Annotated in this window: 55 protein-coding genes and 1 tRNA gene (2 of these 56 only partly in view); 45 read left to right on the top strand and 11 right to left on the bottom strand. The window is 74.0% G+C overall.

Going from position 1 to position 56877, the window contains the following annotated elements; all coding sequences use genetic code 11:
- A protein-coding gene (locus tag D6B71_RS13490) for a DUF4349 domain-containing protein (protein WP_164519659.1) crosses the window boundary here: on the bottom strand, positions 1–70 show its start. It extends 845 nt beyond the left edge of the window; 70 of the gene's 915 nt are visible here — the first part of the coding sequence; the start codon lies at positions 68–70; its stop codon lies beyond the left edge, outside the window.
- A 95-nt stretch (positions 71–165) separates the two neighbouring features.
- Between D6B71_RS13490 and hemG the strand changes: the two genes are divergently transcribed.
- The 6 genes from hemG (at position 166) to D6B71_RS13460 (ending at position 6784) form a co-directional block, all read left to right on the top strand.
- A complete protein-coding gene (gene hemG, locus D6B71_RS13485) occupies positions 166–1599 on the top strand; it encodes a protoporphyrinogen oxidase (RefSeq protein WP_206051747.1) in 1434 nt (477 codons plus the stop codon).
- A gap of 120 nt (positions 1600–1719) precedes the next feature.
- The gene (locus tag D6B71_RS13480) at positions 1720–2427 is read left to right on the top strand and encodes a hypothetical protein (RefSeq protein WP_206051746.1); all 708 of its coding nucleotides are present in this window, start codon (positions 1720–1722) and stop codon (positions 2425–2427) included.
- A gap of 7 nt (positions 2428–2434) precedes the next feature.
- Positions 2435–4531 (top strand): sensor histidine kinase, encoded by a 2097-nt coding sequence (locus tag D6B71_RS13475; protein WP_121255836.1) that lies wholly within the window; start codon positions 2435–2437, stop codon positions 4529–4531.
- A 13-nt stretch (positions 4532–4544) separates the two neighbouring features.
- Positions 4545–5210 (top strand): response regulator transcription factor, encoded by a 666-nt coding sequence (locus D6B71_RS13470; protein ID WP_206051745.1) that lies wholly within the window; start codon positions 4545–4547, stop codon positions 5208–5210.
- A gap of 106 nt (positions 5211–5316) precedes the next feature.
- Positions 5317–6027: a hydrogen peroxide-dependent heme synthase gene (gene hemQ / locus D6B71_RS13465; RefSeq protein WP_206051744.1), complete on the top strand. Its 711-nt coding sequence runs from the start codon at positions 5317–5319 to the stop codon at positions 6025–6027.
- 58 nt (positions 6028–6085) lie between these two features.
- The gene (locus D6B71_RS13460) at positions 6086–6784 is read left to right on the top strand and encodes a hypothetical protein (RefSeq protein ID WP_126688269.1); all 699 of its coding nucleotides are present in this window, start codon (positions 6086–6088) and stop codon (positions 6782–6784) included.
- Positions 6785–6856: 72 nt separating this feature from the next.
- Here D6B71_RS13460 and D6B71_RS13455 read toward each other — a convergent pair whose 3' ends face one another.
- Positions 6857–8272 carry an FAD-binding oxidoreductase gene (locus tag D6B71_RS13455; RefSeq protein ID WP_121255830.1) on the bottom strand — a complete coding sequence of 472 codons (1416 nt, stop codon included), beginning with the start codon at positions 8270–8272 and terminating at the stop codon, positions 6857–6859.
- Positions 8273–8494: 222 nt separating this feature from the next.
- Here D6B71_RS13455 and D6B71_RS13450 point away from each other — a divergent pair, with 222 nt between their 5' ends.
- Positions 8495–10252 (top strand): right-handed parallel beta-helix repeat-containing protein, encoded by a 1758-nt coding sequence (locus D6B71_RS13450; protein WP_121255828.1) that lies wholly within the window; start codon positions 8495–8497, stop codon positions 10250–10252.
- A complete protein-coding gene (locus D6B71_RS13445; protein WP_121255826.1) occupies positions 10249–10896 on the top strand; it encodes a hypothetical protein in 648 nt (215 codons plus the stop codon). The genes D6B71_RS13450 and D6B71_RS13445 overlap by 4 nt, the downstream gene beginning before the upstream one ends.
- 5 nt (positions 10897–10901) lie before the next feature.
- On the opposite strand, the gene msrB is transcribed toward D6B71_RS13445, so the two are convergent.
- Positions 10902–11309, bottom strand: a complete 408-nt coding sequence (gene msrB, locus D6B71_RS13440) for a peptide-methionine (R)-S-oxide reductase MsrB (RefSeq protein ID WP_121255824.1) — start codon at positions 11307–11309, stop codon at positions 10902–10904.
- Positions 11310–11453: 144 nt separating this feature from the next.
- Here msrB and D6B71_RS13435 point away from each other — a divergent pair, with 144 nt between their 5' ends.
- The 5 genes from D6B71_RS13435 to D6B71_RS13415 all read left to right on the top strand — a co-directional run bounded on the left by D6B71_RS13435 (position 11454) and on the right by D6B71_RS13415 (position 16070).
- A complete protein-coding gene (locus tag D6B71_RS13435; protein ID WP_121255822.1) occupies positions 11454–12554 on the top strand; it encodes a ferredoxin reductase in 1101 nt (366 codons plus the stop codon).
- A 161-nt stretch (positions 12555–12715) separates the two neighbouring features.
- Complete coding sequence (locus D6B71_RS13430) at positions 12716–13948, top strand: fatty acid desaturase family protein (RefSeq protein WP_121255820.1); 1233 nt, start codon at positions 12716–12718, stop codon at positions 13946–13948.
- Positions 13949–13958: 10 nt separating this feature from the next.
- On the top strand, positions 13959–14417 hold the full coding sequence (locus tag D6B71_RS22800) for a hypothetical protein (protein ID WP_164519658.1): 459 nt from the start codon (positions 13959–13961) through the stop codon (positions 14415–14417).
- Positions 14418–14488: 71 nt separating this feature from the next.
- Positions 14489–15571 (top strand): DNA polymerase domain-containing protein, encoded by a 1083-nt coding sequence (locus D6B71_RS13420; protein ID WP_121255818.1) that lies wholly within the window; start codon positions 14489–14491, stop codon positions 15569–15571.
- Positions 15561–16070, top strand: coding sequence for a mycothiol transferase (locus D6B71_RS13415; RefSeq protein WP_121255816.1), 510 nt, complete (start codon positions 15561–15563; stop codon positions 16068–16070). Before D6B71_RS13420 ends, D6B71_RS13415 begins: the two co-directional genes overlap by 11 nt.
- A 67-nt stretch (positions 16071–16137) precedes the next feature.
- Here the strand turns inward: D6B71_RS13415 and D6B71_RS13410 are convergent, their stop codons facing one another.
- Both D6B71_RS13410 and D6B71_RS13405 read right to left on the bottom strand, forming a co-directional pair.
- The gene (locus tag D6B71_RS13410) at positions 16138–16683 is read right to left on the bottom strand and encodes a hypothetical protein (RefSeq protein ID WP_121255814.1); all 546 of its coding nucleotides are present in this window, start codon (positions 16681–16683) and stop codon (positions 16138–16140) included.
- A 23-nt stretch (positions 16684–16706) separates the two neighbouring features.
- Positions 16707–17810 (bottom strand): ATP-dependent DNA ligase, encoded by a 1104-nt coding sequence (locus D6B71_RS13405; RefSeq protein WP_121255812.1) that lies wholly within the window; start codon positions 17808–17810, stop codon positions 16707–16709.
- A gap of 78 nt (positions 17811–17888) precedes the next feature.
- On the opposite strand from D6B71_RS13405, the gene D6B71_RS13400 reads away from it, so the two are divergent.
- A tRNA-Gln gene (locus D6B71_RS13400) sits at positions 17889–17967 on the top strand.
- A gap of 198 nt (positions 17968–18165) precedes the next feature.
- On the opposite strand, the gene D6B71_RS13395 is transcribed toward D6B71_RS13400, so the two are convergent.
- From D6B71_RS13395 to D6B71_RS13385, 3 genes are read right to left on the bottom strand one after another with little or no spacing between them, the layout of a single operon-like run.
- Positions 18166–18804 carry a LuxR C-terminal-related transcriptional regulator gene (locus D6B71_RS13395; protein WP_121255810.1) on the bottom strand — a complete coding sequence of 213 codons (639 nt, stop codon included), beginning with the start codon at positions 18802–18804 and terminating at the stop codon, positions 18166–18168.
- Positions 18795–20369, bottom strand: coding sequence for a sensor histidine kinase (locus tag D6B71_RS13390; RefSeq protein WP_121255809.1), 1575 nt, complete (start codon positions 20367–20369; stop codon positions 18795–18797). The genes D6B71_RS13395 and D6B71_RS13390 overlap by 10 nt, the downstream gene beginning before the upstream one ends.
- A complete protein-coding gene (locus tag D6B71_RS13385; RefSeq protein ID WP_121255807.1) occupies positions 20354–21112 on the bottom strand; it encodes a hypothetical protein in 759 nt (252 codons plus the stop codon). Before D6B71_RS13385 ends, D6B71_RS13390 begins: the two co-directional genes overlap by 16 nt.
- A gap of 245 nt (positions 21113–21357) precedes the next feature.
- Here D6B71_RS13385 and glmU point away from each other — a divergent pair, with 245 nt between their 5' ends.
- Together glmU and D6B71_RS13375 are read left to right on the top strand one after the other, a co-directional pair.
- Positions 21358–22863, top strand: coding sequence for a bifunctional UDP-N-acetylglucosamine diphosphorylase/glucosamine-1-phosphate N-acetyltransferase GlmU (glmU, locus tag D6B71_RS13380; RefSeq protein WP_121255805.1), 1506 nt, complete (start codon positions 21358–21360; stop codon positions 22861–22863).
- A gap of 33 nt (positions 22864–22896) precedes the next feature.
- On the top strand, positions 22897–23877 hold the full coding sequence (locus D6B71_RS13375) for a ribose-phosphate diphosphokinase (protein ID WP_276311004.1): 981 nt from the start codon (positions 22897–22899) through the stop codon (positions 23875–23877).
- A 41-nt stretch (positions 23878–23918) separates the two neighbouring features.
- Here D6B71_RS13375 and pepN read toward each other — a convergent pair whose 3' ends face one another.
- Positions 23919–26345 (bottom strand): aminopeptidase N, encoded by a 2427-nt coding sequence (gene pepN, locus D6B71_RS13370; protein WP_121255803.1) that lies wholly within the window; start codon positions 26343–26345, stop codon positions 23919–23921.
- Positions 26346–26624: 279 nt separating this feature from the next.
- On the opposite strand from pepN, the gene D6B71_RS13365 reads away from it, so the two are divergent.
- The 3 genes from D6B71_RS13365 to D6B71_RS13355 all read left to right on the top strand — a co-directional run bounded on the left by D6B71_RS13365 (position 26625) and on the right by D6B71_RS13355 (position 28655).
- Positions 26625–27275, top strand: a complete 651-nt coding sequence (locus tag D6B71_RS13365) for a 50S ribosomal protein L25/general stress protein Ctc (protein ID WP_121255801.1) — start codon at positions 26625–26627, stop codon at positions 27273–27275.
- Positions 27276–27363: 88 nt separating this feature from the next.
- Entirely contained in the window at positions 27364–27963 is a 600-nt protein-coding gene (gene pth, locus D6B71_RS13360; RefSeq protein WP_121255799.1) for an aminoacyl-tRNA hydrolase, read from the top strand.
- 104 nt (positions 27964–28067) lie between these two features.
- Entirely contained in the window at positions 28068–28655 is a 588-nt protein-coding gene (locus tag D6B71_RS13355; protein ID WP_126688268.1) for a hypothetical protein, read from the top strand.
- A 29-nt stretch (positions 28656–28684) separates the two neighbouring features.
- On the opposite strand, the gene D6B71_RS13350 is transcribed toward D6B71_RS13355, so the two are convergent.
- The gene (locus D6B71_RS13350; protein WP_164519657.1) at positions 28685–29413 is read right to left on the bottom strand and encodes a TetR/AcrR family transcriptional regulator; all 729 of its coding nucleotides are present in this window, start codon (positions 29411–29413) and stop codon (positions 28685–28687) included.
- A 225-nt stretch (positions 29414–29638) separates the two neighbouring features.
- Between D6B71_RS13350 and D6B71_RS23815 the strand changes: the two genes are divergently transcribed.
- From D6B71_RS23815 to D6B71_RS13305, 10 genes are all read left to right on the top strand, one after another.
- Entirely contained in the window at positions 29639–31027 is a 1389-nt protein-coding gene (locus D6B71_RS23815; protein WP_206051743.1) for a sugar transferase, read from the top strand.
- Positions 31027–31551: a glycosyltransferase family protein gene (locus D6B71_RS13340; protein ID WP_240641402.1), complete on the top strand. Its 525-nt coding sequence runs from the start codon at positions 31027–31029 to the stop codon at positions 31549–31551. The genes D6B71_RS23815 and D6B71_RS13340 overlap by 1 nt, the downstream gene beginning before the upstream one ends.
- Positions 31548–32126: a glycosyltransferase gene (locus D6B71_RS13335; protein ID WP_206051742.1), complete on the top strand. Its 579-nt coding sequence runs from the start codon at positions 31548–31550 to the stop codon at positions 32124–32126. Before D6B71_RS13340 ends, D6B71_RS13335 begins: the two co-directional genes overlap by 4 nt.
- Positions 32123–32719 carry an acyltransferase gene (locus D6B71_RS23510; RefSeq protein ID WP_121255793.1) on the top strand — a complete coding sequence of 199 codons (597 nt, stop codon included), beginning with the start codon at positions 32123–32125 and terminating at the stop codon, positions 32717–32719. Before D6B71_RS13335 ends, D6B71_RS23510 begins: the two co-directional genes overlap by 4 nt.
- Positions 32716–34059 carry an O-antigen ligase family protein gene (locus D6B71_RS13325; RefSeq protein WP_121255791.1) on the top strand — a complete coding sequence of 448 codons (1344 nt, stop codon included), beginning with the start codon at positions 32716–32718 and terminating at the stop codon, positions 34057–34059. The genes D6B71_RS23510 and D6B71_RS13325 overlap by 4 nt, the downstream gene beginning before the upstream one ends.
- Positions 34059–35234, top strand: a complete 1176-nt coding sequence (locus tag D6B71_RS22795) for a serine/threonine-protein kinase (RefSeq protein WP_164519656.1) — start codon at positions 34059–34061, stop codon at positions 35232–35234. Before D6B71_RS13325 ends, D6B71_RS22795 begins: the two co-directional genes overlap by 1 nt.
- Complete coding sequence (locus D6B71_RS13320; protein ID WP_164519655.1) at positions 35231–36226, top strand: glycosyltransferase family 2 protein; 996 nt, start codon at positions 35231–35233, stop codon at positions 36224–36226. Before D6B71_RS22795 ends, D6B71_RS13320 begins: the two co-directional genes overlap by 4 nt.
- On the top strand, positions 36216–37811 hold the full coding sequence (locus tag D6B71_RS13315; protein WP_121255787.1) for an MATE family efflux transporter: 1596 nt from the start codon (positions 36216–36218) through the stop codon (positions 37809–37811). Before D6B71_RS13320 ends, D6B71_RS13315 begins: the two co-directional genes overlap by 11 nt.
- Positions 37808–38770, top strand: a complete 963-nt coding sequence (locus tag D6B71_RS13310; RefSeq protein ID WP_121255785.1) for a sulfotransferase family protein — start codon at positions 37808–37810, stop codon at positions 38768–38770. The genes D6B71_RS13315 and D6B71_RS13310 overlap by 4 nt, the downstream gene beginning before the upstream one ends.
- A 77-nt stretch (positions 38771–38847) precedes the next feature.
- Positions 38848–40641 (top strand): WD40 repeat domain-containing protein, encoded by a 1794-nt coding sequence (locus D6B71_RS13305; protein ID WP_126688267.1) that lies wholly within the window; start codon positions 38848–38850, stop codon positions 40639–40641.
- Here D6B71_RS13305 and D6B71_RS13300 read toward each other — a convergent pair.
- Entirely contained in the window at positions 40628–41839 is a 1212-nt protein-coding gene (locus tag D6B71_RS13300) for a hypothetical protein (RefSeq protein WP_126688266.1), read from the bottom strand. The two genes, D6B71_RS13305 and D6B71_RS13300, sit on opposite strands and share 14 nt — an antisense overlap.
- A gap of 177 nt (positions 41840–42016) precedes the next feature.
- Between D6B71_RS13300 and D6B71_RS13295 the strand changes: the two genes are divergently transcribed.
- From D6B71_RS13295 to D6B71_RS13220, 16 genes are all read left to right on the top strand, one after another.
- The gene (locus D6B71_RS13295) at positions 42017–42832 is read left to right on the top strand and encodes a glycoside hydrolase family 16 protein (protein WP_164519654.1); all 816 of its coding nucleotides are present in this window, start codon (positions 42017–42019) and stop codon (positions 42830–42832) included.
- A 157-nt stretch (positions 42833–42989) separates the two neighbouring features.
- Entirely contained in the window at positions 42990–43403 is a 414-nt protein-coding gene (locus D6B71_RS13290) for a hypothetical protein (RefSeq protein ID WP_126688265.1), read from the top strand.
- Between the two features lie 68 nt (positions 43404–43471).
- The gene (locus D6B71_RS13285; RefSeq protein WP_121255912.1) at positions 43472–44263 is read left to right on the top strand and encodes a 3'(2'),5'-bisphosphate nucleotidase CysQ; all 792 of its coding nucleotides are present in this window, start codon (positions 43472–43474) and stop codon (positions 44261–44263) included.
- Positions 44260–45006 (top strand): lytic murein transglycosylase, encoded by a 747-nt coding sequence (locus D6B71_RS13280; protein ID WP_121255776.1) that lies wholly within the window; start codon positions 44260–44262, stop codon positions 45004–45006. The genes D6B71_RS13285 and D6B71_RS13280 overlap by 4 nt, the downstream gene beginning before the upstream one ends.
- Before the next feature lie 41 nt (positions 45007–45047).
- The gene (locus D6B71_RS13275) at positions 45048–46370 is read left to right on the top strand and encodes a serpin family protein (protein WP_121255774.1); all 1323 of its coding nucleotides are present in this window, start codon (positions 45048–45050) and stop codon (positions 46368–46370) included.
- Positions 46371–46416: 46 nt separating this feature from the next.
- A complete protein-coding gene (locus tag D6B71_RS13270; RefSeq protein ID WP_121255772.1) occupies positions 46417–46974 on the top strand; it encodes a hypothetical protein in 558 nt (185 codons plus the stop codon).
- Positions 46975–47127: 153 nt separating this feature from the next.
- Positions 47128–50715: a transcription-repair coupling factor gene (mfd, locus tag D6B71_RS13265; RefSeq protein WP_206051741.1), complete on the top strand. Its 3588-nt coding sequence runs from the start codon at positions 47128–47130 to the stop codon at positions 50713–50715.
- A gap of 39 nt (positions 50716–50754) precedes the next feature.
- The gene (locus D6B71_RS13260; protein ID WP_121255770.1) at positions 50755–51456 is read left to right on the top strand and encodes a hypothetical protein; all 702 of its coding nucleotides are present in this window, start codon (positions 50755–50757) and stop codon (positions 51454–51456) included.
- 10 nt (positions 51457–51466) lie between these two features.
- Positions 51467–52129 carry a nucleoside triphosphate pyrophosphohydrolase gene (locus D6B71_RS13255; RefSeq protein ID WP_240641401.1) on the top strand — a complete coding sequence of 221 codons (663 nt, stop codon included), beginning with the start codon at positions 51467–51469 and terminating at the stop codon, positions 52127–52129.
- A gap of 227 nt (positions 52130–52356) precedes the next feature.
- Positions 52357–53634, top strand: a complete 1278-nt coding sequence (gene eno, locus D6B71_RS13250) for a phosphopyruvate hydratase (RefSeq protein ID WP_121255768.1) — start codon at positions 52357–52359, stop codon at positions 53632–53634.
- A 178-nt stretch (positions 53635–53812) separates the two neighbouring features.
- Positions 53813–54256 carry an FtsB family cell division protein gene (locus D6B71_RS13245; protein WP_240641400.1) on the top strand — a complete coding sequence of 148 codons (444 nt, stop codon included), beginning with the start codon at positions 53813–53815 and terminating at the stop codon, positions 54254–54256.
- Positions 54253–54765 (top strand): DUF501 domain-containing protein, encoded by a 513-nt coding sequence (locus tag D6B71_RS13240; RefSeq protein WP_121255764.1) that lies wholly within the window; start codon positions 54253–54255, stop codon positions 54763–54765. Before D6B71_RS13245 ends, D6B71_RS13240 begins: the two co-directional genes overlap by 4 nt.
- Positions 54762–55685, top strand: a complete 924-nt coding sequence (locus D6B71_RS13235; RefSeq protein WP_121255906.1) for a Ppx/GppA phosphatase family protein — start codon at positions 54762–54764, stop codon at positions 55683–55685. The genes D6B71_RS13240 and D6B71_RS13235 overlap by 4 nt, the downstream gene beginning before the upstream one ends.
- A 46-nt stretch (positions 55686–55731) precedes the next feature.
- Complete coding sequence (locus D6B71_RS13230; RefSeq protein ID WP_121255762.1) at positions 55732–55977, top strand: DUF3618 domain-containing protein; 246 nt, start codon at positions 55732–55734, stop codon at positions 55975–55977.
- Positions 55978–56043: 66 nt separating this feature from the next.
- Complete coding sequence (locus D6B71_RS13225) at positions 56044–56346, top strand: hypothetical protein (protein WP_206051740.1); 303 nt, start codon at positions 56044–56046, stop codon at positions 56344–56346.
- A protein-coding gene (locus tag D6B71_RS13220) for a uracil-DNA glycosylase (RefSeq protein ID WP_121255904.1) crosses the window boundary here: on the top strand, positions 56343–56877 show its 5' portion. It continues 362 nt past the right edge of the window; 535 of the gene's 897 nt are visible here — the first part of the coding sequence; it begins with the start codon at positions 56343–56345; the stop codon falls past the right edge of the window. The genes D6B71_RS13225 and D6B71_RS13220 overlap by 4 nt, the downstream gene beginning before the upstream one ends.

Genomic DNA, 56877 nt, shown 5'->3' with positions numbered 1-56877 from the left:
AGGAGCACGCGCCGGCCGTGAGGGTCACGGCCAGCAGCGCGGCGGCGAGAGCGGGGAGACGGCGAGGCAAGCGAGAGCTGCTCATGCCGTCTGGGACGGTCCCTCCCGGGTGACGGTTCCCGCGGCGCCGGGCGGCCGCGCGCGAGCGTCTGAGAGATTGGGGGCGTGCGCGAACACGGGCAGGGCGGACGCTGGCAGGTCGTCGTGGTGGGTGGCGGCATCGCGGGCCTGGCGGCCGCCCGCGAGCTGGGCTCCCGGGGGCTGCGGGTGCTGCTGCTCGAGGGCTCACCGGAGGTCGGCGGCAAGCTGCGTCGCCGCCCGGTCGCCGGCGTGACCGTGGACGTCGGGGCGGAGGCCATGCTCAACCGGCGGCCCGAGGGTGTCGACCTGGCCCGGGCGCTCGGCCTGCCGGTCGAGCACCCGACCACCGCCGCCTCGAAGATCTGGACGCGCGGCTCGCTGCGGCCGCTGCCGCGGTCGCTGATGGGGGTGCCGCTCGACCTCGACCAGCTCTCCGCCTCCGGGGTGCTCTCCGCCGAGGGCCTGGCGCGGGTGCGGCAGGAGCCGTCGCTGCCGGCCGAGGTGGTCGACGGCGACGTCTCCGTGGGCGACCTGGTCGACCGGCGGTTCGGGCCCGAGGTCACCGACCGGCTGGTCGAGCCGCTCCTCGGCGGGGTCTACGCCGGCCACGCCCGGCTGCTCTCGGCACGGGCGTCGGTGCCGCAGCTGGTCGCGTTCGCGACCAAGGGGTCGATGCTCGAACAGGCCGCGGCCATCCCGACCACCTACGCCGGGCCGGTGTTCGCCGGGATCCCCGGCGGCATGGGCCGGCTGCCCGAGGCGATCGCGGCCGGGGCGAGCGGCGAGGGCGGCTTCGAGCTGCGCACGGGTGCCACCGTGCGGGAGCTGCGCCGCACCCCTGACGGCTTCGCACTCACCGTCGGACCCACCACCGCCGAGCAGCTGGTGGAGGCCGACGCCGTGCTGCTCGCCGTGCCGGCTCCGCCGGCCGCCCGGCTCCTGGCCGAGGTCGCCCCGGTCGCCGCCCACGAGCTCGCCGGGGTCGAGGTGGCGTCGATGGCGGTGGTGACGCTGGCGTTCCGCGCCGCCGACGTGGCCTCGCTGGCCGAGACCTCCTCGTCGGGGTTCCTGGTGCCTCCGGTGGATGGCCGCCGGATCAAGGCGTCCACGTTCTCGTTCGCGAAGTGGGGCTGGGTCCGCGAGGCCGGCCGCGCCGCCGGAACGGACGGCGGCGACCTCCTCCTGCTGCGCACCTCGCTGGGCCGGCACCGCGAGGAGGCCGCCCTGCAGGCAGCCGACGAGGAGCTGGTCGCCGCGTCCCTGGCCGACCTCGCCGAGGCCGTCGGGCTCGCCGCCACCCCCGTCGACACGCACGTGCAGCGGTGGGGTGGCGGGCTGCCGCAGTACGCCGTCGGCCACCTCGACCGCGTCGCCCGGGTGCGTGCCGCCGTCGGTGAGGTGCCCGGCCTCGCGGTCTGCGGCGCGGCGTACGACGGGGTGGGCATTCCCGCGGTGATCGGCTCCGCGCTCTCCGCCGCCCGGTCCCTCGCCGAGTCGGCGGGGGTGGCTCTGCAGTAGCGCCGGGTCGGCGGGGCTGGGTGTCCCGCCGGGTGTACCGCGGCGTCCCTGGGAGACGGGACAGCGGGCCCGCGAGCCTGCGGTCATCGCGACAACCGACCCAGAGAAAGCGACCCACCGATGACCACCCACGTCACCTCCACCAACCCGGTCCGATCCGACCTGTCCCCGACGCCCTCCGCCCCGCGAGCGTCGCGGGCCTGGGCCGGGGCCGGGGTCGTCGCCGGCCTCGCCGGCCTGGCGACCTTCAACCTCAGCGGCATGATCGGCGGGGTCTACGACCCCGAGCTGGGCGGCGACGCCGCCCTCATCACCGACGAGCTCGCCGACCAGACCGGCCTGCTGATCGCCTTCCACACCGTGACGATGATCGGCGCGGTGCTCTCGGTGGTCTTCGCCGCCGGCCTGTTCCGCCGGCTGCGGGCCACGATGGGCGAGACGGCGCTGGCCCCGCTGATCGCGTTCTCCGGGGTCTTCGGCACCGCCGTGGTCAGCGTCCTCGGGGCCGGTCTCGACACCGAGTTCATCTTCGCGCTCAGCGACGACGAGGGCCTGGTCAACCCGGCCAACGTCACCTTCTACAACCACTGGATCGGCACGATCCCCTGGCTGTGGGTGCTCGCCGGCCTGAGCGGCCTCGCCCTGTTCGTCGCCGGCCGGGCGAAGGCGGTGCCCCGCTGGATCGGCATCGTCGGCCTCGTCCTCGGCGGCATCACCCTGCTGTGGGGCGTCTCGCCGCTGCAGTACATGGCCGGCATGACCGGCCCGGTCTGGATGCTCGTGACCGCCCTCGGATTCTCCTTCGGCGACCGCACCAGCGGTGTTTGATGTCCGCGTGACGCCACCCGCGGAGCGCGCGCAGCGACCGGCCAGCTGGCCGGTCGCTGCGGCGTTCCCGTTCGCCAGCGCGCTGTGTGTCGCCGTGATCGCCGCCCTCGAGCTGCGGATCCACGGCGAGCCGATCCTCTGGTCGTTCGGCGAGGAGTCGACGACGACCTACGGCCTGGGCACCGGACTGGTCGGCCTGGTCCTGGGCCTGCTGTCCGCCGTCATCCTGCGCTCGGCCGGCCACCGGGTGATCGGGGTGGCCATGGGCGGCACGGGCCTGTTCTGGGCGCTGGACGGCGTCTCGGAGTCGTGGGTGCGGCTGGCCCTGGTCACCGAGGACGCTCTGCCCGGCACGACGTTCGCGGTCTGGTTCCTGTTCCGCTTCACCGCGCTGCTCACCTCCACCGTGGTGCTGCTCGCGCTGATCTTCCCCACCGGCCGGTTCCTGCCCGGCCTGTGGGGCGTGGCCAGCTGGGTCTGCATGGCGGCGATGGTGCTCAGCTCCCTGTCGTTCGTGCTGGTCCCCTACGAGGCGCAGGAGCCCGGGAGGGTCGACCCCCCGCCCGGCGTCGACCTGGACCCCACGACCGTCGATGCGCTGGCCCCGCTGCTGGAGACCCTCTCCGGCGCGCTCCAGGCCATCACGGTGCTGGGCCTGGTCGTGCCGGTCGGCGTCGTGGTGCATCGCTACCGCCACGCCACCGGCACTGCGCGCGACCAGATGCGCTGGCTGCTGTGGGGCGTGCTGGTGGTGGTCACGGTCGCGGTCGTGACCGCGTCGATCGACCTGGGGCCGCTCAACGCGCCAGTCTTCTTCCTCTCGATCACGGTGGCCCCGGCCGCGATGACCGTGGCCGTGGTCGCCCCCCGCTTGGTGCCGATCGACGATCTGCTCGGCCGAACCCTGGTGCTGGCGCTGCTCGCGCTGGTGCTCGTGGCCGTCGACTTCGTGGCGGTCGCGGGGCTCAGCGCGCTGCTCGACGACTCGATGGAGCAGTCGCAGGTGGTGCTCGTGGTCCTGCTGACCACCGTGCTGCTCTACGGCCCGCTGCGCCAGCGGCTCTCCCGGTGGGTCCGGCGTCGTGTGCTCGGCGAGAGCGCGGACCCCTACGACGCCGTGGCCGGCCTCGCCTCGACGTTGGAGTCCACCGACGAGGGACCCGAGCAGCTGGCCGCGGTCGCTCGCGCGGTCGCGGACGCGTTCGGCGTGGGCTTCGTCAGCGTCGAGGTCGAGCGCAGCGGCGGTGAGCGGCTCACCGCCACCCACGGGACGGCGCCCGACCGCACCCGCACCCTGCCGATCACCTACCGCGGCGACCACGTCGGCCGGCTGGTGCTGCCAGCGCGTGGGCTGCGCAGCCGGCTCTCGCGCCGCGACGAGGAGGTGCTCGGTGACCTGGTGCGACAGGCCGCGACCGCGGCCCGGACCAGCCGGCTCGCCGAGGAGCTCCAGGCCAGCCGGGAGCGTCTCGTCGTGGCCCGCGAGGAGGAGCGTCGCCGGATCCGGCGCGACCTCCACGACGGGCTGGGGCCCTCGCTGGGCGGCGTGGTCTTCCAGCTGGAGTCCGCTCGGCTCCTGATCGATTCGGAGCCCGAGCGCGCCCGGCGGCAGCTCGCGGCCACGACCGCGCTGGTCCAAGACGTCGTCGCCGACGTGCGGCGCCTGGTCCACGACCTGCGCCCGCCCGCACTCGACGACCGCGGCCTGGTGGGTGCGCTGCGCCAGCAGGCCGAGCGGGTCGAGGGTGTGCGCGTGACCGTGGCCGCCGGCGACCTCGGTGCGTTGCCCGCCGCGGTCGAGGTGGCGGCGTACCGCATCGCCGGCGAGGCGATCACCAACGTGACCCGGCACGCCCGGGCTCGCGCCTGCACCGTGCGGCTGAGCCGTGACGCCGACCAGCTCCTGGTCGAGGTGGCCGACGACGGGGTCGGGATCCCCGAAGACGTGCAGGCCGGCGTCGGTCTGGTGTCGCTGCGCGAGCGGGCCGCCGAGCTGGGCGGCCGCGCCGAGGTGGCCTGCCCGGACGACGGCGGCACGGTGGTGCGGGCCTGGCTGCCGGTGCGGCGCGGCCACGACGGCGCGACGCCGGAGGACGAGGGATGAGGAGGACGAGGCGATGAGCGAGCACGCGGAGCCGGTGCGGGTGGTGGTCGTCGACGACCACGAGATCGTGCGGGACGGACTGGTCGCCCTGCTCGGAGCGCTGCCGGAGTTCGACGTCGTCGGCGTGGCCGCCGACGGGCGGGCAGCGGTGCACATCGTCGACGAGACCCGACCCGACGTGGTCGTGATGGACATCCAGATGCCGGTGCTCGACGGGGTCGAGGCGACCCGCTTCGTGACCGCCCGCCACCGTGAGGTGCGCGTGGTGATGCTGACGATGAACGAGGACGACGACACGGTGCTCGCCGCGATCCAGGCCGGCGCCTCGGGCTACCTGCTGAAGGGCTCGGGCGCGGAGGAGGTACGCCGGGCGCTGCTGGCCGCGGCCGCCGGCGGCATGGTGTTCGGGGCCTCGCTCGCGGGGCGGGTCGCGGCGCTGTTCGCGGGCGGGCGCCGAGCCCCGGAGAAGGAGCCGCCGTTCCCGGACCTCACCGACCGTGAGCGGGAGCTGCTGCACCTCCTCGCGGCCGGCCGCTCCAACGACGCGATCGCCGCGCAGCTGTTCGTCTCGAACAAGACCGTGCGCAACACCGTCTCCTCGATCTACGCCAAGCTGCACGCCACCGGCCGGGCGGACGCGATCATCAAGGCCCGGGAGGCGGGCTTCGGCCGGGAGTGAGTCGCCGAGGGGTCACTGATTCCCGCGATATCGCGGCGTGTCGGGGAACCGTTGACTCCTCGGCATGCGGAGCCCCCCGCCAAGGTGGTCCCGCCCGCGCGGCAGAATGGGAGGCATGACGAGCAACGCAGCCCGCATCCGCGAGATCAACGACTCGATCCGCTACACGATGTGGTCGGTGTTCAAGCTGGAGCACCTCCTCGGCGGCGACGCCGACCGAGGCGCCGAGTCCACCGAGCTCGAGAAGCTGATCGCCGACCTCGGTGAGGAGGACGTGGTCGTCCGCGGACTCTACGACGTCAGCGGGCTGCGCGCCGACGCCGACCTGATGGTCTGGTGGCACGCCGTCGACTCCGAGCAGCTGCAGTCGGCCTACCACCGGTTCCGCCGCACCGCGTTCGGCCGCCGGTTCGCGCCGGTGTGGTCGCAGATGGCGCTGCACCGCCCGGCGGAGTTCAACCGCAGCCACGTGCCGGCCTTCCTCGCCGACGAGGAGCCCAAGCGGCACGTGTGCGTCTATCCGTTCGTGCGCTCCTACGAGTGGTACCTCCTGCCCGACGAGGAGCGCCGTGCCCTGCTCGCCGAGCACGGCCAGATGGCCCGCGACTACAAGGACGTGCGCGCCAACACCGTGGCCAGCTTCGCGCTCGGCGACTACGAGTGGCTGCTCGCGTTCGAGGCAGACGACCTGGCCCGCATCGTCGACCTGATGCGCCACCTGCGTGCCTCCGGGGCGCGGCGCCACGTCCGCGAGGAGATCCCGTTCTACACCGGCGCCCGGGTCGAGGCCGCCGATCTGGTCCAGCGCCTGCCCTGACCGGCCCGAGCCGAGCCGGAAGATGCAACCGGCCGGCGTGCCCAGGCGTCGGAACGGCATGCGCATCCCTGCTGTGGCCGCCGTGGTCGGCCTGCTGCTCCTCGCCCCGTTGACCGGCTGCGGCTCCGAGGACCCCGCCGACGTTGCGGCTGACCCGGCGCTCGCCGGCTCCGCGGACAGCCCGGTCTCCGACGACGACCCGGCCTCCGACGGCGCGGAGCCTGATGCCCCCGCCGGCATGCCCGCCGCGATCCCGGCCGCCGACGGCCCGGTCCGCAGCCTGCACCTGGCCACCGTGCTCGACGCCGGCGACGCACCGCCGCAGCTGTGTCTGGGACCGGTCGCCGAGTCGTGGCCGCCGCAGTGCCAGGGCATCCCGATCGACGGCTGGAGGTGGGCCGACGCCCGGGGTGTCTTCGACCGCGAGGGTGACGTGCGCTGGGGGTCGTTCGCGGTGACCGGCACGTTCGACGGCGAGACCTTCACGGTCACCGACCTGGTGCCCGCGGCTCTCTACGACCCGATGGTGCCGGAGCCGAGCACGCCGCCCACCCCCGCGGTGGAGCTCGACGCCGGGGAGCTCGAGGTGGTCGTCGGGGAGGTGATGGCGCTGCCGGGCGCCACCAGCGCCTCCGCCGACGAGGTCCGAGTCACCGTCGAGGTCGTCCACGACGATGGGTCACTCCAGCGGTGGGCCGACGAGACCTACGGCGCCGACGTGGTGAACGTGGTCTCGCTGCTGGTGCCCGCCGTCTGAGCGTGCCGAAAGGTCAACCGTTCCCCCGGACACGCGTGTCGCGCGGGAATGGGTGACCCCTCGGCGGCCATCTCAGGAGACCCGGTGGTTGCCGACGAAGACCCCGGTCGGGTCGACCGCCGTCTTGGCCGCGCGCAGCCGGGCCAGCCCGTCGGTGGAGTACGCCGTCGCCGGGTCGACCGGGCGCTCGGTGAACGTCAGCACGTGGCGACCGGTCGCCCACGGTGCGAGCGCCTCGACCACGCGGGCCGCCGCGGCCCGGCCCGCGACCGCTGCCTCCGGTCCGGGAGCGACCGCGACGCAGAACAGCGCGTAGTCGCCGTCCACGTGGGAGAGGGCGCCGTCGGCGGGGCGGGCCACCGCGCCGCCGAGGTGGCGCAGCTCGGCGAACATCAGGCCCGATCGCGTGCCCGCGCCGACCTCTGCGAGCAGCGCGTCCACGGCGGCGTCCGGCAGTGGGCCGAGCACCGCGTGGTCGGCGACCGACGGCACCGGGGCGGGCGGGTCCATGTGCACGCCGAGCATGCCGGCCGCCGGCATCCGGCCGAAGGTGTCCAGCTCCGGCGCGAGCGCCCGCAGCGGGGCCAGCAGCGCGGCGGCGGTGTCGTCGTCCTCGAGCACCGCCCCGTCGACGATCACGAGGTCGCGGCCGCTCAGGAACGGCGGCAGCTCGGGCAGCGGCGGGAAGCTCATCACCCGCAGCGAGGTGGTCACCGACTCGGGGAGGTCGCGGGTCCACTCGGTCCACGCCCGCACGACCTCGGCGGCACGCTCGCGGTCCCACAGCAGCATGCCGCCGTAGACGTCGGCGATCGGCAGCAGCGCGATCTCCAGCGCGACCACCACCCCGAGGTTGCCGCCCCCGCCGCGCAGCGCGTGCAGCAGCTCGGTGTTCTGGGCGCCGTCGGCGCGGACCAGCTCGCCGGTGGCGGTGACCACCTCGGCCGCGGTGATCGAGTGTGCCGCCAAGCCGTGCTGCCGGGCGAAGAACGACAGCCCGCCGCCGAGGGCGTAGCCGGCGACCGCGACGTCGGGAGCGCTGCCGTGCAGCGCGGCCAGGCCGTGCGGGGCGATCGCCGCGACCACGTCGGCCCACAGGGTGCCGCCGACGACCCGGGCGGTCCGGGTCTCGACGTCGACGCTGACGCCGGTCAGCTCGTGCAGCCGGACCAGCACGGTGTCGGAGAGGTCGGCCTCGGCGAGCGCCGAGGCGCCGTGGCCGGTGCTCTGCGCCGCGACGCGGAGTCCGGCCGCCGCCGCGGCCCGCACCACCTCGGCGGTCTCCTCGACACTGCGGGGTACGGCGACCGCGGCCGGCCGCTGGTCGGCGGCGAGGTTCCAGGCGACGCGCGCCGCGTCGTACCCGTCGTCGCCGGGGAGGGCGACGCGGCCGCCGCAGAGGCCGCGCAGCGACGTGGCGGGCCGGGCCACGTCAAGAGGGGTGCCGGGGGTGCCGGGGGTGGTGGGGGTGGTGGGGGTGGTGGTCATGACTCGGGTGTCCTTCGCGTTCGAGCGGATCCTCGGTAGGTAGGGGCGAGGCCCGGACAGTCAGAAGCCAGCCTCGTCCCGCAGCGTGCCGTCGGACATCCCTCGCGGGCGGGCTTTTGTCAGCCGCCGAAAATGGGTGGACCGCGAAGGGCCCGCGTCACCTCGCGCTGCCTCGGCCGTTGGTCCGTCATCCCCGACGGCACCGCGGAAGACGAGGCCACCATGCGCCGACTGGTCCTGCTCCCTCTCTGGCTGCTCTCCCTGCTGCTCGCCGGTGTGGTCGCCGGCGGGCCGGCCGGCGCGCACGAGGAGCGCGAGTCGCAGTTCCCGCCGGGCCGCGGTGAGGTGCCCGAGCACCGCACCAAGGCCGAGGCGGCCGACGTGATCGTGGTGTGCAAGAAGGGCTCCGCCAAGCGGATCGCCCGCATCGATCGGCCCGGCGTACGCCGCTTCAACCAGCGGCTGCTGCGTGACTGCGAGCACCGCGACATCCAGGCGGCGGTCGACGCTGTGCAGAGGCAGGGCACCAACATCTACGTGCTGCCCGGCCGCTACCGCGAGAAGCCGTCGTGGGACGCCGCGTGTGCCGAGGACTACGACGGCGGCGTCGTCGAGTACGACCTGGTCGTCGACTGCGGCGAGGTGGTCAACCTGGTCACGATCGCCGGCGACGACCCCGACGACCCCGACATCACCTGCGACAACCAGCTGTGCGACCTGCAGATCGAGGGCACCGGCGACGACCCGCGCGACGTGCTCCTCTCCGGCGGCTTCCGCGAGGACGGCGACTGGGTCAAGCACAACGGCATCAAGGCCGACCGCGCCGACGGCTTCTACCTGGCGAACATGACCGTCGAGCTGTTCCGCGAGAACGCCGTCTATGTGCACGAGACCGACGGCTACGTGCTCGACCGGCTCGAGACCCGCAAGAACGACCTCTACGGCGTGCTCACCTTCACCTCCGACCACGGTCTGATCCAGCGCTGCAACGCCCACCACAACGGCGACTCCGGGATCTATCCCGGGTCGGCCGCCGACGTGAACTCCGAGAGCACCGTCACCGGGCCGCTGGACCGGTGGGCGGTCGAGGTGCGCGACTGCGACATGCACCACAACACGCTCGGGTTCTCCGGCACCGCCGGCAACTCCGTCTACGTGCACGACAACCGGATCCGCGACAACGGCATCGGGTTCGTCGTCGAGTCGATCCTCGGCGGTCACCCGGGCATGCCGCAGGACCACGGTTGGTTCACCCGCAACGAGATCCACGGCAACAACGTCAGCTACTACGGCAACACCCAGGGCACCGACGCACCCTGTCAGGCCGACACCCCGGCGGAGGTCGGCTACGAGAAGGGCGTGGTGTGCCCGGCGTTCGGCCTGCCGGTCGGCACCGGCGGCATGATCGTCGGCAACCACAACTTCGTCAGCGGCAACACGATCTACGACAACTGGCGCAGCGGGATCATGTCCTACTGGGTGCCGCCCGCCGCGCTGCGCGGCGAGTACGACCCCACCAAGCAGTTCGACAACGGCAACCACAACAAGTTCACCCGCAACGAGCTCGGCTTCTCGCCCGACGGCGAGGTGCTGCCCAACGGGCTGGACTTCTGGTGGGACGACGCCGGCGTCGGCAACTGCTGGCAGGACAACCTCACCGCGCCCGGCACCGAGGTCACCCACAACGCCACGCTCGGCTCGCTGCCCGACTGCGGACACCCCTCGCAGCTGCCCCCGAGCAACCTGGTCAAGACCGTGCAACTGCTGCCGTGCGCCGAGTACGACCGCTACTCCAACCCCGACCCGGCCGGCTGCGACTGGCTCGAGGCGCCCCCGAAGCCGGTCCCCGGCCAGCGGCCGGCCGCGATGGGCGGCCGCGACAGCAGCCCGGTCGGCCCCGTGCTGCTGCTCGGGGCGGGAGTGCTCGCCGCGCTCGGCGTCCGCCTCGGGGCGCGGCGTACCGGACGGGCGGCCCGATGAGCCTGCTCCTGGGCCAGCCGGCGATGCCGACGGCCGACCTTCCTCCCGCCGACGAGCCGACGGCGAGCGGTCGGCCGGGTCGGAGCCGGTGGCCGCGCTGGACCGCGGTCGTGGCGGCGCTCGGCCTGGCGTGGGCGCTCGCGCCGCAGGGGGTGCGGTTGGGACAGGACGTGCGGGTGGCGATGCCGGTGCGGGCCGGCCTCGAGGTGCCCGAGTACGGCGCCGACGGCACCTACTTCCTGGCCTACGAGTACGGCGAGACCGTCACGGTCGGCGTGCCGGTCTCGAACACCGGGCTGCTGCCGGTCACGGTCACCGGGGTGCGGCTCGTGGAGCCGGAGTTCCCGCTCCTCGAGCCCGTCCCCGAGGGTGAGGGCGCAGCGGAGCCGGTCGAGCTGGGGCCGTTCGAGGAGGCCGTGGTGCCGTTGACGTTCCGGTTCGCCAACTGCCGCTACTACCACGAGCGGGCGACGCAGAGCTACACCGCCGCGGAGGTCACCGGGAGCGTCCTGGGCCGCTCGTTCACCGAGACCGTGTCGTTCGCCGAGCCGCTCACCTCGCACGCGCAGGTGATCCTCGACTGCCCCGAGCGCACGCTGGTGCGCGGCGACGACCGGCGGCTGCCGGCGCCCGGGCGAGGGTAAGCGTCCTACGAGCCGTCGGCGGACGGTTCCAGGGTGAGGCTGATCGAGTTGATGCAGTAGCGGTCGCCGGTGGGCGTGCCGTAGCCGTCGGGGAACACGTGTCCGAGGTGCGAACCGCAGTTGGCGCAGCGCACCTCGACCCGCTTCATGCCGTGGGAGTTGTCCTCGAGGTACTCGATGGTGTCGCTGATCGGCTGGTAGAACGACGGCCAGCCGCAGCCGGAGTGGAACTTGGTGTCGGACTCGAACAGCTTGGCCTGGCACGCCTTGCACCGGTAGACGCCGGTGGTCTCGGTGTCGGTGTACTCGCCCCGGAACGCGGGCTCGGTGCCCGCCTGGCGCAGCACGGCGTACTCCTCGGCGGAGAGCTCCGCACGCCACTCCTCGTCGGTCTTCTCCACGTTGTAGGCCATGCCGCCAAGCCTACGGAGCGGTTGCAACGCGCCACTCGCGTGAGAGCGCCCACTCACCCGTCGGGACGGTTGACCCTTGTCCGGGGCCTGTGTCTACTGGAGGGGGTACGCCGCTCGACGTCGACACCGAACAGGGAGCAGCGCGTGGCCGCAGGAACGATCCCGTGGGAGCGAGTGCGCCGAGCCGGCTCGAAGCTCACCACCCCGCTCCACCCCGACGACTACCTGCGGCTGGTCAACCCGCTGTGGACCGCGCGCGAGCTGCGCGGCCGGGTCGAGAAGGTGGTGCCGGAGACCGACGACGCGGCCACCTTGGTGATCCGGCCCGGCTGGGGCTGGCACTACGAGCACCGGCCCGGGCAGTACGTCGGCATCGGGGTGCAGGTCGACGGCCGCTTCCAGTGGCGCTCCTACTCGGTGAGCTCGCCGCCGCAGCGTCGCGGCCGCACGATCGCGATCACGGTCCGCGCGATGCCCGAAGGGCTGCTCTCCACCCACCTGGTCAGCGGCCTCGAGCCCGGCACGATCGTGCGGCTGGCGCTGCCGGAGGGCGACTTCGTGCTGCCCGATCCGCCGCCGGAGCGGATGCTCTTCCTGGTCGGCGGCAGCGGCGTCACGCCCGTGATGTCGATGTTGCGCACGCTCGAGCGGCGCGGCGCCCTGCGCGCGGGCGGCCCCGACGTGGTCATGCACTACTCCTCGCCCAGCGCCGAGCGGATGATCTTCCGTGAGGAGCTGGAGGCGCTGGCCGACCGGCACGACACGTTCACCCTGCACCAGCTGCACACCGACACCGACGGCATGCTCGAGCTGGCCGATCCCGAGCGAGGCCTCGACGGGCTCTGCCCCGACTGGCGCGACCGCGAGCTCTACGCCTGCGGCCCGGCACCGATGCTCGACGCGATCGAGGAGCACGTCGAGGCCCACGGCGACCGGGACCGGCTGCACCTGGAGCGGTTCTCGCTCCAGCTCGGCGGCGAGGGTGGCGAGGGCGGCACGATCAGCTTCCGTACCTCCGGCAAGACCATCGACGTCGACGGGGCGACGACCGTGCTCGAGGCCGGCGAGCAGGCCGGCGTCGGGATGCCGTTCGGCTGCCGGATGGGCATCTGCCACACCTGCACGCTGACCCTGGTCGAGGGCCGGGTCCGCGACCTGCGCAACGGCGACGAGTTCGGCCAGCCGAACGAGCCCGTGCAGACCTGCGTCACCGCCGCCGTCGGTGACTGCGTGCTCGACATCTGACGCCGTCGGTCGAGCTTGCCGAGACCTCCGACAGATCTCGGCAAGCTCGATCACCGAGGACCGCTCGATCACCGAGGACCGCTCGATCACCGAGGACCGCTCGACCACCGAGGACCGCTCGACCACCACCAGACCGACCCGACACCACCAGGGAGGCCACCGTGGCCATCGCCGACGTCAAGGAGTACACCCACCTCACCGAGGACGAGGTCGAGCAGATCGGGCGCGAGCTCGACGGGATCCGCGCCGAGATCGAGGAGTCCCGCGGCGCCGCCGACGCGGCGTACATCAACCGGATGATCAAGGTGCAGCGCGGCCTCGCGGCCGCCGGCCGGGTCACCCTGTTCGCCAGCAACCGCAAGCCCGCCTGGGCGGCGGGCACCGCCATGCTCGGCCTGGCCAAGATTCTCGAGAACATGGAGATCGGCCACAACGTCATGCACGGCCAGTGGGACTGGATGAACGACCCCGAGATCCACTCCTCCAACTGGGAGTGGGACACCGCGCAGCCGGCGGAGCAGTGGAAGCACAGCCACAACTACATCCACCACCAGTTCACCAACGTGCTCGGCTACGACAACGACATCGGCTACGGCATCCTGCGGATGGCCCGCGAGCAGAAGTGGCACCCCTACTACCTCGGGCAGCCGGTCTACAACGCGCTTCTCGCGAGCCTGTTCCAGTGGGGCGTGGCGCTGCACGACCTCGACCTGGAGCGCATCCGCAAGGGGCAGAAGGACCCCAAGGTGATGAAGCGGCAGCTGCGCCAGATCGTGCGCAAGGGCCGCAACCAGATCCTCAAGGACTACGTCGTCTACCCGGCGCTGTCGGGCAGGAACTGGAAGACCACGCTCACCGCCAACGCGACCGCGAACCTCACCCGCAACCTGTGGGCCTACGTGATCATCTTCTGCGGCCACTTCCCCGACGGGGCGATGCACTTCACCGAGGAGGAGATCGAGGACGAGACCCGGGCCGAGCGGTACCTGCGGCAGATCCTCGGCGCCGCGAACTTCAAGGGCGGGCCGCTACTGCACATCCTGTCGGGCAACCTCGGCTTCCAGATCGAGCACCACCTCTACCCCGACCTGCCGAGCAACCGCTACGCCGAGATCTCCGAGCGGGTGCGCGCGCTGTGCGACAAGTACGACATCCCCTACACGACCGGTCCGCTCTACCGGCAGTACGGCCAGGCGCTGCGCACGATCATCAAGCTGTCGGTGCCCAACCACTGGACCTCCAGCAACGACCCGGCCCCGCCGGAGCGCTCCGACACCGCCGACGAGCCCTCCCGCGACCGGCGGCGCCGGTCCGACGAGGAGCGGCCGCCGCGCCGCGTCGAGTTGGGTGCGTGGACCCGCTCGCGCGACGAGCGCCGGCACCGGGACGACTGAGGGGTCGGCGATGGATCCGGCTCCCACCGCGTTCGCCGACCTGCCGCTCGACCCCGAGCTCGGCGCACCGGTGCCGTTCGCCTGCGGCACCGACGACCGGTACGGCGCGGCGCGCGACGGCGCGCCGGTCTCGGCCCGCACGCTCGACGGGCGCCGGGTCACGCAGTGTGCGCTCAGCCGCATCTGCGGCGTCTGCGGCGCCGGCCTGGGCCGGCCGATCGCGTTCCTGGGCAGCCCCGAGGAGGCGGCACGAAACGCCTTCCACTTCCCCCCGGCGCACCTGGCCTGCGCGCAGGCGCTGCTGGCGGCCTACGAGAGGGTGCCCGGGGCGCTGCTCGGGCAGGTCGAACCGCCGCCGTCGTGGGTGCTGGTGACCACCGCGGCGTTCGAGTTCGTGCGACCCGGCCGCGAGGAGGTCGACCGGCGTCCGACGTTCGCGCCGCATGCGATCTTGGAGCAGGTCCGCTGATGCTGGAGTCGTGTGCCCCTCGACGCGCGATGGCGCGTGCTCAGGCACACGACCCCCGCTAGCGTGACGCCATGCCGAAGACGCCCGCCGCCGAGGTCCAGGCCGGGGATCGCACGGTGCGGGTGTCGAGCCCCGACCGGGTGATCTACGAGGCCACCGACACCACGACCGAGGTCACCAAGCTGATGGTCGCGGAGTACTTCGCCGGCGTCGAGGACGGTCTGATGCGGGCCCTGCGCGACCGGCCGACCGCGCTCGAGCGCTGGACGTCGGGGGTGCGGCCCGGCATGAGGCTGGCCACCGGCCCGCAGGACAAGGACGCCGACGCGTTCTACCAGAAGCGGGTGCCCAAGGGCGCTCCCGACTATCTCGAGACCGTGCAGATCACCTTCCCCTCGGGCCGCACCGCCGAGGAGATCTGCCCGACCGAGATCGCGGTGCCGGTCTGGTGCGCCCACATGGGCACGCTCACCTTCCACCCGTGGCCGGTGCGCCGCGACGACGTCGACCGGCCCGACGAGCTCCGCCTCGATCTCGACCCGCAGCCCGGGACCACGTTCGCGGACGCCGTGCGCGTCGCCGGTGCCGCGCGGGTGCTGCTCGACGATCTCGGGATGACCGGCTACGCCAAGACGTCGGGCAACCGTGGCGTGCACGTGTTCGTGCGCATCGAGCCGAGGTGGGAGTTCGTCGACGTCCGGCACGCCGCGATCGCCTTCGGCCGCGAGCTCGAGAAGCGGGACCCCGGGGTCACCACCGCCTGGTGGAAGGAGGAGCGCGGGCAGCGGATCTTCGTCGACTACAACCAGAACTGCCGCGACCGCACCATCGCCTCCGCCTACTCGCTGCGGCCGCTGCCGGGCGCCCCGGTCTCGACGCCGGTCACCTGGGAGGAGCTGGCCGAGCTCGACGACCCCCGTGGCCTCAACCTGTTCACGGTGCCGCAGCGGCTCGCCGAGCACGGCGACCCCTGGGCCGGCATCGACGAGGTGCACCACGACCTCACCCGGCTGCTCGAGCTGTGGGAGGCCGACCCGCGCGAGCTGAACTATCCACCGGACTATCCGAAGATGCCGGGCGAGCCGCCGCGCGTGCAGCCGAGCAAGAAGGTCGCCGAGCACTGGGACGAGGAGGGCAACCGCGTTGAGGGTTGAACCGGAGCCGGGCCTGACCGACGAGGGCGCCGCGTTCGCGGCGTACCTGCGCTTCTACCGCGAGACGATCCTGGAGAAGTGCCGGGCGCTGCCGTACGCCGAGCAGCGCCGGCCGCACGTGCCGTCCGGCTGGACGCCGCTGCAGCTGCTGAACCACGTCGTGCACGTGGAGCGGCGGTGGATCGTGTGGGGGTTCCTCGGCGAGCAGGTCGCCGACCCGTGGGGCGACCACCTCGACGGGGTGCCCGACGGACCGTGGGTGGCGCCCCAGGACGGCACGGTCGACGGCCTCGCGGCGCAGTGGGAGCAGGTGGCGGCGCACACCGAGCGGGTGCTGGCCGCGACGCCGATGGCGACGTCCGCGGCCACCGGCGGTCGGTTCGACGAGGACCCGCCCGACCTGCGCTGGATCTGCTTCCACCTGCTGCAGGAGGTGGTGCGGCACGCCGGCCACCTCGACGTCGCCGTCGAGCTGGCCGGGGGCCCGACGGGGGAGTGAGCCCCGCCGAGGCGTCGATCGTTCCTCGACACGCCGCGAGATCGCGGGAATCAGTGACGCCTCGGCGTCAGACGCCGGTGATGCCCTCGCCGCCGCCGGCCTGCTCGTCGAAGTTCTCGTGCTCGAGCAGGTGCAGGACGGGCACGCCGATGCGGCGACGGGCCTGGGAGGTCCAGTCGAGGTGGAAGAACTCCGCGACCACGTGCGGCCGGGTGAGGATGATCGCCTCGCGGCCGTCGACCTCCGCGACCTTCGCGGCGAGCGCGTCGATCGGCGGGTCGGTGACCACCTGTCCGACCGCGGTGGCGCCGGCCTCGCGCAGGGCGGCCAGCGTGGCGGCCAGGTGCTCGTCGCTGCGTTCGCGGCAGTCCTCGCGCACCGCGTCGAGGTCGACCTCGTTCATCGCGATCGCCGGCGAGGCCAGCAGGTCGCCGGCGGTGATCGACCCCATCGCCGCCTCGATCCGGGCCGCGGCGTCCTCGAGCGGGAGCAGCACGTGGTAGGTGACGGGCTGTTCGAGCGCCTCGTGCAGGGACCGGACCTGGGCGGCGTCGGCAGCGCTGAGCGGCTGCTCGATCAGCAGCACCACGTCGTAGTCGGGGGCCTCGCTCATGTCTGCTCCTGCAGTCGAAGGACTCATCCGCCCAGCACACTACCGAGGTCGTAGCCGGCGGGTTCGTCCAACTGGTCGTATCCGCACGAGGCGGGGTCGCGGTCGGTGCGCCAGCGCCGGAACTGGGCGGTGTGCCGGAAGCGGCGCCCCTCCATGTGGTCGTAGGCGACCTCCACGACCAGGTCGGGGCGCAGCGGCACGAACGAGAGGTCCTTGCCCTGGCTCCACCGGCTCTGGGTCCCGGGCACCCGGTCCGGGTTCGCGACCGCCTCGCCCATCCAGGCGCCCCACGGGTGCTCGTCGAACGGGACCACCAGCGGCTGCAGCTGCTCGAACAGCTCGGCGCGACGCTTCGCGGTGAAGCTGGCCGCGACCCCGACGTGCTGCAGCGAGTCGCCGTCGTACAGGCCGAGCAGCAGGCTGCCCAGCAGCGGCTGCTCGGGGGTGGAGGTCTTGTGCTCGCGGAAGCCCGCGACCACGCAGTCGGCGGTGCGCTCGTGCTTGACCTTCAGCATCGTGCGCTTGTTCTGCTGGTACGCCGCGTCGAGCGGCTTGGCGACGACGCCGTCCAGGCCGGCGCCCTCGAACTGCTCGAGCCAGCGCTGGGCCTCGACCGGGTCGGAGGTGACCCGGGTCAGGTGCACCGGGCCGCTGCCGTCGAGGTGGGCGAGGGCGTGCTCGAGGGCGGCGCGGCGCTCCCGCAGCGGCCGGTCGAGGAACGACTCGTCGCCCAGCGCGAGCAGGTCGAAGACCACGAGCCCGGCGGGTGTCTCGCGCGAGAGCAGCTCGACCCGCGACTTGGCGGGGTGGATGCGCTCCTGGAGCCGTTCGAACTCCAGGCGCTCGCCCCCGCCCTCGCCGGGCAGCGCGACGAACAGCTCGCCGTCGACCACGCACCGCTCGGGCAGCTGGCGCTTGACGGCCTCGACCACGTCGGGGAAGTAGCGGGTCAGCGGCTTGGTGTTGCGGCTGGCGAGCTCGACCTCGTCGCCGTCGCGGAAGACCAGGCACCGGAAGCCGTCCCACTTCGGCTCGTAGACCAGCTCGCCGAACGACTCCGGGCCGGGCACCCCCTTGACCGACTTGGCCAGCATGGGCAGCACGGGCGGCATCACCGGAAGGTCCACAACCGCGAGGGTAGGGGTTTGGTTGAACGCTCACCACCGACCTGGCTTAGCCTTGGGCCCGTGTTCGCGAGGACGCATTCCCCGGTTGGTCTGCCGGCAGGGCCCGCCTGACTTTGAATCAGGACTAGCGACGTAGGTTCGACTCCTACCCGGGGAGCCGGCCGATCGACCCGTGCGGCGGGCCCGGACACACAGTCGGCCGGGCCGGAACTGCTGCTCCGGCCCGGCCGACGACCCCCCTGTGAGTCCCCCCTCCGTGACCGCCCGGGACGGCCCGTGACCGGGTAGGTCCACTGTCCCGCCCGGCGGTCCTCCGCGGCGGCGGGCTGTCGGGGGTCCCGCGATCGCGGGGGTGTCATTCGGGGTCGAGTGGGTAGCCGTCGCGCCGGGCCTCGTTGACCAGGGCGATCGCCCCCGGGGCCGGGGTGCGCCCGATCCTGAGGTACTTCATCCGGATGTCGTCGAGGTGGCTCTGCACGGTGTCGCGGGTGATGTGCAGCTCCGCGGCGATCGAGGGTTGCTTGCGCCCGTCGGCGATGCGGGTCAGCACCTCGAGCTGGCGCTCGCTGAGCTCCGCGGCCAGGCGCGGGTCCTCGCACAGGCTCTGGGCGAGCCGGCTGCTGCACACGAACTCGCCGCGGGCGGCCCGCACCAGGGTCGGCTCGAGCGGCTCGAGGTCGAGCTTGAGGTGCACCCCGCTCGCGCCCTGCGCGACCGCGGCCCGCAGCGGCACCGCCGCGCCCACGTTGGTGTAGAGCACGACCTTCGCACCCCACTGCGTGAGCCGGCGCACGTGCGGGGTCGAGCTGGTGTCGTCGCGGCCGAGCATCAGGTCCAGCAGCAGCACCTGCGGTGCGGGCGCGTCGAGGTCGAGCTCCTCGATCGAGGCGTACTGGCCGACCAGGCGCACCTGCCGGCTCGCGGCCAGCTCGTGCTCGACGTACAGCCGCGAGGCGGGGGAGTTGTCGACGATCGCGACGGTGATCAGGTCCACGCGTGCTCCTCGGTTCCGGACAGGTGCTCGTCGGGGAGGTCGGCGAGGCCGGTGCCAGCGGCGCCGGCGGGCGCGACCGGCTGGCGCGGCCAGGGCAGGAGGACGACGGTCTGGTGAGGGGTGGTCTCCACCGCGCACCCGAGGTCGCGGGCCAGCCGGCGCAGCTCGGCCAGCACCCCGTCGGGCAGACCGGGCACCACGGCGAGCCGCCCGCGCCGCGGGTCCCCGGGCACCTGCCGCAGGCTCACCTCGGCGTCCTCCCCGAGGTGCGGCAGCAGCGCGGCGAGGACCCGCCCGTCGGCGCGGTCCTCGGCCCCCGGGGGAAGCCCCTCGGCCACGGTGAGTCGGCCGCCGCGGCCGCGGAACCCCTGCACGACCCGCCGCAGCTCGGCGCCGTAGTAGCCGGGCAGGTAGAGGTCGTCGCGGGCGAGGAGGGCCAGCTGTCGGGCGTCGGCCCAGACCGCCGGGTCCGAGGGGTCGAGCCGGCCCGCTCCGATCGAGCTCAGGAAGGGGCCGAGGTCGGTGGCGGCGTGCGAGAAGTACTGCGAGCGCAGCTCGGCCGCCGCCCGTTCGGCCGCGGTGCGGGCGGCGGCCTCGGCGAGGTCGTGCTCGCGTTCGACCAGGCGCCGGGCCGAGCGGCGCAGGAAGGAGCCGAGCGCCCAGCTGGCCAGCACCGGCAGTGCCACGCTGTTGAGCGCGCCGAAGCCCGGGGCGCCGACCTCCGGGTGCCACAGCACCAGGCCGAGCAGCAGGGCGGCGTCGGGCCCGACCAGGAGCGGCAGCAGCCGCCCCGGCGTGACGAAGGCCAGCAGCGCCAGCGGCAGGCCCAGGAAGCCGACGTACCACGACGCGAACGTGGTCAGGGCGGCCGGCCCGCTCACCGCGACCGCGCCCGCGGTGACGGTCGGGGCGAGCAGGCCGAGCAGGACGAGCATCCCCACCGACGGCCCCCGGCGGTAGGCCTCCACGGCCAGCCCCACGAGCGCCAGGGCGGCCACCAGCACCAGCCACATCGCCGGCGGGCCGGGGTGGGCGATCAGCTGCCAGCCGGCCAGCAGCGCGTTGCCGCCGACCATCGGCGCCAGCACTCCCAGCAGGACCCGGCGGCCCAGCACCGCGGCCTCGCCGTGGTTGCGGCGGAGCTGGAGCGAGGACGCGCGACCCACTCGCCAGGACAGCGCGACGACGGTGCCCTCCCCGGGGCGCGACTCCACCCGGGCCCGACCGCCGGCGGCGCGGACGGGGTCGACGATCGAGTGCTGCACCCCGTGGCCGGCGGTGCTGCCGCGCGGGTCGAACCCGGCACCGCGATCGCGCACCCGCAGCTCGACCCGGTCGCGGCCGAGGGTGAGCACGACCTCGACGTCGCGCACCCCGGAGTGCCGCACGGTGTTGCGCACGGCCTCGCGGGCGGCGAGGTCGAAGGCCCGCACCACGGTGGGCGGAGCCGACGTGAGCCGGCCTCGGGCCCGTTCGACCGTGCAGGTCACCCGCGCGCCCGGCACCGTCTCGAGGCGGGCGAGCACCTCGGCCCAGGGCTCGGGTGCGCTCAGGGGGTCTGCCACCGGGCCGCCTTCCTCAGTTCGTCGTACGCCGCCGCGCACGCCTCCCGGACCCGATCGGGCTCGGGGGCCGGCCTGCTGGCCAGCCGCAGCGCGTCGCTGACGGCGTCGTGCAGCACGGCGACCGCCTCGCCGCGGGCGACCAGCTCGCGCCGGGCGACCTCGCCGGCCACCAGCTCGGCCAGGTGCCGCTCGCGTGCCTGGTCGGTGCGCCGCACGGTCTCGTGCAGGGCCGCGCCCAGGGCCTGGGCGGCGCCGGCCATCGCCACCTGGAGGGCGATGCCGGGGCCGCGGAACGTAGAGGTGCCGTCGGCGAGGTGGAAGCCGAGCAGGGAGAGCAGCGCCGCGGCGGCGATCCAGCACCAGGCCCGGGGGCCGGCGAACACCCCGACGCAGGCCATCAGCGCGCAGGACATCGCGATCTCGTTGGGATAGACCCCGCCCGAGCCCGTCGGGTCGGCCACGCCCCACGAGACGGCGAGCCCGGCGACGGCGCCGGCTGCGTGGCGGGCGCGCAGCGGTGAGGTGGCCAGGTCGGCGGTGAGGATCGTGAACACACCCAGGCCGAGCAGGGCCGTGGGCCGGGTCTCCGCGCGGACGAGCACGCTCCACGCGCAGAGCGCGGCCACCACGGAGGTGATCACCGCCAGGCCCCGGCCCAGCTGAACGCCGGTGGCCCGGGTCGTCTCACCGGCCTCGGGACCACACCATCGGGCCGGCCCGAGAAGCACCGCGCCGATCGTCACAGGGTGACCTCCCGGCGCAGATGCAAGCCGATCCGGCACCGCCGTGACAAGTCGGTCCGGACCAGCCCGGTGGGATCCGGACGGGGCGAGCGGTGCGTGACCGGCGATGCGGCGGCTCCCGTCCTGGGCCGTGGCCCGGCGTGGAACACTGGCCGGACCGATCGGGGCCCAGGCCCCTCCCCGGACCACGGCGGCGCCGGCCCGAGACGGACCGGCGACGTAGGTTCGACTCCTACCCGGGGAACGTGAGCAAGCGAGAGCTGACGGTCGTCGTCCTGGCCGCCGGGGGCGGCACCCGGATGAAGTCGAAGACCATGAAGGTGCTGCACCAGGTGGGTGGGCGCAGCATGGTCGGGCACGTGCTGTCCGCGGTCCGCGCGGTCGAGCCGGACCGGGTGGTCGCGGTGGTGGGCCACCAGCGCGACCAGGTGGGCCCGCACATCCAGGAGTGGGTGCCCGACGCCGTGCTGGCGGTCCAGGAGAGCCAGGACGGCACCGGCCACGCGGTCCGGGTCGCCATGGAGGCGCTCGAGCGCGAGGGGACCCTCGGCGAGGGCACCGTGATCGTGGCCTACGGCGACACCCCGCTGCTGAAGGGCGAGAGCCTGCGCGCGTTCGCCGCCGAGCACGAGGCGGCCCAGTGCGCGGTCAGCATCCTCAGCGGCGTGGTCGACCAGCCCGCCGGCTACGGGCGGGTGGTCCGCGACGACGAGGGCGAGGTGCTCGCGATCGTCGAGGAGAAGGACGCCACCCCCGACATCCGCGACATCCGCGAGATCAACTCGGGCATCCTGGCCTTCGACGCGGCCTTCCTGGCCGAGGCGCTGCCGCAGCTGGACAACGACAACGCCAAGGGCGAGTACTACCTCACCGACACCATCAAGATCGCCCGCGACGCCGGCCTCAGCGTCGGCGCCTACCCGATCGACGACGTGGTGCAGACCGCGGGCGCCAACGACCGGGTCCAGCTGGCCGAGCTCGGCCGGGAGCTGAACAGCCGGATCGTGACGCGCTGGATGCAGGAGGGGGTCACGGTGATGGACCCCGCGACCACCTGGATCGAGGCCGACGTGGTGCTCGAACGCGACGTGACGATCCTGCCGGGGACCCAGCTGTTGGGCGCGACCGTGGTCGCCGAGGACGCCGTGATCGGCCCCGACACCACGCTCAAGGACTGCGAGGTGGGCACCGGTGCCCGGGTGGTGCGCACCCACGGCGAGCTGGCCGTGGTCGGCGCGGGCGCCACCGTCGGTCCGTTCTCCTACCTGCGGCCCGGCACCGTGCTGGGCGCCGCCGGCAAGATCGGCGCCTTCGTCGAGACCAAGAACGCCGAGATCGGCACGGGCGCGAAGGTGCCGCACCTGTCGTATGTGGGTGACGCCGAGATCGGCGAGGGCAGCAACATCGGCGCCGGAACGATCTTCGCCAACTACGACGGGGCGGCCAAGCACCGCACCACGGTCGGCCGGCACGCCAGGACCGGCTCCAACAACACCTTCGTGGCGCCGGTCGCGATCGGCGACGGCGCGGCGACCGGTGCCGGCACCGTGGTCCGCCAGGACGTGCCTCCGGGTGCGCTGGCCGTGAGCAGCGGACCGCAGCGCAACCTGGAGGGATGGACGCTGCGCAAGCGGCCGGGGACCGCCCAGGCCGAGGCGGCCGAGAGGGCGGGAACGAGCGCAGAATCACAGGTGACCGGCTCGGGAACGGACGGGGTTGGGCAACGTCTCGGCGGTGAGGGAGAATCCTGACCGCACCCCCCTCCGGCGACCAGGGAGCAGCTCGTGATCGGGATGAAGCGGACCACCGAGAAGAACCTGATGATCTTCAGCGGTCGGGCCCACCCCGACCTCGCTGAGCAGGTCGCCGACATCCTCGGCACCGACCTGGTGCCGACCTCGGCCTACGAGTTCGCCAACTCCGAGATCTACGTGCGCTACGAGGAGTCGGTGCGCGGCTGCGACGCCTTCGTGATCCAGAGCCACACCGCTCCGATCAACGAGTGGATCATGGAGCACCTGATCATGGTCGACGCGCTCAAGCGCGCCTCGGCCAAGCGGATCACCGTGGTGATGCCGTTCTATGGCTACGCCCGCCAGGACAAGAAGCACCGCGGCCGCGAGCCGATCTCGGCCCGGCTCATCGCCGACCTGTTCAAGACCGCCGGCGCCAACCGGCTGATCTGCGTCGACCTGCACGCCGACCAGATCCAGGGCTACTTCGACGGCCCGGTCGACCACCTGATGGCGCTGCCGATCCTCACCGAGTACGTCTTGGACAAGTACGGCCGCGAGCAGCTGGCCGTGGTCTCGCCCGACGCCGGCCGGATCAAGGTGGCCGAGCGCTGGTCGGCCAAGCTCGGCGGCGTCCCGCTGGCCTTCATCCACAAGACCCGGCGCACCGACCGGCCCAACGAGACGGTTGCGAACCGCGTGGTCGGCGACGTCGCCGGTCGCATCTGCGTGCTGACCGACGACATGATCGACACCGGCGGCACGATCGTGAAGGCCGCCGAGGCGCTGATGAACGACGGTGCCGCCGGGGTGGTGATCGCGGCCACCCACGCGATCCTCTCCGACCCCGCCGTCGACCGGCTCAAGAACAGCCCGGCGATGGAGGTGATCGTCACCGACACGCTGCCGATCGCCCCGGAGTGCGAGTTCGACAAGCTCACCGTGCTCTCGATCGCGCCGCTGGTCGCCCGCGCCATCCGCGAGGTCTTCGAGGACGGCTCGGTCACCTCGATGTTCGACGGGCACGCATAGCCGGCGAAGCCGGGACCGGGGCACCGGCGGACCGGGAGGCCCTACCTGAGATCGTCGCGCCAGTCCTCCCACGCCCGCTTGAGCACCGTCGGGACGTCGCCGCGCAGCGCCGCCTCGAGGGAAGCCACCTGGTCCGCGTCCAGGGCCCAGCGGGGGACCGCGTGCCCGACCTCCTGCGCGAAGGCCTGGCCCCGGCGGCGCGCGATCGCGGGCGCCTGGGCGAGATAGCGCCCGACGTACGGCGCCAGCAGGTCGGCCTGCTCGGCCGACCACAGGCCGTTCGCCAGCGCCTCGAACCGCCGGGTGGAGACCGCGTCGTCGGTCATCTCGCGCCAGGCGGCGTCCTTGGCGTCCGTGGTGGGGCGAGCCGCCAGCGCGGTCGCCGCCGCCAGGTCGCCCTGGGCGCTGCCGTCGCGGCGCCGCTCCCGCTCGATCCGCCCGGCGTCGGCGGCGCCGAGCTCGGCGAGCCGGTGCAGCGCCTGCCAGCGCAGTGCGGGGTCCAGGGTCAGCCCGGTATCGGTGCGGTCGTGCTCGAGCCACGACCCGAGCAGTCCCTCGTCGCGGCTGGTGGCGGCCAGTCCGCGGGCCAGCGCCAGCGTCCGCTGCTCGCCGGCGGCGTGGGAGCGGTCGAGGCCCTCCCGGCAGGCCCGCGCCAGCGCGTCGGCGGCCGCGGCCGCCTCGCCGGCCGGCACCCGAAATGGCACGACGTGGGCGCGGGTGCGGCGCACCACCGCCTCGACCAGCACCGGGTCCGCCTCGTCGGGGAGGAGCCGCTCCACCAGGAGGAGGTAGTCGGTGGCGGGAAGGTCGCGGCTCGCGACCATCTCGAACAGCATCGCCCACACCACGCTCCGGGCAAGCGGGTCCTCGAGCGCGGACAGCCCCGACCGCAGGGCGGACGAGGAGAGCTCGTCGAGCCGAAGCCTCGCGAACGTCTCGCCACCGGCGTTCGGCAGCACCACCCGGCCGGCCCACTCGGGCAGCGGCACGGGCGCATCGCCGAGGTCGACCAGGCGCCGGCCCACCTCGCCGAGCCGCCCGTCGTACGCCTTGACCAGCACCCGGTGCGGACGTGTGCCGTCTCGGTGCAGCACGGGGATCTCGCCGTCCCGCTCGACCCGGATCGTGTCGTGGCCGGTGGTGCGCAGCCACGCCTCGACCCAGCCGCGCACGTCGCGGTCGGTGGCACCCTCGAGCGCGGCGACGAAGTCGGCCAGCGTGGCGCTCCCGAGCCGGTGCCGGGTCAGGTAGTCGTTGACCCCCGCGAAGAACGGCTCGTCGCCGAGCCAGGTGACCAGCTGGCGCACCGCCGCGTTGCCCTTGGCGTAGGAGATCATGTCGAAGTTGCCGAAGGCGGTGTCGACGTCGACGACCTCCTCGGTCACCGCTGCCACCGGATGGGTGGAGCGACGCCGGTCGGCGTCGTAGCCGCCCGGCTTCTGGCCGACCTCGAAGCCGACCTGGGCGCCGGAGAACCCGGCGGCGTCGGCGGCCACCCGGAAGCCGAGGTAGTCGGCGAAGGACTCGCTGAGCCAGCTGTCCTCCCACCAGCGCATCGTGACCAGGTCGCCGAACCACATGTGGGCCATCTCGTGGGCGACGATCATCGCCCGCTGCTCCCGTTCGCGGTCGGTGATCCGGCCCCGGGGCAGCAGCTCGTCGCGGAAGGTGACGCACCCCGGCATCTCCATGGCGCCCCAGTTCAGGCCGGGCACGAAGACCTGGTCGTAGGAGTCGAACGCGTACGGCTCGGTGAACAGGTCGCGGTAGTGCGCGAAGCAGGCCTCGGCGGTGGCGCGCAGCTCCGCCGCGTCCCGGGCGAGCTCGGCGGCGAGGGAGGCCCGGGCGTGCAGCCCGAACGGCAGTCCGGCGTGCTCCCAGGTGACCGAGTGCCACGGGCCGGCGCAGACGACGAAGAGGTACGGCGGGATCGGCGGGGTGGGGGCGAAGCGCCACCGGCCGCCGGAGCGGTCGGCCGCCGACCCGACGCTGCGACCGTTGGCGAGGACGGTCCAGCCCGGCTGCGCGTCCACCGTCAGCGAGACGGGTGCCCGCAGGTCCGGCTGGTCGAAGCAGGCGAGGACGCGCTGGGCGTTGTCCATGCCGCAGTAGGCCGACACGTAGCGCTCGCCGTCGGCGGGGTCGGTGAACGTGTGCATCCCGTCGCCGTCGGTGACGTAGGGCAGTCGAGCCTCCACCACCACCTCGGTGCGCCCGGACAGGCCGTGCAGCGGCAGCCGGTCGGCCGAGTAGCCCGGGTCGGCGACGGCTGCCCCGTCGACCCACACCCGCACGTCGCGACCGCCGGCCAGTTCGAGGAACGTCTCGGGCCCGGCGGCCACGAACCGCACCACGGTGCGGCTGGCGAAGCCGTCCGCCGGCGGGCCGGTGAGGTCGAGGTGGACGTCGTACTCCACCGCGGAGACCGCGGCGGCCCGGGCCCGGGCCTCCTCCAGTGTCAAGGACATGCCACTGAACCTAGAGGAGACGGCGCTCGGGCGATTGGCGCCGCCGCGGTGAGCGCGGTTAGACTGTCGCGGTTGCCTCGGCGAGGGAGCCCCGGAGACGGGAGCTCCGTGATCGACAGGGCCGGCTGCATGACCACGCCGCGCTGCTCGATCACGCCTCGAGAGCGCGGCGTTCGTCGTCCCGGCGTCTTCTGCCGGGCGACCGCGTCGCGGCCGGGACCGGCCGCCGGCAACCCACCGCCACCAGCTTCCACACCGCCCCGCACGAGGAGTCGCAGCATGTCCGCCGAGAAGATCACCGCCGAGCGCCGCACCGAGTTCGGCAAGGGCGCCGCCCGCCGCATCCGTCGTGACGACAAGGTGCCCGCAGTCATCTACGGCCACGGCGCGGACCCGATCCACCTCACCCTGCCGGGCCACGACACGATGATGGCGCTCAAGCACGGTGGCGCGAACGCCCTGCTCGAGATCGACCTCGACGGCGAGACCCACCTGGCACTGACCAAGCAGGTCCAGATCGACCCGATCAAGCGGTTCCTCGAGCACGTCGACTTCGTCGCGGTCCGTCGCGGCGAGAAGGTCACCGTCGACGTCCCGGTGCACCTGGTCGGCGAGGCGAAGCGCGACACCCTCGTCGTCACCGAGAACGCCACCGTCTCGATCGAGGCCGAGGCGACGCACATCCCCGAGTTCATCGAGATCTCGATCGAGGGCGCCGAGGCCGGCACCCAGATCACCGCCGCCGACCTGACCCTCCCGTCGGGCTCGACGCTGCTGGTCGACGCCGACACCCTGATCGTCAACGTGACCGTCGCGCAGAGCGCCGAGCAGCTCGACGCCGAGCTCGCCGAGGCCGAGGCCGAGGTGGGCATCGAGAAGGACGAGCCCGAGGCGCCCGCCGAGGGCGAGGGCGACACCGCCGCCGAGTGATCGCGGCGAGCCGGCCGGTCCCGGGCGACCACCCGGGCCGGTGACCGTGCTCGCGCACCTGTTTCGACGGAAGGGCCGGGACTCCCCGATGAGCGACTCCGCTGCACCCGTGTGGCTGGTGGTCGGGCTGGGGAATCCCGGCCCGGCCTACGCCGGGCACCGGCACAACGTCGGCTACCTGGTCGTCGACGAGCTGGCCCGCCGGCTGGGCTCCGGGTTCCGGGCCCACAAGTCCGGCCGGGCCGAGGTCGTCGAGGGGCGGCTCGGCGCCCCCGGCTCGCTCGGGCCCAGGCTGGTGCTGGCCAAGCCTCGCTCCTACATGAACGAGGTGGGCGGGCCGGTCAAGGCGCTCGCCACGTTCTACAAGGTGCCGGTCGAACGGGTGGTGGCGATCCACGACGAGCTCGACATCGGCTTCGGCACCCTGCGCATCAAGCGCGGCGGCGGCGACAACGGCCACAACGGGCTGAAGTCGATGCGCTCCTCACTGGGCACCGGAGAGTTCTACCGCGTGCGGGCCGGCATCGGCCGCCCGCCCGGCCGCCAGGACGTCGCCGACTTCGTCCTGTCGAACTACTCCTCGGCCGAGCGCAAGGACCTGCCCTTCCAGGTCGACTCCGCCGCCGACGCGGTCGTGAGCCTGATCACGGACGGCCTGGAGAAAACTCAACAAACCTTCAACTCCTGACGCAGCTGGTTTGAACTCCCCCGATTGACGCAGACTGCCCCTAGGCGCTCGGGCCGCCTAGGGGAGGGACTGTCCAGTCCCAATTGCTGTCTGTGGGGGAACACGTGAAAGCCGAACCTGACGCGCCCGCGCCGCCCGACGGGCGGGGCCCGACCTCCGAACCGCTGCCAACCGCCCCCGACGAGTCGGTGCGGGCCCAGGCCGACCGCGCGGCGAAGTACGTCGAGCAGGTCCTCGACGATCTCGACCGGATGTTCGCCGACACCGTCGAGGAGCGGCTGGCCACGGTCGCTCGCCGCGCCTGCTCGTGGTTCGGGGCGTCGGGGTGGTCGGTGTGCTTCCTCGATCGCGGCCGGCCGGTCTCGGTCCGCCAGGAGCGTCCAGGCGGAGAGCCCGCGGGGCCGGGTGAGGTGGCCCTGGCGCTGGCGACCGCGCTGCCGTCGGCTCGGCAGGCCTTCGAGGGCAGCTCCTTCGTCGTGCACGGCGACGGCCTCGCCGGCCCTGCGGCCGCGTCCGGCACGCCGGTGGGGACGGTGATCGGTGCGGGCGGCTACGACGTCGACGCGCTGCAGTGGCTCGTGTGCCTGTTCGCCGACGACCGAGCCGGTGACCTGTGGGTGGGTCGCGCGGCGCTCCTGGCTGCGGTGCAGGCCGCGCTGGGCTTCCCGCGCGCCCCGCGCGGCGGCCGCTGACCCGTCCGGGTGCGTCGCCGGGACGCGGGTCAGACGCCCAGCGTGTCGAGCACCGCGCCCAGGTGGCGGCGGAAGCATGCCTTCCGGTCGACCAGGAAGGCGCCGAGGTGGCCGTAGAGGTCGAGCGCCACGTAGCCGTGCACGCTCACCCAGGCTGACACCATCGCCAGACAGGGCTCCTCGCCGACCTCGTGGCCGGTCCGCTCCGCAACCTCGCGGCGTACGGCTGCGGCCGGCCGGGTGAGCGCCTGCGGACCCGTGGCGGCCTCGGGGGCGCACGCCACCTCGCCGCGCCCGATGCCGTCGGCGAGCACCTCGAGCGGGACCTGGTACAGCCGGTGGAGGTTGGCCGGGTCCGATGGCGCCGGCTCGTCGGCGCGCAGCAGGGACTGGTCGGTGGCGAAGAGCAGCTCGAACTCGCCGGGATGGGTCAGCGCCCAAGCTCGGTAGGCGGTGAAGACCGCCTCGAGGCGACCCCGGGTGTGCTGCCCGGCCGTCAGGTCCGCCGCCGTGCGGAGGGCGTCGGTGGCCTGCTCGTAGGCGGTCAGCGCCACGGCGGAGACCAGTGCCGTCTGCGAGTCGTAGTAGCGGTAGATCGCCGACGGGGTGAGCCCGACCTCCCGCGCGACCGCGCGGAGTGAGAACCCCCGCACGCCGTGCTCGGTCAGCTGGCGCTGGGCCGAGGAGGTGATCTCGTCGAGGGTGACCTGGCGCTGCCGGTCGCGACGAGAGATCGCTCGGTCCTCCGACTCACCCATACGGGTGGCTGAGTCAGGGTGGCTGCTCGAGGTGTTCACCGGCGGCGGCATCCCTTCGAGTGTCCGGCCGCGTATGCGATCAGCCCGGACTGTAGCGGGCTCGGGCGCTGTTGTCCGGCGAAGTCCCGCGTGTTGAAAAGTCGGGCCGTAACTCCCGACGGAGAACACCGTTCACACAGTGAATGCCGTTCACGAAGCGGTCCGCTCCAGACCATGGGGGGTCTGATGACCACGATCGACGTCGGCGTGGTGGAGACCGCGCTGGAGGGCGTCGAGCCCACCGTCGAGCCCGCCGCCGGGCCGCCCGCCGGGTGGGCGCGGCGATGGCCCACGGCGGGCTCGCCGGCGGTCGACGCGGTGACGGTCGCGGGGCTCGGCGTCGCCATCGCCGCGGTGTCCGAGGTGACCCCCGGCGTGGCCGCGGCCAGCGCGCTCTGCTGGGGCGTCGCCCGCCTGGCTCGTGGCTCGCGCGCCGGTCGTCCCGGCGATGCCGCGGCCCGGGTGCGGCCCCTGGTCGCGACCGTGTGCCTGGCCGCGTGCCTGGTGGCGCTGGTCGGTGCCCCGGTCGGGGTGCTCCGCCAGGTGCTGCTCTGCCTGGTGCCGGCCACCGCGGTGGTGCTGGTGCTCGGGGCCATCACCGAGCGGATCCTGCCGCGGCCGCGGCTCATCGTGATCCGCGCCGCGGGTGACCCGGCTGACGCGGATCCGGCCACGCTCCTCGCACGGCCGGGCGGGGGCCCCCGGATGCCGGAGGTGGTGGGCGTCGCGCGGGTCGACCCGGGCACTGGCCGGGTCGGCCGGGTCGAGCCGGCCGACCCCGGACTGCCGGCCCTGCCTCTCGAGCAGGCGGTCGCCCGGTGGGGGGTCGACCTGATCGCGGTCGCACCGGACTCGGGGGTGAGCGGCTCGGCGCTGCGCGCCCTGGGCTGGCTGGTGGAGCCGCACGCGGCACTCGCGCTCCTTCCCTGGAGGGGCGGCCGGCTCCTGCCCCTCGCGCCGACCCGTCCGAACGGCTGGGTGCGGGCCGCCAAGTGCCTCGTCGACCGGGTGCTCGGGGCCCTGCTGCTGGTCGTGGTGCTGCCCGTCCTCGTCGTCCTCGCCGTTGCCGTGCGCTGGGACAGCCCCGGTCCGGCGTTCTTCGTGCAGACCCGGGTCGGCCGCGACGGTCGCCCGTTCCGGATGCTCAAGCTGCGCACCATGCGGCACGACGCCGAGCGCCTGCGGCAGGTGCTCGACGGGGCCAACGAGGCCGACGGTGTGCTGTTCAAGATCCGCGAGGATCCCCGGGTCACCCGGCTCGGCCGTCTGCTGCGGCGGACCTCGCTCGACGAGCTTCCCCAGCTGGTCAACGTCGTCCGCGGCGACATGTCCCTGGTCGGTCCCCGTCCGGCGCTGCCCGACGAGGTGGCGCGCTACGACGACCGCACCCGACGCCGGCTCGCCGTCCGGCCCGGCCTGACCGGCCTCTGGCAGGTCAACGGCCGAGCCGACCTCGACTGGGAGCGGAGCGTCGAGCTCGACCTCCACTACACCGACAACATCTCGATCGCCGGCGACCTCGCCATCTGTCTGCGGACGATGCGCGCGGTGCTCGGCGGCAAAGGAGCCTACTGATGCGCACCGCGATGGACGGCCCGGCGATGACCGGCGGAGTCACCACCGCCGCGACGGCGACCGGCGCCGTGGACGGCAAGGTCCTGCTGGTCACCACGCAGGGCGGGCACCTGACCCAGCTGTTGGCCCTGCGGGCGTGGTGGGGGGCGCGGGAGCGCCTCTGGGTCGCGCCCGGCACCCCGGACGTCGCCGACCGGCTGGCCGGTGAGCGTGTCGTCGCGTCGCACTGGCCGACCACCCGCAACCTGGCCAACCTGGTCCGCAACCTGCTGCTCGCGGTCCGGGTGGTGACCCGCGAGCGGCCCGCGCTGGTGGTCAGCGCCGGCGCGGGCGTCGCGGTCCCGTTCTTCGTGGTGGCCTGGTTGCTGCGCATCCCCACGGTGTTCATCGAGGTCTACGACCGGGTCGACTCCGCCACGGTGACCGGCCGGCTGGTGGGGCCGTTCACCACCCGCCGCATCGTCCAGTGGGACCAGCAGCTCGACGTCTACCCCGACGCGCGGCTCGTGGGGAGGCTGCTGTGACCGCCCTCGTCGTGGCCATGGTCGGCACCGACCACCACCCGTTCGACCGGCTGATCACCTGGATGGACGACCTCGCCTTCCGGCTGGGGCCCGACGTCCACGTCGTGGTCCAGCACGGTGCGAGCACCGCCCCGCTGGTCGCCGAAGGGCACGCGTTCTTGAGCCAGCACGAGCTGGCGGAGCTGTTGTCCAGGGCGGACGCGGTCGTCTGCCACGGTGGACCGGGCACGGTCATGGACGCCCGCAACGCCGGGCACCTCCCGATCTGCGTGGCCCGCGACCCGATGCGCGGGGAGCACGTCGACGGTCACCAGCAGCGTTTCGTGGCGATGGCCGGGCGCACCGGCCTGGTCGCCGAGGCCCGCTCCCGCGCCGACCTGAGCCGCCTCGTGGACTGGACGCTGCACGACGCCCCGGCGTCCGACGCCTCCCCACCGTTGGGGGTCACCGCCAGCGGTGACACCCCCGCCTGGGCGTGCCAGCGGCTCAGCGGTGAGCTCGATCTGCTCTGGGGGTCGCGACCGACCCGGCGCAGCTCGGTGGGGCGCTTCCTCGGCTCGCGGGTGCTGCGGTGAGCGCCCCGGTCCGCGCGCGTGCCCGCCGGCTGCGGCGCGCCGCTCGCCTCGACCTCGGCATCGCCGTCCGCCACCTGCTGCTCGGTCGGCTGGCCGGCTCGGCGCTGCTGCCGCGTCCGCTCCGGTGGGCTGTCTACCGCGCCTGCGGGCTCGAGGTGCGGACCGCGAACGTGTTCAGCGGCACCAGGATCACCGGCACCGACGTGCGGATCGGAGCCCGCACCTTCCTCAACCACGAGTGCTACCTCGACGCGGCCCGCGGGCGGATCGAGATCGGCGAGGACTGCCACCTCGGCCCGCAGGTCATGGTGCTCACGGCCACCCACGACCTCGCCTCGGGCGTCGCCGACCGGGCCGCCGCCTACCGCATCACCCGCATCGGCGACCGGGTCTGGCTGGGCGCCCGGGCCACCGTCCTCCCCGGTGCCGTGGTCGGCTCCGACTGCGTCGTCGCGGCGGGTGCGGTCGTGACCGGCCGCTGCGAGCCCGGGGGCCTGTACGCCGGGGTGCCGGCGACCCGGGTGCGCGACCTGGCCGCGCCCGAGGCCACGGCGCTCGCGCGCCGGGCCGGAGCCAGGGCCGGTGCCCCATGACCTCGTCCGACGACCGAGCGCTCGTGGAGCGTGCCGCACTCCCGCTGGCGCTGCTGCTGCTCGGCTATCCGCTGTGGTGGGCGCTCGGGGTGCAGCTGCCGTTGTGGGCGCTGGTGACCGTCCCGTTGACCGCTTGGCTGCTGCGGCACCGCGACCAGCTCGCCCTGCCGCCCGGCTACGGCGTGCTGCTGCTGTTCTTCGGGTGGGTGCTCTTGTCGGGGCTGATGCTGGACGGCCTCGAGTACGCCGCGTCCTACCTGCTGCGGCTCGCGGTCTACGTCACCGTGCTGTGCTGCGGGTTCTTCGTGTGGAACGCGCTGCGCCGCGGGCTGCGTGCCTGGACGGTCGTCTCGTGGCTCGTGGCGTTCTGGGCGGCCGCGGTGCTGTTGAGCTACCCCGGCCTGCTCAGCGCCAACCTGGAGTTCACCAGCCCGTTCGAGTGGCTGCTGGACCGGCTCGGCGTGCACGACCCCTTCGTCACCGCGCTCACCCACCCCGAGTTCTCCGAGTACGACGTCGTCTACGGGGTGCCTCGGCCCAGCCCGCTGTTCGCCTACACCAACGACTGGGGCGCCGCGATGGGGGTCTTCACCCCGGTCGCGGTCTGGGCGATGCTCCAGGCGCCGACGGCCCGGCTGCGCTGGGCGGTCGCGGGCACGCTGGCCCTCTCGCTCCCTCCGATCGTGATGTCGGTGAACCGTGGCTGCTGGATCAGCCTGGGGGTGGCGCTCGGCTACGTGGCGATCCGCCGGGTAGCGGCCGGCAGCGTCGGCATCCTGGCCGGGCTGCTGACCATCGTCGGCTCCGTGGCGGCCCTGCTCGCCTTCGTGCCGGAGGTCCAGCGGGTGGTGAGCGCCCGCTTCGACTTCGCCAACACCAGCACCCGCGAGACGCTCTACGAGGCCTCGCTGCGGCTGGCCGCAGGGTCGCCGCTGTTCGGTCACGGTGCCCCGCAGTCCTCGGAGGGGCTGGCCGACAGCAACGACGTCTCCATCGGCACCCACGGCCAGTTGTGGACCGTGCTGGTCTCCCAGGGGTTCGCCGGAGCGCTGCTGTTCCTCGGCGGCGTGCTCGCCGTGTGGTGGCACGCCCGCCCCCGCGACGGCCGCTCCCCGGACCTGTGGCTGCACGCCGCCGGTCCGGCCCTGCTGGTGCAGACCGTCTACTACGAGGTGGTCCCGTTGCCGCTGACCGTGGTGCTGCTCGCCCTCGCCGTCACCGCGCTCCATCGCGACCGGCCGCCCCTCCCCACGCCGGTCACCCGCACCGGCACCGCGGCCGCCCCCCGACCGGTGCCCGGCCCCGAACTCGCCCCAGTGTCCTCGGAAGGACGATCGTGATGACCCTCACTGAAACCCGGCCCGAGACCACCCTGCCGGACGCCAGCCACCCGGAGTCCGGCCTGCGGCCGGTCACCGGCATCTGGCCGGCCATCTCCGCCCGCTGGAGGCTGCTCCCGATCGGCCTGCTGCTGGGGCTCGGGATCGGGGCCGCCGCCGCGGTGCTGGTGCCCACGACGTACGACGCGACCGCGACCGTGCGCGTCGGTGCCGGCCTGGTGCCGGTCGGCGAGATGAACCCCGGCAGCGACTGGGCGCAGGACCAGGCGGTGCTGGCCCGCACCGAGATGGTGCTGACCGCCATCGGCGACCGGCTGGGGGAGGAGCCCGAGGTCGTGGGCGACCGGCTCACGGTCGCCCAGCACGGCGAGACCTCCTACCTCGACTTCAGCTACACCGCGGACACCGGCTCCAGGGCCGAGCGCGGCGCCGACACCGCCGCCGCGATCTACCTCCAGGTCGCGCAGGCCGACGCCGAGCGACGCTGGCAGGACCAGGTCGACCTGCTCGACGACCTGGTCGCCGAGGCGTCGGGCTCCGAGCGCGCGGCGCTGCGGGCGCAGCGACGCACGCTGGAGCGCACGGTGGTCGACCCCGGGCGCACCGTGCAGAGCGCCTCCGGTGAGGCCCAGCGCGCCACCGTCGACCCCAGCGCCTTCCCCCTCGCCGGCGCCCTGGGCGGGCTGCTGCTGGCCGCGGCGGTGGCCTACCTGCTCGAGGCCCGCTCCCCGCGTGCCCGCCCCCTGGACGAGCGGCAGCCCGGCGGCCTCCGCCTCGCCACGCTCGGGCGGCTCGACGGCACCGACGAGGCTCTCGTGCCGGTGGCCGGGCGGCTGGAGCAGGTCCGGCTGCCGGAGGGGCGGGAGAAGGCCAGGCTCGGCGTCGCCGTGGTCGGAGCGCGCCGCTCCGGGCAGCCCCGCGACGTCGTGGCCGTGGTCCGGCAGTCGGTGCGCAAGCTGACCCGGGACCGCAAGGTGCGCACGGTGGCCGTCGACCTGAGCACCACGCAGGGCGTCGCGGCCGCTCGGGAGTGCGACGAGCTGCTGGTGGTCGCGATCGCGGGTCGGTCCCACCGACGGCGGCTCGAGCGCGTGCGCCAGCGACTCGAGGTGCTCGAGCTGCAGCCGCTCGGCGTCGTGGTCGCGCCGCGCAAGCGCCCCCGGAGCGCCTGGTGAGCGCGGCGTCGCCCGCGCGTCCGGAGAGCCCCGTCGACGTTGCCGTCGCCGAGCGCCCGCTCGCGGATGCGCCGCGGCACGACGGCGTCAGCGTGCTGATCGCCACCCGCGACCGGCTGCCGACGCTGCGCCGGGCGCTCGCGGCGGTCTGGGCCCAGACCTATCCCGGGCCGATGCAGGTCGTGGTGGTCTTCGACGGTCCGCGCCCCGACCGGCTGGACCTGCCGGCACCGCTGCGCCCCGACCGGCAGCGGCTCGAGATCCGCACCAACCAGCGTGCCCCCGGGGTGGCCGGCGCCCGCAACACCGGCCTGGCCACCGTGCGGCACCGGCACGTCGCGACCTGTGACGACGACGACGTGTGGTTGCCGCACCGGCTCGAGGCCCAGCTGGCGGTGCTGGCCGCGGAGCAGCACACGGTCGCGGTCGGCGGCAGCGTGCGGGTGCAGCGCCACGGCCGTTCGATCGTGCGCCGCGCGCCGCTGAGCGAGGTGCGCCTCGCGGACCTGCTGGAGGACCGGATCATGGAGCTGCACCCCTCCGCCATGCTCTACCGCACCTCCGCGCTCGAGGCGATCGGCGGCTGGGACGAGACGATCCCCGGCGGGTACGCCGAGGACTACGACCTCCTGCTCAAGCTCGCTCAACGTGGGCCGATCCGGTTGGTCGACGAGGTCACCGCCGACATCCACTGGGACGGCGGGTCCTACTTCTTCAGCCGGTGGCGGATGGTGGCCGACGCGCTGACCCTGCTGCTCGACCGCTACCCGGAGTTCGCCGGTGCGCCACGGGGTCGGGCCCGGATCGAGGGCCAGATCGCGTTCGCACTCGCGGCGGCCGGCGACCGGGCCGGCTCACGGGTCTGGCTGGAGCGTGGCCTGCAGGACAATCCGCGTGAGCCGCGGCTTGCCCTGACCCGGCTGGTCCTCGCCGGCCTGGTCCGCGCCGAGCTCGTGCAGCGCGTCCTGCACGCCCGGGGCCGTGGCATCTGACCCGGCGGCCGCGGTGGCGCCGTCCCCCGACGCGGGCACCCCGCCCGTGACCCCGCCCGTGACCCCGCCCGTGACACCCTCGGACCTGGTCGCCCGCCGGATCGCCGCCCGCGGCGGCCTGCTGACGCTCCTCGGCGCCGCCTACGCCGCGGCCGCCGGCTTCGCGCTGACCGTGGCCGTCGGCCGGTTCTTCGGCGCCCACCAGGCCGGACTGTTCTTCATGGCGGTCGCGGTGTTCATGATCCTCAACGGTGTCGTCCTGCTCGGCAGCGACACCGGCATGGTGCGTGCCCTCTCGGCGGCGCGGGCCACCGAGGCGCACCGGGAGCTGTGGCGGGTGTTCGCCGGCTCCGTGCTCCCGGTGCTGGTGTGGAGCCTGGCCGTGGCGAGCCTGCTGGCAGTCACCGCCGTGCCGCTGGCGGAGGTGCTGGCCCCGGGTGACGTCCAGGCGGTCGCCGCCGACCTGCGCGTGCTCGCGGTGACCCTGGTGCTCTCCGGCGTCGGCCAGGCCTGCCTCAACGGCACCCGGTCCTTCGGCGGGCCGTGGCGCTTCGTGCTGCTCTACCAGGTGTGGCTGCCGACCAGCCGGCTGCTGCTCGTCGTGGCGCTGTGGCGCAGCGACCTCGACCTGAGGTGGCTGCTCTGGACCTGGGCGGCGCCGCTGCTCGTGATGGACGTGGTCGCGCTGGTGTGGGTGGGCCGGACCGCGGCCCGCGCCGCCCGTGAGCCGGGTCCCCCCGGCCGCGGGTCGCGGGCGGTGCTGGCCGAGGTGTGGCGCTTCAACCTGCCCCGCGGCCTGGCCTCGATGTTCGAGCTCGGCATCGTGTGGATCGACGTGATCCTGGTCGGGGTGTTCCTCGGACCGGCCGCCGCCGGCGCCTATGCGGCGGCGAGCCGGTTCATCACCTCCGGCACGATGGCGATGGAGGCGCTGCGCATCGGCACCGCCCCGCAGTTGGCCGAGGGGGCAGCCCGGGGGGAGCGGCACCGGGTGCAGGACCTGCACGCGGTCTCCACGGTGTGGCTGGTGCTGCTGGCCTGGCCGGTGTTCGTGACGCTCGCGGCGTTCGCGCCGCTGATCCTCTCCGTGGTCGGCGACGAGTTCACCACCGCCTCGGGGGCGATGACGGTGATGGCGCTCGGCATCCTCGGCTACCTGGCGATGGGCAACATCAACTCGGTGCTGCTGATGGCGGGCCTGAGCCGGCTCACCGCCGCCAACACGCTGGTCGCCCTCACCGTCAACATCTGCCTGAACCTGCTGCTGATCCCCACGATCGGGCTGGTGGGTGCCGCGGTCGCCTGGGCGGTCTCGCTCACGCTCGACTCGCTGCTCTGCACGGTGCGCGGACGCCGGCGGCTGGGCGTGCATCCGCCGTGGCCGGGCCTGCTGGCCGCGGCCGGTGCGGTCGCGGTCTGCTTCGGCCTGCCGGCCGTGCTGGTCCGCACCTTCGCGGCGCCGACGCCGGGGTGGCTGGCCGGCTACGCCGTCGTCGCCTGCACCGGCTACGCCCTGGCCCTGCTGCGCCTGCGCGGCCCGCTGCACCTCGCCGGGCTGCGCGATCTGTCGAGGAGTCCCCGATGACCGCGCCAGCGACCGCCCCGACCGCCCCGGCCGCCCTGACCGTGTCGCGCGCCTCCGGTCGCCGGCTCGACCCCGCCCCGGTCCGGCTCGCCAAGGCGCTGCTGCCACAACGGGTCAAGGATGCCGCCGATGCGGTGATCCGGGCGCTGACGGGTGCGACGGCCCGCTGGCGCCCCGGACCGGACCTGCTGGTCGTGGGCACCAAGAGAGGTGGCACGACCTACCTGTGGTCGGCGCTGCAGGCGCACCCTCAGGTGATGGCGATGGTGCCGCGGGCCCGGCACCTGAAGAGCTCGCACTACTTCACCGAGCAGTTCCGGCGGGGGGAGCGGTGGTACCTCGGGCACTTCCCGACCCGCTGGGCGCGGCGGCGCCACGCGCGGCGCCACGGTCGGGCGCTCTGCGTGGAGGCCAGCCCGCTCTACCTCTTCGACCCTCGGGTCCCCGCGCGGGTCGCGGCCGCGCTGCCGCAGGTGCGGGTGGTGGTGCTGCTGCGCGACCCGGTCCACCGGGCCTTCTCGCACTACCGCGAGCGGGTGAAGAACGGTGTGGAGGGCTTGTCGTTCGCCGATGCTCTCGCCGCCGAGCCCGGCCGGCTGGGTGGCGAGCTCGCCCGCATGGCGGAGGACCCGGCGTACTCCAGCCGGCCCCGGGACTGGTACTCCTACCGCGCCCGTGGGGAGTACGCCGACCAGCTGCGCGGCTGGTTCGAGGCGTTGGGCCGCGACCGGGTGCTGGTGCTGCGCAGCGAGGACCTCTACGCCGACCCCGCGGCCGTGCTCGCCCGGGTCCAGGAGTTCGCCGGTCTCGACCCGGCCCCGCCCGCCCCGGGCAAGCGCAACCGCAGTGACGGAGACGAGCGGATCGACCCCGACAGCGCAGCCCGGCTGCGCTCGTGGTTCGCCCCGCACAACCAGCGGCTCGCCGAGCTGCTCGACGAGGAGGTGTGGTGGCCGTGAGGCTTCGACCATTCCAGGTTCAGCGACCGACCAGGGGCATCGCCGGGAGGCTGGTCCGAGCGGTCACGGTGGCCCTGGTGGCCGGCACGCTCGCGGTGACGCCCGCCGCGGCGTACGACGCCGAGCACACCGCGATGCGCGGCATGCCGTCGCCGATGGGGCAGGCCAACGGCCCGGTGTGGGCCGTCGAGGTGGCCGGGGGCCGGGTCTACGCGGGGGGTGGTTTCACCTCCACCCGCCCGGCCGGCTCCGCCGCCGGCAGCGGCGAGACCGGGCAAGCCTACCTCGCGGCCTTCGACGCGACGACCGGTGCACCCGTGACCTCGTTCGCGCCGCGCCTGGAGAACGACTACACCGGCGGTCCGGCGACGGTGTTCGCGACCGCGCTCTCCCCCGACGGGCGGACGCTCTACGTGGGCGGTGACTTCAACCGGGTCGACGGTCAGCGCGCCGAGCACCTGGCCAGCTTCGACACCGCCACCGGCGCGTTCCTCGGCGAGGTCGGCCGCAACGGCGTCGACGGCACGGTGCGGTCGCTGGCGGTCTCGCCCGACGGCCGCACGCTCTATGTTGGGGGTGCCTTCTCGCGGGCGAACTGGTCGGCCCGGCGCGACCTGGCCGCGTTCGACCTGACCACCGGTGAGCTCACGAGCTGGGCGCCGGTGGTCTCCGACAACGTCAGCAACGAGGCGCTGCGCGTGGTCTCCCTCGCGGTGTCGGGCGACGGCAGCCGGGTCTTCCTGGCGGGGCCGTTCCGCAAGGTCAACGGCGCTGTCGCGCAGGGGTTCATGGCTGTCGACGCCAGCACCGGCCAGAACGTCGCGGGGTGGCGCGCCGACTACCTGCTGGCCCCCTACAACTGGGGCACCGCGCTCGAGACCGTCGGCGACACCGTCTATCTGGGAGCGCGCGACGACGTCTCGGGGTCGCTGGACCGCAAGGAGGGGGTCTATGCGATCGACGCCGCTTCGGGCGCGGTGCGGTGGTACGCCCGCTGCTACGGCGACACGTTCGCGCTGCAGGCTCTCGGCAACGACCTCTACGTCGGCTCCCACGCGCACGACTGCGCCGATGCCGGGGGGATGCCCGAGACCAATCCGCGCACCTACCTCGCGGTCACGGCGCTGAACCGCGGCAACGGGCAGGTCAAGCCCTACTTCGTGCAGACCTCGGGCGTGTCCGGTCAGCCGGACACCATGCTGCTGACCCGGGCGCTGGCCACCGACGGCCAGACCCTGGTCGTCGGCGGCGGCTTCGCGGGGGTCAACGGCGCCGCGCAGGCGAACCTGGTCCGCTTCACCCCAGGGTCGGCACCGCCGGACCGGGCCGCCTGGCCGTCGGTGCGCACGTGCTGGCGCTGTAGCTACGTCGACGTCAGCGTGCTCGAGGCGTCCGACCGCGACGACGTCGACCTGACCTACCGGATCTTCCGGGGTTGGCAGACCGACACCCCGATCGCGACCGTGACCCGCGAGTCGGTGCCGTATGCCAGCGAGACGTTCACGGTCCGTGACACCGGGGTGACCCCGGGCAGCTCGACCTACTACCGGGTGCTGGTGACCGACCCGGCCGGCAACGAGGTGATGTCGGTGCGCTCGGCCACGGTGACGCTGACCGCGTCGTCGAGGACGGTGCGGGCCGGACAACCGGTGCGGCTGACCGCACGCGTCGGCCACGGGCAGGGAGGCTGGGTGCGGTTCGTCCGCGACGGACGCACGGTGGGCAGGGCGCGGGTCGTCGACGGCCGGGCCCGACTGCGACTGCCTCGGCTCCCCGAAGGGCGGTGGGAGTTCGCCGCCACCTGGCGCGACCCCGACAGCCCCCGCAGCGCCACGATGGGGAAGGTGCGGGTCCGGGTCACCGGCAGCTGAGCAGGTCCAGCAGGTCGCGGGCGTACGCCGCCGAGGCGGCGGCGCCCGCGGCCGCCTCGGCCGCCCGGCGTACGGCCATGTCGACCAGCAGCAGCTCGGCGGTCAGCGCCGTGGTGGGGCGGCCGGCGGCGGCGGCGCGCAGCCCGGCGGCGGCCTCCGGCATGGTCCGGCCGCGCACGCTGGTGTCGTGGGCGAAGCCCCAGTTCCACTCGTCGAGCCCCAGCGGCGCGAGCGGCTCGGAGAACTCCCAGTCCCACACGGCCAACCGGTCGGCTCCGACTCGGCCCATGTTCCACGGCGACCAGTCGCCGTGGCGCAGGCCGTGCTCGACGACTCGGGTGCCGTGGTCGCGGCGCAGGCGAGCGACGGCAGCCGTCGTGGGGCCGCGCCACGGCTCCGGCAGTGCGGCGGCGTCGTCGGCGAGCCGGGCCGTCCACGGGGAGTCGTCGAGTCGGAGCGCGGCGCGCGGCCGGCTGGCGACCAGACGGTCGAGCCACGGCTGCACCCGCTCCCGATCGCCGACGCGCACCCGGCGGATGTCGATGGGCAGGGCCTCGACGCCGACGACGAGCGCGTTACCCGAGGTCAGCCGGAACAGTGGACGCGGGACCAGCAGCCCCGGCACCGGCTCGCGCGCGAAGTCCGCCGCGAGATCGTGCTCCCACGCCAAGGTGGCCTGCTGGCCCGGGTCGAGCGCGACCTTGACGAACGCACGGGGGCGGCCCTCGCGGTCGGCGACGTTCAGGGTGGGCCGGGGAGTGCCGGTGCCGGGCCGGACGCCGGTGGAGAGCACGAGTGAGCCCGGAGCCGCGCCGAGCGCGGCCGCCACGTCGGCGAGCAGCGAGGACGGCGAACCGGCGGCGCGCACGAGGTTGACGCCGGGACGCGGCCGCGGCAGTCCGAACCGCACCAGGCCCGCCAGCGCGGAGCGGGTCGCGCGGCGCCGGTCGGAGCGAAGCCGGTTGTAGCGCAGCAGCAGTCGCGACCGGGCCTGCGGTGTCGCGTCGAGGGGGAGCAGGAAGCGCGGGCTGCGCAGGTGGGGGAGGACCAGGTAGCTCTCCACCCCGTCCTCGAGCGTGCCCGGCGTGGCCGCCGTGGTGAGCCGGTGGCCCCCGGCGCCGTCGGGCCACACGACGAGGGCGATGCGGAGGAGGTCCGCGGAGATGGCCGGCGACGGCCGATGAGCGTCGCGTCGCATGGCTGCCCTCCTCTCGCCGTGGTGGGACCGGATTCCCGACCCGATGTGACCTTGGTCTCCATCCTGCCGTTCCGAGGACATCGACCACTCAGACCGGACCTCCTGCGTCCGATTCCTTGGGCACGATGTCAGGTTGCAGCGCGCAGTGCGCGCCGCCGTCCCCGGAAGCCGCTCATGATGCTCCTCCGCTCTGCCCGTTCCCGCTCCTCCCGAACCGTCCTGGCGGCGCTCGCCGTCGCAGCGATCGTGCTGGGCACCGGAGTGGCCAGTCCGGCGGCGACGTCGGGCGAGGGAGAGCCGGAGGCGGCTCGGGCCAAGTCGTCGGCCCGGTGGACCAAGGTGGCCACGGAGCAGTTCGCCGGCCCGCTGGACTCGTCGCGGTGGGCGCCCTTCCAGGGGGTGCCCGGCTGCTGCTCGGACACCGTGTGGAGCCCCACCCAGGTCAAGGCCTCCGACGGGGTGCTCACGCTGCGCAACAACCCCGTCGCCGGCACCTGGCTCAGCGGCGGGGTGGGCTCGTGGAACTGGCCGGACGCCACCCGGCAGTACGGCCGCTGGGACGCCCGGATCCGACTGGACGCCGGTGAGGGGATCTCCGCGACCGCGTTGCTGTTCCCGCGCGAGGGCTGGCCGCCGGAGCTGAACTTCTTCGAGATCTTCGAGACGTGGGGCGCGCGCAGCCAGTCGATGGTCACCACGCACTGGCTCGACGGCGGGAAGCACGCCGTGAGCCAGCAGACGGTCGAGGGTGACTTCCGGCGCTGGCACGTCTTCAGCATCCGCTGGACCGCCGACCGGCTGGTCTACGTCATCGACGGCAAGGTCGTGCAGGTCGAGACCGACCCGGCCCGCATCCCCGACGAGCCGATGTGGGTCGGCTTCCAGACCCACGCCCACCGCGACGCCAACGGTCGGATGCCGCAGCTGCCGGCGGGTCGCAAGAGCGTCCGGATGCAGGTCGACTGGCTGAAGGTCTTCGCCCCCGCGGCCTGAGCTCACCGGCTGGCAGCCTGCGGTTCCGGCCGGAGCCTCGAACGGAAGCCGCTCGGGTCCATGACCCGGTCCTACCCGAACACCAGTTCGAACACAACCCTTGTCGGATCCGAGTGGAGGAGGCGTCCGTCCGTCGAGGTCGTCTAGGGTCGGTGACATGCCGCTGACCTCTCGGAAGCCCGACCCTGAAGCGCCGCGCCGCCCGGACTGGGGCCGGGTGCTGCTCGCCGTCGCCGTGCTCTGCGCGGTCTTCGTGGCGGGGCTCCTGGTCGGCCGCGCCATGACCGCAGCGGACCACGGTCTCGGTGGCTGGCAGGTGGGTGAGGCGAAGCTGGGCAAACGGCAACTGCTGGTCGAACACGACGGCTGGTCCTACGCCGCCAACGACGGGGTCCCGATGTGGATCGACGACAACGGCGCCTGGCACGACTCCGGCTGGCCCTCGTGCCTGGACGGGCGCGCCGGCACCGACCTCCGCGTGCGGTTCGCGGCGCACAAGGTCTCGGTCGAGGGGATGAGCTGGCGGCCGATCGTCGCCGTCGACTGCCGGGAGACCAGCCCCCGCGACTGATCCGCCCAGGCGGCTGGCGTCCGTGGGTCTGCGTGGCCTCCGGACCTCGGGTCGTTAGGGTGGCCGCCGTGACCTCCGCGCCCCGCTCAGCCCCCGGAACGCCCCCGCCCGCCGCCGCCACCGACGACCACGTCCTGGCCGCCTGGCTCGCCGAGACCGCGGGCAGGCTGCTGCTCGAGGTGCGCGAGGAGGGGCTCGAGGGCCGCGAGCTCAAGGATGCCGGCGACCGCGCGGCGCACGAGCTGCTCATGCAGCTGCTCGCCGAGCACCGGCCGGACGACGCGGTGCTGTCGGAGGAGGGCAAGGACGACAAGGCGCGGCTGTCCGCCACACGGGTCTGGATCGTCGACCCGCTCGACGGCACCCGCGAGTTCTCCGAGCCGCCGCGCGACGACTGGGCCGTCCACGTGGCGCTGTGGCAGGACGGCGACCTGGTCGCCGGCGCCGTCGCCCAGCCCGCGCTCGGCCAGACCTTCCACACCGGGCAGCCTCCCGTCGTGCCGCCGGCCAGCAACCCGAGGCCGCGGATCGCGGTCTCGCGCAGCCGCCCGCCGGCCTTCGTCAACGCCCTCGCCGAGGAGCTCGGCGCCGAGCTCGTGCCGATGGGCTCGGCCGGGGTGAAGATGATCTCGGTGACCCGCGACGTCACCGACGCCTACGTGCACGCCGGTGGCCAGTACGAATGGGACTCCGCGGCACCCGTGGCCGTGGCCCGCGCCGCCGGCCTGTTCACCTCGCGTGTCGACGGCACCCCGCTGCGCTACAACCAGGAGGACGTCTATCTCCCCGACGTCATCGTGTGCCGCCCCGAGCTCGCCGACCGGATCGTGGAGTTCGTGAAGGCGCACGGGGTGGAGTGAGCGCGCCGCGACTGATCGCGGTCCTCGCGCTCGGCCTGCTGCTCGTCACCGGACTGGCCTACGCGGCCTCGCAGACCATCGCGAGCCGCGAGAGCCCGCGAGCCGGCGAGGCCACGGCGTACGTCGGCGCCCCCACGCCGCCGCGGGTGCGGCCGCCGGTGCCCGCCGGCGCCGCGCTCGGCGCGGTCCGGGTCGCGCCCGGGTGGCTGACGCGCACCGCCGAGAAGACCGGGATCCCCCGCCCCGCGGTGCGCGCCTACGCGCGCGCCCAGCTGACCCGGCCGCTGGGCTGCGACGTCGGCTGGACCACGCTCGCGGGCGTCGGCTGGGTGGAGTCCCAGCACGGCACGCTCGGCGGCCGTGAGCTGCTCGCCGACGGGCGCTCCTCCAGCCGCATCCTGGGACCTGCCCTCGACGGCTCCGGTGAGTTCGCGGCGATCCCGTCCACCTCGACCTCGCGGGCCTGGCACGGTGACCCGCGCTGGGAGCACGCGCTCGGCCCGATGCAGTTCCTGTGGTCGAGCTGGGAGCCGTGGGCGGCCGACGCCGACGGCGACGGCCGCGCCGACCCGCACGACCTCGACGACGCCGCCGCGGCAGCCGCGGCGTACCTCTGCGCCGGCGGTGGCGACCTCACCACCGCCGAGGGTTGGACCGACGCGGTGTTCTCCTACAACCACGCCCAGGAGTACGTCGACGCGGTGCTCGCGGCCGCGCGGGCCTACGCGGGCGCGGTCGCGTGACCGCGCGGAACCCGTCCGGTGGCCGGATCGTCGGAACAGGCATGCCCACTCGCCGTGACGTCCTGCGCCTGGTGCCCCTCGCGGCTCTGGCGGTCGCCGCCCCGTCGCTGCTGTCCGGCTGCTCCGACGACGACCCTTCCCCCACGGAGCCCGGCGGCGACCTCGACCTGGTCGCCTCGGACGTCGAACGGAGCGAAGGCCTGCCCGAGGCGGTGCCCGACGCCGTCGCCTCGCTGCACGCGCTCGGCGCGGGCCTGTGGGGCGAGCTTGGGCCGGCCGCCGACGCGAACCTCGCGGTCTCGCCGTTCTCGATCGGCGTCGCCCTGGGGCTGACGGCCAACGGGGCCCGGGCCGAGACCCTCGCCGAGATGCAGCGGGTGCTCGCGGCCCCCGACCTGGACCGCCTCAACGGCGGCCTGAACGCGCTGACCCGGCACGTCGAGTCGCTCGCCGGGCCGGTGCAGCGCGGCGACGGGAGTGAGGCCGAGCTGCTGCTCGACAGCGCCAACGCCCTCTTCGGGCAGCGCGACACCGAGTGGCAGCAGGAGTTCCTGGACGTGCTGGCCCGGGAGTACGGCGCCGGCATGCGGCTGGTCGACTACACGTTGGCCGCCGAGCAGGCGCGCACGCTGATCAACGACTGGACCGCCGAGCAGACCCACGACCGGATCGAGGAGATCATCCCCGAGGGGGTGCTTGACGCCCTGACCCGGCTGGTGCTCGTCAACGCGCTCTACCTCAAGGCGCCCTGGGAGCACCCCTTCGAGGAGTTCAACACCGAGGAGCGGCCCTTCCACCTCGCCGGCGGCGAGACCCTCCGGGTGCCGACGATGTACGCCGGCCTCGACGACGCTGCGTACGCCGGCGGCGACGGCTGGCAGGCGGTGCGGCTGGGCTACGCCGGAGGCGGGCTGGCGATGACCGTCGTGCTGCCCGACGAGGGGCGCCTCGCCGACCTCGAGGCGGCGATCGCGGGCGGCGACCTGCCGGCCGTGCTGGCCGCGCCGCGGCCCCAGGGCGTCGACCTGACGCTGCCCAAGTGGACCTTCCGCACCGACGCCCCGCTGCGCACCGCGCTCGAGGCACTCGGCATGCCGCTGGCCTTCGACAGCGAGCGCGCCGACCTCTCCGGCATGACCGCCGAGGAGCGGCTGCACCTGCAGGCGGTGCTGCACCAGGTGTTCATCGCCGTCGACGAGGAGGGCACCGAGGCCGCGGCCGCCACCGCGGTCGTGGCCGGCACGACCTCGGCGCCGCCAGAGCGCCGGACGGTGGTCGTCGACCGGCCCTTCCTGTTCGCTATCCACGACCTCGAGCACGGCACGCCGCTGTTCCTGGGACGGGTGGCCGACCCGCGCGGCTGACCCCGCCCGATCGGGCCGCTGACCGGGGCGGGGGCACACTTGCCGGATGGACAGGTGGGGCACTCCGCACCCCGAGGACGCCGCGGGCGCCGAGGTGCTCGAGCGGGCTGGGCGGGAGCCGCGGCTCACCTCGCGGGGCCGGCGGTGGGTGGCCGCGTCGATGGCGCTGCTCGCCGTGGCCGGCGCGGCCCTCTGGCTGGTCGAGGAGCGGGTGCGCGGCCGCGACGAGCGGGCCGTCGCCGCGTGCCGCGACGTGGCCCAGGCGGCCGACAACCGCAGCCTGGTCACGGTCGGCTTCATGGTCGACCACGTCGAGCCGGCGCTGCTCGCGGTGCGCGAGGAGGCTCGACGCAAGGGCCTGGTCGCGCTGGTGGCAGAGGCCGCGCAGCGCGCCGAGCCGGGTGTCGTGGCCGCGGTCGCCGAGTGCGAGCGCCAGGACACACCGGCGCCCTGGCACCCCGGCCTCCGGAGCCGCCGCGCGGCCTACCTCGACTACCTCGACGCGCGACTGCGCTGGCTGCGACTGATCGCGGCCGACGGGCAGGCCTACTACCGCGACCGGCCGTGGCTCGCGGCCGCCCGCGAGGCGGCCTTCGGCGGCTGAGCGACCCCGATCCCGGTCCCGGCTCGCAGCCGAGGCGGGGTGTCGGAGAGCTCTCCTACACTGGCCTGACCACCCCCTGTCGTTCCGACCGGGGGCGCTCGTGCTGCGCCCTCTCCGCGCCGCCGCCCATCCGCGCACCACCAGGGAGCCACCGTGAGCCTCACCGGCCTGGCCGACGCCGTCCTCGCCGACCCCACCCTCGCCTCCGCGATGGCCGACGCCCGCGGCGGCGCGGTGCGGGCCCTCGACCTCACCGGCCCCGAGTCGCTGCGGCCGTTCGTGGTCGCGGGGCTGGTCCGCGAGGGCAGGACCGTGCTCGCGGTCACCGCCACCGCCCGCGAGGCCGAGGACCTCGTCGACTCGCTCGGCTGCTTCCTCGACCCGCGCACGGTCGCCCTCTACCCGAGCTGGGAGACCCTGCCGCACGAGCGGCTCAGCCCGCGCAGCGACACCGTCGGGCAGCGGCTGGCGGTCCTCCGGCGGCTGTGCCACCCCGGTGACTCGGCCGGCTCGGCCGGGGCCGCCGCCAACGGGCCGCTCCAGGTCGTCGTCGCCCCGGTCCGCTCGGTCCTCCAGCCCCAGGTCAAGGGCCTCGGCGAGCTGCGGCCGGTCGAGCTCGAGCCGGGCGACACCGCCCCCCTCGACGAGGTGGTGCAGCGGCTCGCCGACGCGGCGTACTCCCGCGTCGACCTGGTCGAGAAGCGCGGCGAGTTCGCGGTGCGCGGCGGCATCGTCGACGTCTTCCCGCCCACCGAGGAGCACCCGCTCCGGGTCGAGTTCTGGGGCGACGACATCGAGGAGATCCGCTCGTTCTCGGTCGCCGACCAGCGCACGCTCGACACGGTCGAGCGGCTGTGGGCGCCGCCGTGCCGCGAGCTGCTGCTGACCGAGCAGGTCCGCGAGCGCGCGGCCGAGCTGGGCCGCGCCCACCCGCAGCTGCTCGAGCTCACCGACAAGATCGCCGCCGGCATCGCGGTCGAGGGCATGGAGTCGCTGGCGCCGGCGCTGGTCGACGAGATGGAGCTGCTCGTCGACCTGATGCCGGCCGACACCCACGTGCTCGTGCTCGACCCCGAGCGGGCCCGCACCCGCGCCCACGACCTCGTCGCGACCAGCGAGGAGTTCCTGGGGGCGTCGTGGGCGGCCGCGGCCGGCGGCGGCACCGCGCCCATCGACCTCGGCGCCGCGTCGTACCGCTCCCTCTCCGAGGTCCGCGAGCACACCCTCGACCGAGCCGTGCCGTGGTGGACGATGAGCCCGTTCGGCATCGAGGACGACGACGCTCCCGGGGGCGACGTCGACGTGCTCGTGGGCGCGGTGCCCAGCCGGGGCCTGTCCGCGCACCCCGCCGAGGCCTACCGCGGCGACGTCGAGCGCGCGATCGCCGACGCGAGGGCCTGGCTGGGCCAGGGCTTCCGGGTGGTGTTCGTGCACTCCGGGCACGGGCCCGCGCAGCGCCTGGTCGAGGTGCTCGGCGAGCACGACGTGCCGGCCCGGCTGGTCGACGACCTGGCCGCCCCGCCCGACCCCGACGTGGTCACCGTCGCCACCGGCGGCCTGACCCACGGCTTCGTCGACGAGGCCAACCGGCTGGTGCTGCTCACCGGCGAGGACCTCTCGGGTCAGAAGTCCTCGACCCGCGACATGCGCAAGATGCCGGCCCGGCGCAAGCGGCAGATCGACCCGCTGGAGCTGAAGTCCGGCGACTACGTGGTCCACGAGCAGCACGGTGTGGGCCGGTTCGTGGAGATGAAGCAGCGCGAGGTCGGCGGCGCGACCCGCGAGTACCTCGTGCTCGAGTACGGCGCGTCCAAGCGCGGCGGCCCGCCGGACCGGCTCTACGTGCCCGCCGACGCGCTCGACCAGGTGACCCGCTACGTGGGTGGCGAGCAGCCCAGCCTCGACCGGCTCGGTGGCGGCGACTGGACCAAGCGCAAGAACCGCGCCCGCAAGGCGGTGCGCGAGATCGCCGCCGAGCTGATCAAGCTCTACGCCGCGCGGCAGGCCACGCAGGGCTACGCGTTCGGCCCCGACACCCCCTGGCAGCGCGAGCTGGAGGACGCGTTCCCGTTCACCGAGACCCCCGACCAGCTGAGCACGGTCGACGAGGTCAAGGGCGACATGATGCGCACGGTGCCGATGGACCGCCTGGTCTGCGGCGACGTGGGCTACGGCAAGACCGAGATCGCGGTCCGTGCGGCGTTCAAGGCGGTCCAGGAGGGCAAGCAGGTCGCGGTGCTGGTGCCGACCACGCTGCTGGTCACCCAGCACCACTCGACGTTCGCCGAGCGGATGAGCGGCTTCCCCGTCGTCCTCAAGCAGCTCTCGCGGTTCCAGACCGACAAGGAGGCCGCCGAGGTGATGGCCGGCCTGACCGACGGCACCGTCGACGTCGTGATCGGCACCCACCGGCTGCTCAACCCCGACATCCGGTTCAAGGACCTCGGGCTGATCATCGTCGACGAGGAGCAGCGCTTCGGCGTCGAGCACAAGGAGCAGATGAAGCGGCTGCGCACCTCCGTCGACGTGCTCGCGATGAGCGCGACACCGATCCCGCGCACGCTCGAGATGGCGATCACCGGCATCCGCGAGATGTCGACGATCACCACCCCGCCCGAGGAGCGGCACCCGGTGCTGACCTATGTCGGCGCCTACGAGGACCGCCAGGTTGTCGCCGCAGTGCGTCGCGAGCTGCTGCGCGAGGGCCAGGTGTTCTACATCCACAACCGGGTGAACTCGATCGAGAAGGCCGCCGCCCGCATCCGCGAGCTGGTGCCCGAGGCCCGGGTCGCGACCGCGCACGGCCAGATGAACGAGAAGCAGCTCGAGCAGGTGATGCTCGACTTCTGGGAGAAGCGCTTCGACGTGCTGGTCTGCACCACGCTGGTCGAGTCGGGTCTCGACGTCTCCAACGCCAACACGATGATCATCGAGCGCTCCGACACCCTCGGCCTCTCCCAGCTGCACCAGCTGCGCGGGCGGGTGGGTCGCTCCCGCGAGCGGGCCTACGCCTACTTCCTCTATCCCGGCGAGAAGCCGCTCACCGAGACCGCGCACGAGCGGCTCGCGACCCTCGCGCAGCACTCCGACCTCGGTGGCGGCATGGCGATCGCGATGAAGGACCTCGAGATCCGCGGCGCCGGCAACCTGCTCGGCGGCGAGCAGTCCGGCCACATCGCCGACGTCGGCTTCGACCTCTACGTGCGGCTGGTCGGCGAGGCGGTGGCCGAGTTCAAGGGCGACGGGGAGCCCGAGCAGCAGGAGGTGCGCATCGAGCTGCCGGTCGACGCGCACCTGCCGCACGACTACATCTCGAGCGAGCGGCTGCGCCTGGAGATCTACAAGCGGCTCGCCGAGGTGCGCTCCGACGACGACGTCGACGCGATCCGCGACGAGCTTCAGGACCGGTACGGCGACATGCCCGACGTGGTCACCAGCCTGCTGCTGGTCGCCCGGTTCCGCGCCCGGGCCCGGCGGGCCGGCATCGGCGAGGTGACGATCGCGGGTCGCAACGTCCGCTTCGCGCCGGTCAGCCTGCCCGACTCGCGGGTGGTGCGGCTGAACCGGCTCTATCCCAAGAGCGTGGTCAAGACCCAGCTCGACACCGTGCTGGTGCCGCGCCCGCAGACCGCGGTGGTCGGGGGGAAGCCGATCGCCGGCGTGGCCCTGCTTGAATGGGCACGGCAGGTCATCGACTCCGTCCTCGACCCCGAGGCCGCCGGAGCCCAGAAGCCGGCCTGACCCGTCGCACCACCCGCACCGATCCCAAGGGAGCCTCCCGTGAGCACCACCCCGCGTCCGCTGCGCCGTTCGCTTGCCGGCGTCGTCACCGCCTCCGCCCTGCTGCTCTCCGGTTGCGGTGCGGCCGGGTGGAATCCCGGGGTCGGCGTGCGAGCGGGCGACCAGACGATCAGCAGCTCCCGGGTGGAGGAGCTGACCGCCGGCTACTGCGCCGCGATCGAGAGCCAGCTCGAGGAGGGCGGCCAGGCCTTCGCCGGCCGCTTCCTGCGTGGCGGCGTGGTCGGTGAGCTCGCGCTCGCCGCGGCCGCCGAGGAGATGGCCGACGACTACGGCGTCACCGTGGCCGGGCAGTACGACCGCCAGGTCTCCAGCCTCGAGCAGGCCGTCGCCGACCTCCCCGAGGACCAGCAGGAGGCCGTGATCGAGATCGAGGCGGCCGGCAGCTACGTGGTGGAGGCCAAGATCGAGGTCGGCCAGCTGCTGCTCGTCGAGGAGGGCGCCGCCGGCGACCCCACCCGTGAGGAGTCGCTCGCCCGCGGCGAGGAGGCCTTCGCCGACTGGCTCGCCGAGAACGAGGTGCGCCTCGACCCGTCGTACGGCATGGCGATCGAGGACGGCGTGGCGGTGCCGGTCGACACCGGCCTGTCCTACGCCGTCAGCGACGTCGCCAAGCAGGGCGACGTCACCGAGCCCGACCCGGGCTACGCCGGCAGCCTGCCCAACAGTCAGCGCTGCGGCTGAGCCTGATCCGGTGGTCGAGCCTGCCGAGACCGCCGGCGAGCCGCTGCTGGAGTTCCGCGCGGTGATGCGCCGGCTCCAGGCCGAGTGCGGCTGGAAGCGCGCGCAGACCCACCGGTCGCTGGCGCGCTACCTGCTCGAAGAGACCTACGAGACGCTCGAGGCGATCGACACCGGCGACCTCGACCACCTGCGCGAGGAGCTCGGCGACCTGCTGCTGCAGGTCTACTTCCACGCGCTGATCGCCGAGCAGGAGGGCGCCTTCACGCTCGACGACGTCGCCCGCGACATCACCGCGAAGATGTACCGCCGCAACACGCACGTGTTCGGGGGCGACGAGCACGAGGCGGCCGGCCTCACCGATCCCGCGGCGATCAACGAGGCCTGGGAGGCGGCGAAGGCCGACGAGAAGCAGCGCAGCTCGGTGACCGACGGGCTGCCGCCCGGCCTTCCCGCGTTGCTCTACGCCGACAAGGTGCTCGACCGGCTGCAGCGGGCCGGCACACCGGCGCGCGTCGAGCCGGCCCAACCGGTGGTCGAGCCCGCCGCTCCGGTGGTCGAGCCCGCCGAGACCATCGGCGACCGGCTGCTCGCCCTCGTGGCCGAGGCCCGCGCCGGCGGCGTCGACCCCGAGCAGGCGCTGCGCGACGCCGTACGCCGGGTGCTGCCGGGCTGAGCGGTGGGGCCCGCGCAGGGCCTTGAGCCCTGTGTTCGACGGACCTTCTTCCCGGCGATGCCCGCGGGGGAGGGTGCCCGCCCCGGCCGGGTCTAGGCTGGGCCGAGGCCGGCCCGGCCCACCCGCTGGAGCCGCCGCACGACCCCGCACGACAACTGCACATCCCTCTCGACCAGACCTCCGTCGGGTCGACCGACTCGTCACCTCTCGTCTTCAAGGAGCACTACGTGGCAAGCATCGAAGCCGTCGGCGCACGCGAGATCCTCGACTCCCGAGGCAACCCCACCGTCGAGGTCGAGGTCCTCCTCGAGGACGGCACCTTCGCCCGCGCGGCCGTCCCGAGTGGCGCCTCCACCGGCGCGTTCGAGGCCGTCGAGCTGCGCGACGGCGGCGACCGCTACCTCGGCAAGGGCGTCGAGAAGGCCGTCGAGGGCGTCGTCCAGACGATCGCGCCGGCCATCGAGGGCCTCGACGCCGACGACCAGCGCCTGATCGACCAGGTGATGCTCGGTCTCGACGGCACCCCCAACAAGGCGACGCTCGGCGCCAACGCGATCCTCGGCGTCTCGCTCGCGGTCGCGCGCGCCGCCGCCGACTCGGCCGGCCTGCCGCTCTACCGCTACGTCGGTGGCCCCAACGCCCACCTGCTGCCGGTGCCGATGATGAACATCCTCAACGGCGGGTCGCACGCCGACTCCAACGTCGACATCCAGGAGTTCATGATCGCGCCGATCGGGGCGCCGACGTTCCGCGAGGCGCTGCGGATGGGCGCCGAGGTCTACCACGCGCTGAAGTCGGTGCTGAAGAAGAAGGGCCTGGCCACCGGCCTGGGCGACGAGGGCGGCTTCGCGCCGAACCTCGAGTCCAACCGGGCCGCGCTCGACCTGATCGCCGAGGCCGTGGAGGCCGCCGGCCTCAAGCTCGGCACCGACATCGCGCTGGCGATGGACGTGGCCGCCAGCGAGTTCTACAAGGACGGCGCCTACGCGTTCGAGGGTGGCACCAAGTCGGCCGCCGAGATGACCGCCTACTACGCCGACCTGGTCGCGGCCTACCCGATCGTCTCCATCGAGGACCCGCTCGACGAGGACGACTGGGAGGGCTGGAAGGAGCTGACCGACCAGCTCGGCGACAAGATCCAGATCGTCGGCGACGACCTGTTCGTCACCAACGTGGAGCGTCTGCAGCGCGGCATCACCGGCGGTCAGGCGAACGCGCTGCTGGTGAAGGTCAACCAGATCGGGTCGCTCACCGAGACCCTCGACTCCGTCGACCTCGCACACCGCAACGGCTACCGCTGCATGATGAGCCACCGTTCCGGGGAGACCGAGGACACCACGATCGCCGACCTCGCCGTCGCCACCAACTGCGGCCAGATCAAGACCGGTGCCCCGGCCCGCTCCGAGCGGGTCGCGAAGTACAACCAGCTGCTGCGCATCGAGGACGAGCTGGGCGACGCCGCGCGCTACGCCGGCGCGGCCGCGTTCCCGCGTTACCAGGCCTGATCGGGGCACAATCGGGCCCATGCCCGACCTGAGGCCCGATCCCCGGCGCGATGCACGCCGCACCCCGCCCCGGGGGTCTCGCCCCCGGGGCCGGACCGGTCCCGGCCGTCTGGCCGGGACCGGGCGCTCGGCGCCTCCTGCGCCCGGTGCCGGGCCGGCCCCGGCTCGCCGTCCCCGGTTGACCGGCCGGGCCGCGATCCTGCTCCTCGTGGTCGCCGTGCTCGGTGTCTCCTACGCCTCGTCGATGCGCGCCTACCTCGAGCAGCGCGCGCACATCGTCGACCTCAAGGAGCAGATCGCCGAGCGGCAGGCGGCGATCGCCGACCTCGAGCGCGAGAAGGACCGGTGGGAGGACCCCGCCTACGTCGAGGCGCAGGCCCGCGAGCGGTTCGGCTACGTGATGCCGGGCGAGACGGCGTACGTCGTGCTCGACGAGGACGGCGAGCCGCTCGAGGCCGAGTCGCAGCTCAACGACCCCGCCGACGTGCTCGGGGACGAGCCCGAGGCGTGGTGGGAGGATGCCTGGGCCTCGGTCGAGCTCGCCGGCGACCCGCCGCGCGACCAGGCGCCGCCGGCGACCCAGATCGACGGCTCCGACGAAGGTGAACCAGAGGACCAGTGACCAGCATCGACCCCGCCGACGAGGCCGCGATCGAGGCCCAGCTGGGCCGGGCGCCCCGGGCGATCCACGCGGTCGGGCACCGCTGCCCGTGCGGCAATCCCGACGTCGTCACCACCGAGCCGCGGCTTCCGGGCGGCACGCCGTTCCCGACGACGTTCTATCTGACCTGTCCGCGGGCCGCCTCCCTGATCGGCACCCTCGAGGGGTCGGGGCTGATGAAGCAGATGCAGGCTCGGCTCGGCGACGACCCCGAACTGGCGGCCGCCTATCGCGCCGCCCACGAGCGCTACCTCGAGGCGCGAGCCGAGCTCGGCTCGGTGCCCGAGATCGAGGGCATCTCCGCCGGCGGCATGCCCGACCGGGTCAAGTGCCTGCACGTGCTCGCCGGCCAGGCGCTCGCCCAGGGCCCCGGCGTCAACCCGCTCGGCGACGAGGTGCTCGCGCTGCTGGGGGAGTGGTGGCGCTCCGGGCCGTGCGTGCCGCGGCCCGCGGCGGAAGACCCGGCGTGAGTCGCGCACCGGTCGCGGCGATCGACTGCGGCACGAACACGATCAAGCTGCTGATCGGCGATCCGGGCGAGAACCTGGAGGCCGCGGTGCGCGAGATGCGGATGGTGCGGCTGGGCCAGGACCTCGACCGCACCGGACGGATCGCCGACGAGGCGCTGGCCCGCGCCTTCGCGGCCCTCGACGAGTACGCCGCGCTGATCCGCGCCCACGGCGCCCGGCGGGTCCGCTTCGTGGCGACGTCGGCGACCCGCGACGCGAGCAACGCGGAGGCCTTCACCGCGGGCGTGCGGGAACGGCTCGGGGTGGAGCCCGAGGTGGTCAGCGGAGCCGAGGAGGCCGCGCTCGCCTTCGACGGCGCGGTGCGGCACCTGCGCGAGCAGCCGGCCGAGCCGGTGCTGGTCGTCGACATCGGCGGCGGCTCCACCGAGCTGATCCTCGGCGGTGTGAGGACCGGCCCGGCGGCCGCCCACTCGATGGACATCGGCTCGGTCCGGCTGCACGAACGCCACCTGCGCTCCGATCCACCCACCCCGGACGAGGTGGCCGCGTGCCTCGCCGACATCGACGCCCACCTCGACGCCTGCCCGGTAGACCCGTCGGCGGCAGGCACGGTGGTGGGTGTCGCCGGCACCGTCACCACGCTCGCCGCCGGAGCCCTGAGGCTGAGCGCCTACGACCGCGAGGCCACCGATCAGGCGGCGCTGCCCGTCGAGGTCGTGCACGCCCTGGTCGACCGGCTGGTGGCGATGCCGGTCGCGGACCGGCTGGCGCTGGGCTACCTGCACCCCGGCCGCGCCGACGTCATCGACGCCGGTGGCCTGATCCTCTCGCGGGTGCTGCGCCGCTCGCCGGTGGCCGCCCTCGTCGTCTCCGAGTCCGACATCCTCGACGGGATCGCCTGGTCGCTCGCCGGGGCGTGATGGCCCGCCGCGTTTGTGCCGAGCCCGCGTGGGGCATCGGGAGGGCATGAGCGCCACCCGCAGCCCCGAGCAGATCGAGGCCGAGATCGCGGCCCAGCGCGAGCAGCTCGCCGCGACCGTCTCCGAGCTGCAGGAGAAGCTGGATGTGAAGGCGCAGGCCAGGCAGCGGGTCGGCGGCCTGCGCGAGCGGCTGGTCACCCCCGACGGCTCGCCGCGCCCGGAGGCCGTCGCCGCCGGTGCCGTGCTCCTCGGGCTGACCGTGCTGCTGGTCGTGCGCCGCGCCCGCCGCTGATCCGGCTGGCACCCGTCCCGCATCCGCCCCCCCACGAACCCGCACACCTGACGAAAGGGAGCACCCATGAAGAAGCTGATCCTCCTCGCCGGCGTCGGCGTCGGCTACGTCCTCGGCACCAAGGCCGGGCGCGAGCGCTACGAGCAGATCAAGGGCATGGCCCGCGGCTTCGCCGGCAACCCGAAGGTCCAGGAGACCGTGAGCAAGGCCCAGGACACCGTGGCCGCGCAGGCGCCGGTGGTCGCCGACGCCGTGAAGGACAAGGCCGGCGCCGCGGCCGGCGCCGTCAAGGACAAGGTCTCCGGCGGCTCCGACGACCAGGTCACGACGACCGACCCGGCGGCCCCGGCATCGCCCCCGCTCAGCTGACCGGCTCGCCCACCGGGCCGGGGGCCGAGCCGAGGCTCGCGCACCCGGTCACCGGCGAGCCGTTCGGATCCCCGGTCCCGCCCGGCACGGGCTGGCCCGGGGATCCGGCGCGTCCGGACACTCCCGTCGCCCGCACTCCCACCGGGGTCGCCAGGCAGGCGCGGTCCGTGCGGATCCTGGCCGACCTCGATGCCCGGGTCTCGGTCTGCCGGGCCTGCCCGCGGTTGGTCGCCTGGCGTGAGGAGGTCGCCCACACCAAGCGGGCGTCGTACGCCGCCGAGCCCTACTGGGGGCGGCCGATCCCGGGCTGGGGAGACACCGAGCCGCGGGTGCTCGTGGTGGGGCTCGCTCCCGCCGCCAACGGCGGCAACCGCACCGGGCGGATCTTCACCGGCGACCGCTCCGGCGACTGGCTGTTCGCGAGCCTGCACCGGGTCGGTCTCGCGGCCCGGCCCGACAGCGTGCACGCCGGCGACGGCCAGCGGCTGATCGGCACCAGGATGGCCGCGGCGGTGCGGTGCGCGCCGCCGC

Source organism: Nocardioides ferulae (genome assembly GCF_003660455.1).
GTDB lineage: Bacteria > Actinomycetota > Actinomycetes > Propionibacteriales > Nocardioidaceae > Nocardioides > Nocardioides ferulae.
The sequence above is the reverse complement of the archived record's forward strand: the minus strand, read 5'-3'. Positions and strand labels throughout refer to the sequence as shown.

What these genes read in the sequence shown, in the direction of transcription:
- D6B71_RS13480 (WP_206051746.1), top strand. Translation starts at nt 1,720, where the DNA reads ATGACCACCCACGTCACCTCCACCAACCCGGTCCGATCCGACCTGTCC.
- D6B71_RS13470 (WP_206051745.1), top strand. Translation starts at nt 4,545, where the DNA reads ATGAGCGAGCACGCGGAGCCGGTGCGGGTGGTGGTCGTCGACGACCAC.
- hemQ (WP_206051744.1), top strand. Translation starts at nt 5,317, where the DNA reads ATGGGAGGCATGACGAGCAACGCAGCCCGCATCCGCGAGATCAACGAC.
- D6B71_RS13460 (WP_126688269.1), top strand. Translation starts at nt 6,086, where the DNA reads ATGCGCATCCCTGCTGTGGCCGCCGTGGTCGGCCTGCTGCTCCTCGCC.
- D6B71_RS13455 (WP_121255830.1), bottom strand. Translation starts at nt 8,272, where the DNA reads ATGACCACCACCCCCACCACCCCCACCACCCCCGGCACCCCCGGCACC.
- D6B71_RS13450 (WP_121255828.1), top strand. Translation starts at nt 8,495, where the DNA reads ATGCGCCGACTGGTCCTGCTCCCTCTCTGGCTGCTCTCCCTGCTGCTC.
- D6B71_RS13445 (WP_121255826.1), top strand. Translation starts at nt 10,249, where the DNA reads ATGAGCCTGCTCCTGGGCCAGCCGGCGATGCCGACGGCCGACCTTCCT.
- msrB (WP_121255824.1), bottom strand. Translation starts at nt 11,309, where the DNA reads ATGGCCTACAACGTGGAGAAGACCGACGAGGAGTGGCGTGCGGAGCTC.
- D6B71_RS22800 (WP_164519658.1), top strand. Translation starts at nt 13,959, where the DNA reads ATGGATCCGGCTCCCACCGCGTTCGCCGACCTGCCGCTCGACCCCGAG.
- D6B71_RS13420 (WP_121255818.1), top strand. Translation starts at nt 14,489, where the DNA reads ATGCCGAAGACGCCCGCCGCCGAGGTCCAGGCCGGGGATCGCACGGTG.
- D6B71_RS13410 (WP_121255814.1), bottom strand. Translation starts at nt 16,683, where the DNA reads ATGAGCGAGGCCCCCGACTACGACGTGGTGCTGCTGATCGAGCAGCCG.
- pepN (WP_121255803.1), bottom strand. Translation starts at nt 26,345, where the DNA reads ATGTCCTTGACACTGGAGGAGGCCCGGGCCCGGGCCGCCGCGGTCTCC.
- D6B71_RS13365 (WP_121255801.1), top strand. Translation starts at nt 26,625, where the DNA reads ATGTCCGCCGAGAAGATCACCGCCGAGCGCCGCACCGAGTTCGGCAAG.
- pth (WP_121255799.1), top strand. Translation starts at nt 27,364, where the DNA reads ATGAGCGACTCCGCTGCACCCGTGTGGCTGGTGGTCGGGCTGGGGAAT.
- D6B71_RS13350 (WP_164519657.1), bottom strand. Translation starts at nt 29,413, where the DNA reads ATGGGTGAGTCGGAGGACCGAGCGATCTCTCGTCGCGACCGGCAGCGC.
- D6B71_RS23815 (WP_206051743.1), top strand. Translation starts at nt 29,639, where the DNA reads ATGACCACGATCGACGTCGGCGTGGTGGAGACCGCGCTGGAGGGCGTC.
- D6B71_RS13340 (WP_240641402.1), top strand. Translation starts at nt 31,027, where the DNA reads ATGCGCACCGCGATGGACGGCCCGGCGATGACCGGCGGAGTCACCACC.
- D6B71_RS13325 (WP_121255791.1), top strand. Translation starts at nt 32,716, where the DNA reads ATGACCTCGTCCGACGACCGAGCGCTCGTGGAGCGTGCCGCACTCCCG.
- D6B71_RS22795 (WP_164519656.1), top strand. Translation starts at nt 34,059, where the DNA reads ATGACCCTCACTGAAACCCGGCCCGAGACCACCCTGCCGGACGCCAGC.
- D6B71_RS13310 (WP_121255785.1), top strand. Translation starts at nt 37,808, where the DNA reads ATGACCGCGCCAGCGACCGCCCCGACCGCCCCGGCCGCCCTGACCGTG.
- D6B71_RS13300 (WP_126688266.1), bottom strand. Translation starts at nt 41,839, where the DNA reads ATGCGACGCGACGCTCATCGGCCGTCGCCGGCCATCTCCGCGGACCTC.
- D6B71_RS13295 (WP_164519654.1), top strand. Translation starts at nt 42,017, where the DNA reads ATGCTCCTCCGCTCTGCCCGTTCCCGCTCCTCCCGAACCGTCCTGGCG.
- D6B71_RS13290 (WP_126688265.1), top strand. Translation starts at nt 42,990, where the DNA reads ATGCCGCTGACCTCTCGGAAGCCCGACCCTGAAGCGCCGCGCCGCCCG.
- D6B71_RS13275 (WP_121255774.1), top strand. Translation starts at nt 45,048, where the DNA reads ATGCCCACTCGCCGTGACGTCCTGCGCCTGGTGCCCCTCGCGGCTCTG.
- D6B71_RS13270 (WP_121255772.1), top strand. Translation starts at nt 46,417, where the DNA reads ATGGACAGGTGGGGCACTCCGCACCCCGAGGACGCCGCGGGCGCCGAG.
- D6B71_RS13230 (WP_121255762.1), top strand. Translation starts at nt 55,732, where the DNA reads ATGAGCGCCACCCGCAGCCCCGAGCAGATCGAGGCCGAGATCGCGGCC.
- D6B71_RS13225 (WP_206051740.1), top strand. Translation starts at nt 56,044, where the DNA reads ATGAAGAAGCTGATCCTCCTCGCCGGCGTCGGCGTCGGCTACGTCCTC.